The organism is Psychrobacter sp. SHUES1 (assembly GCF_001652315.1).
GTDB lineage: Bacteria > Pseudomonadota > Gammaproteobacteria > Pseudomonadales > Moraxellaceae > Psychrobacter > Psychrobacter faecalis.
Map to the genome: position 1 here is coordinate 1 of NZ_LXWA01000014.1, position 57,671 is coordinate 57,671.

General features: G+C 44.4%; 49 protein-coding genes (1 of these 49 running past the window's edge). 26 read left to right on the forward strand and 23 right to left on the reverse strand.

Features of this window, described 5'->3' with window-relative positions; genetic code table 11:
• Window positions 1–511: 511 nt before the first annotated feature.
• Window positions 512–1,210: a DNA glycosylase gene (locus A7325_RS00410; protein ID WP_068403759.1), complete on the reverse strand. Its 699-nt coding sequence runs from the start codon at window positions 1,208–1,210 to the stop codon at window positions 512–514.
• A gap of 270 nt (window positions 1,211–1,480) precedes the next feature.
• On the opposite strand from A7325_RS00410, the gene upp reads away from it, so the two are divergent.
• Together upp and A7325_RS00420 are read left to right on the forward strand one after the other, a co-directional pair.
• Window positions 1,481–2,128 carry a uracil phosphoribosyltransferase gene (gene upp / locus A7325_RS00415; protein WP_068403656.1) on the forward strand — a complete coding sequence of 216 codons (648 nt, stop codon included), beginning with the start codon at window positions 1,481–1,483 and terminating at the stop codon, window positions 2,126–2,128.
• A 76-nt stretch (window positions 2,129–2,204) separates the two neighbouring features.
• On the forward strand, window positions 2,205–2,957 hold the full coding sequence (locus A7325_RS00420) for an SDR family NAD(P)-dependent oxidoreductase (protein ID WP_068403658.1): 753 nt from the start codon (window positions 2,205–2,207) through the stop codon (window positions 2,955–2,957).
• A 24-nt stretch (window positions 2,958–2,981) separates the two neighbouring features.
• Here A7325_RS00420 and A7325_RS00425 read toward each other — a convergent pair whose 3' ends face one another.
• From A7325_RS00425 to tyrS, 3 genes are all read right to left on the reverse strand, one after another.
• The gene (locus A7325_RS00425) at window positions 2,982–3,638 is read right to left on the reverse strand and encodes a hypothetical protein (protein ID WP_068403661.1); all 657 of its coding nucleotides are present in this window, start codon (window positions 3,636–3,638) and stop codon (window positions 2,982–2,984) included.
• Window positions 3,639–3,841: 203 nt separating this feature from the next.
• A complete protein-coding gene (locus A7325_RS00430) occupies window positions 3,842–4,072 on the reverse strand; it encodes a DUF1653 domain-containing protein (RefSeq protein WP_068403663.1) in 231 nt (76 codons plus the stop codon).
• 136 nt (window positions 4,073–4,208) lie between these two features.
• On the reverse strand, window positions 4,209–5,420 hold the full coding sequence (tyrS, locus tag A7325_RS00435; RefSeq protein ID WP_068403761.1) for a tyrosine--tRNA ligase: 1,212 nt from the start codon (window positions 5,418–5,420) through the stop codon (window positions 4,209–4,211).
• Between the two features lie 119 nt (window positions 5,421–5,539).
• On the opposite strand from tyrS, the gene A7325_RS00440 reads away from it, so the two are divergent.
• The 3 genes from A7325_RS00440 (at window position 5,540) to A7325_RS00450 (ending at window position 9,422) form a co-directional block, all read left to right on the forward strand.
• Window positions 5,540–6,910 (forward strand): anhydro-N-acetylmuramic acid kinase, encoded by a 1,371-nt coding sequence (locus tag A7325_RS00440; RefSeq protein ID WP_068403665.1) that lies wholly within the window; start codon window positions 5,540–5,542, stop codon window positions 6,908–6,910.
• 214 nt (window positions 6,911–7,124) lie between these two features.
• Window positions 7,125–8,402 carry a beta-ketoacyl-ACP synthase II gene (gene fabF / locus A7325_RS00445; RefSeq protein WP_068403763.1) on the forward strand — a complete coding sequence of 426 codons (1,278 nt, stop codon included), beginning with the start codon at window positions 7,125–7,127 and terminating at the stop codon, window positions 8,400–8,402.
• A gap of 162 nt (window positions 8,403–8,564) precedes the next feature.
• A complete protein-coding gene (locus A7325_RS00450; protein WP_227514903.1) occupies window positions 8,565–9,422 on the forward strand; it encodes a hypothetical protein in 858 nt (285 codons plus the stop codon).
• A gap of 115 nt (window positions 9,423–9,537) precedes the next feature.
• Here A7325_RS00450 and A7325_RS00455 read toward each other — a convergent pair whose 3' ends face one another.
• The 5 genes from A7325_RS00455 to A7325_RS00475 form a co-directional block, all read right to left on the reverse strand.
• Window positions 9,538–11,355 (reverse strand): aminopeptidase P family protein, encoded by a 1,818-nt coding sequence (locus A7325_RS00455; RefSeq protein ID WP_068403669.1) that lies wholly within the window; start codon window positions 11,353–11,355, stop codon window positions 9,538–9,540.
• 434 nt (window positions 11,356–11,789) lie between these two features.
• Window positions 11,790–13,355 carry a peptide MFS transporter gene (locus tag A7325_RS00460; protein WP_068403671.1) on the reverse strand — a complete coding sequence of 522 codons (1,566 nt, stop codon included), beginning with the start codon at window positions 13,353–13,355 and terminating at the stop codon, window positions 11,790–11,792.
• A 306-nt stretch (window positions 13,356–13,661) separates the two neighbouring features.
• A complete protein-coding gene (locus A7325_RS00465) occupies window positions 13,662–14,117 on the reverse strand; it encodes a hypothetical protein (RefSeq protein WP_068403673.1) in 456 nt (151 codons plus the stop codon).
• A 134-nt stretch (window positions 14,118–14,251) separates the two neighbouring features.
• Complete coding sequence (gene lnt / locus A7325_RS00470; RefSeq protein WP_068403674.1) at window positions 14,252–15,826, reverse strand: apolipoprotein N-acyltransferase; 1,575 nt, start codon at window positions 15,824–15,826, stop codon at window positions 14,252–14,254.
• Between the two features lie 280 nt (window positions 15,827–16,106).
• Window positions 16,107–17,006, reverse strand: coding sequence for an HlyC/CorC family transporter (locus A7325_RS00475; RefSeq protein ID WP_068403676.1), 900 nt, complete (start codon window positions 17,004–17,006; stop codon window positions 16,107–16,109).
• A gap of 341 nt (window positions 17,007–17,347) precedes the next feature.
• On the opposite strand from A7325_RS00475, the gene A7325_RS00480 reads away from it, so the two are divergent.
• Window positions 17,348–18,640, forward strand: a complete 1,293-nt coding sequence (locus A7325_RS00480) for a DUF4105 domain-containing protein (protein WP_068403678.1) — start codon at window positions 17,348–17,350, stop codon at window positions 18,638–18,640.
• A 108-nt stretch (window positions 18,641–18,748) separates the two neighbouring features.
• Here A7325_RS00480 and A7325_RS00485 read toward each other — a convergent pair whose 3' ends face one another.
• On the reverse strand, window positions 18,749–19,369 hold the full coding sequence (locus tag A7325_RS00485; RefSeq protein WP_068403680.1) for a YcgN family cysteine cluster protein: 621 nt from the start codon (window positions 19,367–19,369) through the stop codon (window positions 18,749–18,751).
• Between the two features lie 204 nt (window positions 19,370–19,573).
• Between A7325_RS00485 and A7325_RS00490 the strand changes: the two genes are divergently transcribed.
• From A7325_RS00490 to mutY, 5 genes are all read left to right on the forward strand, one after another.
• Window positions 19,574–20,314 (forward strand): dienelactone hydrolase family protein, encoded by a 741-nt coding sequence (locus A7325_RS00490; protein WP_068403682.1) that lies wholly within the window; start codon window positions 19,574–19,576, stop codon window positions 20,312–20,314.
• Between the two features lie 247 nt (window positions 20,315–20,561).
• A complete protein-coding gene (locus tag A7325_RS00495) occupies window positions 20,562–23,579 on the forward strand; it encodes a DUF2339 domain-containing protein (protein WP_227514904.1) in 3,018 nt (1,005 codons plus the stop codon).
• Between the two features lie 134 nt (window positions 23,580–23,713).
• The gene (gene ylqF, locus A7325_RS00500; RefSeq protein WP_068403686.1) at window positions 23,714–24,670 is read left to right on the forward strand and encodes a ribosome biogenesis GTPase YlqF; all 957 of its coding nucleotides are present in this window, start codon (window positions 23,714–23,716) and stop codon (window positions 24,668–24,670) included.
• A gap of 24 nt (window positions 24,671–24,694) precedes the next feature.
• The gene (locus tag A7325_RS00505; protein WP_068403688.1) at window positions 24,695–25,633 is read left to right on the forward strand and encodes a GIY-YIG nuclease family protein; all 939 of its coding nucleotides are present in this window, start codon (window positions 24,695–24,697) and stop codon (window positions 25,631–25,633) included.
• A gap of 67 nt (window positions 25,634–25,700) precedes the next feature.
• The gene (mutY, locus tag A7325_RS00510) at window positions 25,701–26,936 is read left to right on the forward strand and encodes an A/G-specific adenine glycosylase (protein WP_068403690.1); all 1,236 of its coding nucleotides are present in this window, start codon (window positions 25,701–25,703) and stop codon (window positions 26,934–26,936) included.
• A gap of 99 nt (window positions 26,937–27,035) precedes the next feature.
• Here the strand turns inward: mutY and A7325_RS00515 are convergent, their stop codons facing one another.
• A complete protein-coding gene (locus tag A7325_RS00515) occupies window positions 27,036–27,938 on the reverse strand; it encodes an acyl-CoA thioesterase (protein WP_068403692.1) in 903 nt (300 codons plus the stop codon).
• 448 nt (window positions 27,939–28,386) lie between these two features.
• Window positions 28,387–31,275, reverse strand: a complete 2,889-nt coding sequence (gene rapA, locus A7325_RS00520) for an RNA polymerase-associated protein RapA (RefSeq protein WP_068403694.1) — start codon at window positions 31,273–31,275, stop codon at window positions 28,387–28,389.
• Window positions 31,276–32,068: 793 nt separating this feature from the next.
• Between rapA and A7325_RS13890 the strand changes: the two genes are divergently transcribed.
• The 4 genes from A7325_RS13890 (at window position 32,069) to A7325_RS00535 (ending at window position 36,643) form a co-directional block, all read left to right on the forward strand.
• Entirely contained in the window at window positions 32,069–33,118 is a 1,050-nt protein-coding gene (locus A7325_RS13890; RefSeq protein ID WP_227514905.1) for a cache domain-containing protein, read from the forward strand.
• A 144-nt stretch (window positions 33,119–33,262) separates the two neighbouring features.
• On the forward strand, window positions 33,263–34,381 hold the full coding sequence (locus A7325_RS13895) for a sensor histidine kinase (RefSeq protein WP_227514906.1): 1,119 nt from the start codon (window positions 33,263–33,265) through the stop codon (window positions 34,379–34,381).
• A 96-nt stretch (window positions 34,382–34,477) separates the two neighbouring features.
• Window positions 34,478–35,440, forward strand: coding sequence for a response regulator (locus tag A7325_RS00530; protein WP_068403696.1), 963 nt, complete (start codon window positions 34,478–34,480; stop codon window positions 35,438–35,440).
• Window positions 35,441–35,683: 243 nt separating this feature from the next.
• The gene (locus A7325_RS00535; RefSeq protein WP_068403697.1) at window positions 35,684–36,643 is read left to right on the forward strand and encodes a D-2-hydroxyacid dehydrogenase; all 960 of its coding nucleotides are present in this window, start codon (window positions 35,684–35,686) and stop codon (window positions 36,641–36,643) included.
• Here the strand turns inward: A7325_RS00535 and A7325_RS00540 are convergent.
• Complete coding sequence (locus A7325_RS00540) at window positions 36,640–38,271, reverse strand: flavin-containing monooxygenase (protein WP_068403699.1); 1,632 nt, start codon at window positions 38,269–38,271, stop codon at window positions 36,640–36,642. The genes A7325_RS00535 and A7325_RS00540 overlap by 4 nt on opposite strands.
• Before the next feature lie 57 nt (window positions 38,272–38,328).
• Window positions 38,329–39,042: an RluA family pseudouridine synthase gene (locus A7325_RS00545; RefSeq protein WP_068403701.1), complete on the reverse strand. Its 714-nt coding sequence runs from the start codon at window positions 39,040–39,042 to the stop codon at window positions 38,329–38,331.
• A gap of 371 nt (window positions 39,043–39,413) precedes the next feature.
• Here A7325_RS00545 and trxA point away from each other — a divergent pair, with 371 nt between their 5' ends.
• From trxA to A7325_RS00565, 3 genes are all read left to right on the forward strand, one after another.
• Window positions 39,414–39,740, forward strand: a complete 327-nt coding sequence (gene trxA, locus A7325_RS00550) for a thioredoxin (RefSeq protein WP_068403703.1) — start codon at window positions 39,414–39,416, stop codon at window positions 39,738–39,740.
• Window positions 39,741–40,317: 577 nt separating this feature from the next.
• A complete protein-coding gene (gene rho / locus A7325_RS00560) occupies window positions 40,318–41,586 on the forward strand; it encodes a transcription termination factor Rho (protein ID WP_068403707.1) in 1,269 nt (422 codons plus the stop codon).
• Window positions 41,587–41,879: 293 nt separating this feature from the next.
• Window positions 41,880–42,125, forward strand: coding sequence for a hypothetical protein (locus A7325_RS00565; RefSeq protein ID WP_068403710.1), 246 nt, complete (start codon window positions 41,880–41,882; stop codon window positions 42,123–42,125).
• 182 nt (window positions 42,126–42,307) lie between these two features.
• Here the strand turns inward: A7325_RS00565 and A7325_RS00570 are convergent, their stop codons facing one another.
• Window positions 42,308–43,210, reverse strand: coding sequence for a neutral zinc metallopeptidase (locus tag A7325_RS00570; protein WP_227514907.1), 903 nt, complete (start codon window positions 43,208–43,210; stop codon window positions 42,308–42,310).
• A gap of 477 nt (window positions 43,211–43,687) precedes the next feature.
• Here A7325_RS00570 and A7325_RS00575 point away from each other — a divergent pair, with 477 nt between their 5' ends.
• Window positions 43,688–44,044, forward strand: coding sequence for a hypothetical protein (locus A7325_RS00575; protein ID WP_068403714.1), 357 nt, complete (start codon window positions 43,688–43,690; stop codon window positions 44,042–44,044).
• A 189-nt stretch (window positions 44,045–44,233) separates the two neighbouring features.
• Here A7325_RS00575 and A7325_RS00580 read toward each other — a convergent pair whose 3' ends face one another.
• The 5 genes from A7325_RS00580 to rpmI all read right to left on the reverse strand — a co-directional run bounded on the left by A7325_RS00580 (window position 44,234) and on the right by rpmI (window position 49,332).
• On the reverse strand, window positions 44,234–44,530 hold the full coding sequence (locus A7325_RS00580) for an integration host factor subunit alpha (protein ID WP_068403716.1): 297 nt from the start codon (window positions 44,528–44,530) through the stop codon (window positions 44,234–44,236).
• Window positions 44,531–44,778: 248 nt separating this feature from the next.
• Complete coding sequence (gene pheT, locus A7325_RS00585; protein WP_068403717.1) at window positions 44,779–47,193, reverse strand: phenylalanine--tRNA ligase subunit beta; 2,415 nt, start codon at window positions 47,191–47,193, stop codon at window positions 44,779–44,781.
• Between the two features lie 68 nt (window positions 47,194–47,261).
• Window positions 47,262–48,317, reverse strand: coding sequence for a phenylalanine--tRNA ligase subunit alpha (gene pheS, locus A7325_RS00590; RefSeq protein ID WP_068403765.1), 1,056 nt, complete (start codon window positions 48,315–48,317; stop codon window positions 47,262–47,264).
• A gap of 329 nt (window positions 48,318–48,646) precedes the next feature.
• Entirely contained in the window at window positions 48,647–49,003 is a 357-nt protein-coding gene (gene rplT, locus A7325_RS00595) for a 50S ribosomal protein L20 (RefSeq protein WP_058369591.1), read from the reverse strand.
• A gap of 131 nt (window positions 49,004–49,134) precedes the next feature.
• Window positions 49,135–49,332, reverse strand: a complete 198-nt coding sequence (rpmI, locus tag A7325_RS00600) for a 50S ribosomal protein L35 (RefSeq protein ID WP_011281253.1) — start codon at window positions 49,330–49,332, stop codon at window positions 49,135–49,137.
• Between the two features lie 357 nt (window positions 49,333–49,689).
• On the opposite strand from rpmI, the gene hisIE reads away from it, so the two are divergent.
• The 6 genes from hisIE (at window position 49,690) to A7325_RS00630 (ending at window position 55,415) form a co-directional block, all read left to right on the forward strand.
• Entirely contained in the window at window positions 49,690–50,538 is an 849-nt protein-coding gene (gene hisIE, locus A7325_RS00605; protein ID WP_068403719.1) for a bifunctional phosphoribosyl-AMP cyclohydrolase/phosphoribosyl-ATP diphosphatase HisIE, read from the forward strand.
• Window positions 50,539–50,727: 189 nt separating this feature from the next.
• Window positions 50,728–50,967 carry a Sec-independent protein translocase subunit TatA gene (tatA, locus tag A7325_RS00610; RefSeq protein ID WP_068403721.1) on the forward strand — a complete coding sequence of 80 codons (240 nt, stop codon included), beginning with the start codon at window positions 50,728–50,730 and terminating at the stop codon, window positions 50,965–50,967.
• Window positions 50,968–50,992: 25 nt separating this feature from the next.
• On the forward strand, window positions 50,993–51,709 hold the full coding sequence (tatB, locus tag A7325_RS00615) for a Sec-independent protein translocase protein TatB (protein ID WP_068403723.1): 717 nt from the start codon (window positions 50,993–50,995) through the stop codon (window positions 51,707–51,709).
• Complete coding sequence (tatC, locus tag A7325_RS00620) at window positions 51,709–52,587, forward strand: twin-arginine translocase subunit TatC (protein WP_068403725.1); 879 nt, start codon at window positions 51,709–51,711, stop codon at window positions 52,585–52,587. Before tatB ends, tatC begins: the two co-directional genes overlap by 1 nt.
• 239 nt (window positions 52,588–52,826) lie before the next feature.
• Entirely contained in the window at window positions 52,827–54,326 is a 1,500-nt protein-coding gene (locus A7325_RS00625) for a UvrD-helicase domain-containing protein (protein WP_068403727.1), read from the forward strand.
• 66 nt (window positions 54,327–54,392) lie between these two features.
• Complete coding sequence (locus A7325_RS00630) at window positions 54,393–55,415, forward strand: tRNA dihydrouridine synthase (protein ID WP_068403729.1); 1,023 nt, start codon at window positions 54,393–54,395, stop codon at window positions 55,413–55,415.
• A gap of 70 nt (window positions 55,416–55,485) precedes the next feature.
• Here the strand turns inward: A7325_RS00630 and A7325_RS00635 are convergent, their stop codons facing one another.
• Together A7325_RS00635 and A7325_RS00640 are read right to left on the reverse strand one after the other, a co-directional pair.
• Window positions 55,486–55,911 (reverse strand): MAPEG family protein, encoded by a 426-nt coding sequence (locus A7325_RS00635; protein WP_068403731.1) that lies wholly within the window; start codon window positions 55,909–55,911, stop codon window positions 55,486–55,488.
• 14 nt (window positions 55,912–55,925) lie between these two features.
• Window positions 55,926–56,339 carry an OsmC family protein gene (locus A7325_RS00640; RefSeq protein WP_068403733.1) on the reverse strand — a complete coding sequence of 138 codons (414 nt, stop codon included), beginning with the start codon at window positions 56,337–56,339 and terminating at the stop codon, window positions 55,926–55,928.
• Window positions 56,340–56,889: 550 nt separating this feature from the next.
• Here A7325_RS00640 and A7325_RS00645 point away from each other — a divergent pair.
• The gene (locus A7325_RS00645; RefSeq protein WP_068403735.1) at window positions 56,890–57,411 is read left to right on the forward strand and encodes an RNA pyrophosphohydrolase; all 522 of its coding nucleotides are present in this window, start codon (window positions 56,890–56,892) and stop codon (window positions 57,409–57,411) included.
• Between the two features lie 63 nt (window positions 57,412–57,474).
• Here A7325_RS00645 and A7325_RS00650 read toward each other — a convergent pair whose 3' ends face one another.
• Window positions 57,475–57,671: the 3' portion of an NRDE family protein gene (locus tag A7325_RS00650; protein WP_068403738.1), read on the reverse strand. The gene runs 622 nt beyond the window's last position; only the last 197 of its 819 coding nucleotides appear in the window; the start codon falls outside the window, past its right edge; its stop codon occupies window positions 57,475–57,477.

Sequence of the window (57,671 nt, forward strand, 5' to 3'; positions counted from 1 at the left end):
AGAACTTATCCTATCTAGCGAGCCGACTATCATATCATAATGATTTGGTTTGTCAAGCTTTTTTATAATTTGTTTCAATGGGTTAGCCAGGTTTGTTATATGTAATTGACATATAAGTTATTCCGGTTCTCCCTAATGAGGTGCGTATTATAGACGCTTATTTTAATTAGTCAAGAAGTTATTTTTATTTAGTTTGAAAGTTTTATCAGTCTACGTAAAAGTAGTTTGATGTGTGCTTTCTCGCTAATGGGTGTTTATTCAGTGCCAAAACACTTTCTAAACGCCCTTCCCTTTCGACTGGGTGGCATTATACGCGCTTTTAGTAGGGGGTCAAGGGGGTTTATCCGCTATTTTAACGATTATCTGACCTTGTCATTAATACTGTTTATTTATCAGTCAGTTAGGGTTAAAAATAATTTTACCTTTATCATAGACTGCATTTTCTGCTTAAAATCGCTTATTTCTTCTATATGGAAGCTGTCTATATAATCCTCTTTTATACATAACGCTTTTATAGTTTACCTATCTTTTTAAAGAAATCCTTATAAGCAGCGACTTTTTTATCTAACGCTAAAGGATAGGCGCGTGACGTTGAAGGCAACCTATATAAGGTAAGACTATTTACATTGGATTTTTTATTATTATCATTTTGCCATTTATAAGGGTAATCCATGCTTTGGTTGGTCTTAGGGTATTTTGATTTGGCAGGTGGCTCGGATAATAAACTAAGCAGCACCTCAGTGGCTTTACCGCCGGTGGTAAATAAGGTTTCAACCTTTGGCACTTGTGGCAAGATAATATCTAAATCAACGGGGGTGACAACGGTGAGGTTTTTGTCCGAGGCATTACCTGTTTCCCGAATAGCTTGAGTAACGGTAGGACAAGAGGCAATGCCGCGCTCGAACATAAAGGCACGAATACGCTCAGGGTCAAAACGCTTTTCATCGCCTACTCTAAAATAATCAATGTCATCAAAGAATACGCTGCCATAGATACGCCACATATCATTATAAAAGTTCGGATAGTGAAAGCGCATTGCCCATTTATCAGCAGTCGGTGGAAAAGTACCCATCATCATCACCGTAGCATCGGGCGGTAATACTGGACCAAAGGGATGGGTTTCTACTTCTGCGGTGCGCGCTTCGGGCAATAACGAGTTGGTATCCAATTTATCAGTATTATCATGGGTATGGGATGGTTGTGTAGTCATAAGATTCTTCATCAGAAAAGCAGTTTTTTTGTTATCATAGCAAGCCTAAACACTACTTCATTTGTTAGGGCGTTATCATAGTCGAACATAGTTTGCTTAAATAAAACTAACCTTGTTATAAATGCCTTTGGCTTACTTTTTTATTAAAGCATTAAGCTTACTATTGATGGTCTAGGTATAGGGTTGAAGTGCAGTAAGTGTTTGTATCTTTATTACTAATAGCAACCGCAGTAACTGCGCAAGCATCAGCGAAAAATCAAGAGAGACCTTATGAATGACTTAAAAATCACCGTTATTGATCACCCGTTAGTCCGTCATAAACTCAGCCTTATGCGTGAAAAAGACTGTAGCACCTATAAATTTCGCACCCTAACCAAAGAGCTTGCGCGCTTGATGGCGTATGAAGCGAGCCGTGACTTTGAAATCGAAAGCTTCCCGATGCAAGGCTGGTGTGGTGAAATCACTGGTGAGCAAATTTCGGGCAAAACTGTGACTATCGTCCCTATTTTGCGTGCTGGTATCGGTATGCTCGACGGCGTGCTCGATTTAATCCCAACGGCGAAAATCTCTGTCGTCGGTTTACAGCGCGACGAAGAAACCTTGCAGCCTGTGCCGTTTTTTGAAAAATTTGTCAGCCACATGGACAAACGCCCAGCCCTTATCATTGACCCAATGTTAGCGACTGGCGGCTCAATGGTTGCAACCATCGAGATGCTAAAGAAAAATGGCTGTACTAATATCAAGGCATTGGTCTTGGTTGCCGCGCCTGAAGGCGTGCGTTTGGTGAATGAAGCCCATCCTGATGTGACCATTTATACTGCCGCACTCGACAGCCATTTAGACGAGCATGGCTATATCATTCCCGGTCTTGGCGATGCGGGCGATAAAATCTTTGGTAAGCAGTTATTTAACAAGTAAGACAACGCCTTTAAACCAAAACAAGCTATCGTCATAAAAATTATGAAGCACGCAACATCAATGATAAGGATATAAGATGAACGTATTGATTACAGGGGCAAGCGCCGGTTTCGGTAAAGCATTAGCTGAGCGTTTGGTTGCCAATGGTCATCGCGTGATTGGCTGTGCCAGACGCTTAGATAAGCTAAACGCTTTGGCAAATACGTTGGGCGAAGCATTTTTACCTGTGGTCATGGATGTCAGTGACACGGCGTCTATTCCACAAATCATTGCTGACTTGCCGGCTGACTTTAGTCAAATCGATGTCTTGGTGAATAACGCTGGACTGGCACTTGGCACCGAGCCTGCGCACAACGCCAGTCTTGATGATTGGATGCGTATGATTGATACCAATGTTAAAGGTTTGATGGCGTTGACTCATGCTGTCTTGCCAGCCATGGTCGCACGCGATAGCGGTTATATTATTAATGTTGGTTCAATTGCGGGCAGTTGGCCTTATTTTGGTGGTAACGTCTATGGTGCGACCAAAGCCTTTGTCAAACAATTTAGCTTAAATCTGCGGGCGGACTTACTCGGTACGCAAGTGCGCGTGACCAATCTTGAACCGGGTAATGTGGCGGGCACTGAATTTTCAAACGTGCGCTATCATGGCGATGACGAGAAAGCCGCTCAAGTTTATGATGGCTTTAAAACCATGACCGGTGACGATATTGGCGATATCTTGTTATGGCTGATTGAATCGCCTGCCCATATTAACGTCAATCGTTTAGAAGTGATGCCGGTTGCGCAAACCTACAACGGTCTAACGATTGCTAAGCAAGACTCTTAAAGGTTTAGCCGACCATTCGGTTTATTAACGTAATTCATAAGACCGAAGCAATATAGTCGCATCTATGTTGCTTCTTTTTTTGGCCATGACATTCTCTTCATTGACCAAGCGCAATTCCTGAAAATCCAAAATCAATACCTCATTACGCGTGCGCTCGCTGGTACGTTTATTATGACGTATCGGAAATCCTAAAACTTGCTTACCTTTAATTACTATCTGATTGATAATCATGGTCGGATTATTCATAGTAGATTTTGCACTTAACTGTTGAGCATCAATAATCGCGGTGGCAGGATTGAGCGTTGTGATTAACACCTTTGTCTGGCGCACGCTTTTTGCTAAATCCCCTGCAAAAAAGAATACTTGCTCTATTGGTAAACACTGGGCGTGGCGCATAAGCTCGCGGCGAAATAACGCTGGCATATCGGTATTAAAACTGTCTTCTGTTTGTCGATAAAACGCCGTAAAATTACGGTGTAGATAGCGACCAAAGACGCTGCTATTTATCCAATCTTGATAAACATCATTGGCTAATAATTGCTTTGTAAATGCTTCGGCATCTGGCATATTTTCTGTCATGAGCATGGCTAGCAATAGCGCGCGCGGATTGGTAAATATTTGCTGCTGCCAGCTTTGTGGATATAAGCTGCTATCAAGCAATGCTAAAGTTAACTTGCCCATCGGCTAACATCCTTATTAAACAGTGAAACTATTATTTAGTACATATAGTATCTATTATATACGTTTCCTATTACAGTCATTTGCTATCGAATAGCAGCACAGATTGTGTGCTTGGATTCATTTGATCGCCTTACTCATATAAAAAAAGCGACCTTAAAAGACGCTTTTTATTTGAGCAATGAGTTTTAAGTATTTTTAAAGCCTTAATCAGCTAAGGCTTTAATCAGCTCAAATCTCGGTATTTCTTTACCATCAACTTCAACCGTTTCAGTAAACATCGCTAATGGTCGTACCCACACGCCATACTCACCGTATAGGCAGCGGTAAACGACTAGCGCTTCTTCGGTTTCTGAATGCTGCGCGGTATGCAAAACTTGGTAAAGACTGCCTTTATAATGGCGGTAAATGCCTTGGCAAACCGTTTTTTCTGTCATGATTAAATCCTCATTTATATCTTAAGTACACGAGCTAAATACTGTCGCAGTAAATTCATAACGCAAAATAAATAAGGTCAACAATCAATGTCGACCTTATCTTTAATGATTACCTGAATTATTGAAACTAGTCAATTTAAGCAACTGTCACTTTTGCATAAGCCTTTTTACCTGCTTGGATAACGACTGTCTGACCAGACGTTAAACTAAAGCCTGCATCGACCACTTCGCCATCTACTTTTACCGCGCCGCGTTTAATCATATCTTTAGCCGATGAGCTATTTTTGGCAAGCTCTGCTTGGTTTAGGATTTGCGTGATAAATAATGCGTCCTGCCCTTCTAACTCTAACGTCACTTCTGGTAAATCGACTGGCAATTCGCCATCAGCCAATACGTTACCTGCTGATTTATGCGCATTAGCAGCAGCATCCGCATCATGGAAGCGTTCAATCAATTCTTCAGCAAGAATACGTTTGATTTCTTGTGGGTTGCGACCGTTTTCCATCTCTGCCATTAACGCTTCGACTTCTTCCATCGGCTTAAAGCTTAAAAATTCAAAGTAGCGACGAATTAAGGTATCTGGCATCGACAGCAGTTTTTGGTACATGGTGCCCGGCGCATCGTAAATACCGACGTAGTTGCCGAGTGACTTAGACATTTTATTAACGCCGTCCAGCCCTTCTAAGATTGGCACGGTGATACAAACTTGTGGCTCTTGCCCATAACGACCTTGCAAAGTACGTCCCATTAAGATATTAAAGGTTTGGTCCGTACCGCCAAGCTCGACGTCGGCTTTTAGCGCGATAGAGTCATAGCCTTGCACCAATGGGTATAAAAACTCATGGATAGCAATTGGCGTTTGCGCCGCATAGCGTTTAGAGAAATCATCACGCTCAAGCATGCGTGAAACGGTCAACTGGCTAGAAAGCTGAATCATATCGCCCGCTGACATGTCTTTAAACCATTCAGAGTTAAAGACAATCTTGGTTTTTTCTTTATCCAAAATCTTAAAGACTTGTTCCGCATAAGTCTGCGCGTTGACTTTGATTTGCTCATCGGTCAACGGCGGGCGTGTGCTGTTTTTGCCAGATGGATCACCAATCTTGGCGGTATAATCACCGATTAGGAAATAAATCTCATGACCCAAGTCTTGAAAATGCTTCAGCTTATTAATCAGCACGGTATGACCTAAATGTAAGTCAGGCGCGGTGGGATCAAAGCCTGCCTTGATACGCAGCGGGCGATTCAGTTTTAACTTTTTAACCAAATCGTCTTCCGATAGGATTTCTTGCGTACCGCGCTGAATCAGGGCAAGTTGTTCTTCTAGGGTGTAAGTTTGGGTGGTCATGATGCTCTCTTTATTGTCTTTATTTAAAGGGTAACGCGTTTGGGCCAATTAGAATTTCGTAGCCCGTAAAAGATGTTAGAATTTGAGAGATATACTAGCGTTTTTTAAGGTAAATTGCCATGACCAACCCTGCATCGATTGCTGATACTAATGATAATACTGATTCAACTATCAATTATGACGATAATTTAAATAACACTTTGGACAAAACTTTAGATGACGATTTGAATTATGCCACCTTGACCGATGCGCTTGAGCAAACGGTATTTGAAAACTTCGATGATGGCTTATATATCGGCATGATGTCTGGCACCAGCTTGGATGGTATGGATGCGGTACTTTGTCAATTCGGTGGTGAAGAAAACATCCAACAACCGCTACGGCTATTAGCGTCTATTAGCCAAGATTTTCCGCCACGCCTGCGTGAGGTGTTATTGGCACTTTGTCAGCCAAATGGTGTGCAAGAATTAACCTCGACAATGGGCGAACCAAGCAGCGAATTAGACTGGTTTGGCTGGGCAAGTAAGGAATATGCTGAATTTGCCAGCGACGTGGTCAATAATCTATTGCAGCAGTCCAATACCGATGTAGAGTCGGTGCTAGCGATTGGCTGCCATGGTCAAACGGTGCGCCATCGTCCGCAAATGGGATTTAGTTTGCAACTGCTCGATGCCAATATCATCGCCGAGCGTACTGGTATTAGCGTGGTCAGCGACTTTCGCCGCCGCGATATGGCCGTCGGTGGTCAAGGCGCGCCCTTAGTACCTGCCTTTCATCAAGCATTATTTGCCATGCCTGATAGCACGCGAGTGTTATTAAACTTGGGCGGTATTGCCAATATCACCGTCTTACCAGCCAATGACAGCTCTATTAATGCTAATGATGCTGTTGTTAATAATAGCTCGGTGATTGGTTATGATACCGGCCCTGCCAATTTATTACTCGATGCGTGGACGGCATTGCATACGGATAAAGATTATGATGCTGGTGGCGCATGGGCGCAGTCAGGACAAGTCGTTGAGCCGTTACTTAATCAACTGATAGAGCATCCATTTTTTGCGCGAACCTATCCGAAAAGCACAGGGCGTGAAGACTTTAACTTAGCGTGGCTACAAAGCGAGCTGCAAAAATTTGACCAAGCCTCTGCCCATATTCGCTATTCGTCAGCTGATGTGCAGGCAACATTGACCGAGCTGACGGCGATGAGTGCCAGTATGCAAATCAATATGTTTATTAAGGCAAATGAAAACAGCTCGGTTTATGTCTGCGGTGGCGGTGCCTTAAATGATTACTTGATGACTCGCTTGCAGGCGCATTTACCTCACTGCAAAGTAGAAACTACGGCCAGCTTAGGGCTGAACCCCGCTTGGGTCGAAGCCGTTGCCTTTGGATGGTTGGCACGGCAAACCCTAATGGGAGAAACTGGTAACTTGCCAGCGGTCACTGGCGCAAGTAAAGGCGTGGTATTGGGTCAAGTTTGTTTTGCTTAATAAGCCTCTAATTGTTTAAATTTTAGTTTACATACGTGCACTAATGTGTTTTATAATGACGGTTAAAATACCTTCTTTTTAGGATCGCACGTACAGGATATATCGCATGAGCCAATATAGCAGTTCACCAAACGCGCAAGCCGCCGACTCTAATGCTGCCACTATCCAGCAAACTCTGCGCCAAAAGCCGCCCCATTATGAACGCCCAGATGAGATGCGTGTGGTGGTGACGGGTATGGGTGCGGTGACACCTTTAGGATTAGACGTCGCAAGCTCGTGGACGCGTCTACTTAATGGCGAGAGCGGTATCACGCCCATTACTCATTTTGATGCAACCGACTATCGGGCGCAAATTGCGGGTGTGGTCAAGGATTTTGACGCCAAGCAATATATGAATGCTAAAGACGCGCGCCGCTATGATGAATTTATGCATTATGCCGTTGCAGCTTCGGCTATGGCGTTAAAAGACGCGGGTTTTATCGATGAAGTTAGCGCAGCTGATACACCTGTACAAGATGTCGAGCAAGAGCGCTTTGGCGTAATATTAGGGTCAGGCATTGGCGGTATCCAAACCATTGAAAACAGCCGTGATACCCTACGTGACAAAGGCGCTATGAAGGTTTCGCCCTTTATCATTCCAGGTTCTATCGTTAATATGGCTGCAGGTTTGGTCGCTATTAAGCATACTTTACAAGGCCCAAACCTGGCGACCTCGACTGCTTGTACCACCGCGACCCACGCTATCGGACTTGCTGCGCGCTTGATTGCCTATGGCGATGCCGATGTGATGCTGGCAGGTGGTAGTGAAAAAGGCTCGAGCCCGCTTGGAATGTCAGGTTTTGGGGCGATGCATGCCCTCTCAACTCGTAATGATGAGCCAACCAAAGCCTCGCGTCCGTTTGATAAAGAGCGTGATGGCTTTGTACTCGGTGATGGCGCGGGTGTCGTCGTCCTTGAAAGCCTTGCCCATGCTAAAGCGCGCGGCGCAACGATATTGGCTGAGCTGGTTGGCTTTGGGATGAGTGACGATGCCAGCCACATTACCGCACCACCAGAAGATGGTAGCGGTGCGGCTCGCGCCATGCGCAACGCACTAAACGATGCCGGTATTGAGCCTGCCGCGGTTGGCTACGTCAATGCCCACGGTACCAGTACGCCTGCTGGTGATGTTGCCGAATCCATTGCGATTGAAACCGTTTTTGCGCCCGTTAAAGACAGCATTTTGGTCAGCTCGACCAAATCGATGACCGGTCATTTATTGGGTGCCGCTGGTGGTATCGAGGCTATCTTTACTGTGCTTGCCCTGCAACATCAGCAGGTACCGCCGACCATTAACTTAGATAATGTTGAAGACAACTGCAATCTCGATTACGTGGCCAACCAATCACGTAAAGTTGATAATCTGCAATATGCAGTCTCCAATAGCTTTGGTTTTGGTGGCACCAATGGGTCGCTTATATTCGCTCGTTGGCCGGTGCAACCATCAAGCTAAAACGCCTAAAACAACGTTAAAAACGCTAAATAAATGTTAAAAAACTATTATTTTAGCCGTTGTAACCTTGGTGTCAGATTTGCTACGTTTGACCACTTGCAGCCCCTTATCGTACTTGCGTATGATAAGGGGTAATTTTATGCAACATTTATGGAAGATACCATGTCAAGCTACTCATTTTCCCATCAGTTTTATCAGCGCTGGACGTGTGCGCCAGACCCTGTACGCGCCTCTATCATCCAAGAACTTACCGATATCACCACCCTCTTACAACACGACACGCCATTTGAAACCTTTGTTTTTAGCACTCATGACTTAGACGCCCATCTTGATAATCTTTATGAAAATCATGAAGCTGAACAAGCGATTGCCAAAGCCATTGCCGAAAAACAAGCGCAAGAGCGAGCGGCTGCCGAAAAAGAGCGTTTAGAAGAAGAAGAACGTGTAGAAAAAGAACGTGTAGAAAAAGAAAAACAGGCAAAAGCAGTAGCAGACGCTAAGCAGAAAGAAGAAGAAGCATTAGAGGCAGCAGCGGCGAAACAAGAGCAACAGCACGATGAGCAGCTAGATCATAAACGAGCTACCAGTGTTGATGACAATGATAGTAGTAAAAATATTACTAGTAAAAATGACACTGACGCAGTAGAAAAACTGAAAGCTACTAAAACAGATGCTACGAAAACTACTGCTGATACTGACACTGATAAAAAATCCATTCAAGAAACTGCCAATGTGGTAAATGGCGCAAACGATCATAATATGAAAACCGTTATCGATAAAGCTGTTTCAGACGCCGCTATTCCTTTGTCTTTAAAAGATACTAAACTTGGCGCGAGTCACCCAGAATTAATTCGCGAGCTTGAGATGCATGTCGATGACTATTTAAGCGAGCAAATGATGCAAATTTCTGAGAATTTAAAATCTTGGTTACGGGCCGAATTGGCACAGCATTTAACCGAACCTGATACCACCACTACTATTAAAAGTAATGAAAATATCGCCAAGAAAAACATTCATTAGCTATAAAAAACCTGATTTAAATTAGGAGTTTCTTCGTATAACTAGAGATTAAAAAGCCCCATCGATATTGACGGGGCTTTTTAATATCTTCAATTCAAGAATATAAGTTTTTGCCTTAGATAGCTTTAGTACGCTCGGTTAGCCACTCAAGTGCTGCACCTTTAACGCGATCTTTTAGCTCGGCATAGACTTGGCTATGATAATCATTGAGCCAATCAATCTCGAATTGGGTTAATAGTGCAGGCTCAATCAAACGGGTATCAATGGGGCAGTAAGTGATGGTTTCAAAGTGTAGGAATTGTCCAAACTCAGTCTCAGTCGGATTCGCAACCGGCGTATTGACCACCAAGTTTTCGATACGAATACCCCATTTGCCCTCGCGGTATAAACCTGGCTCATTACTAGATATCATCCCTTCTTTCATCGCGCGCTCTTTTGGCGTGCTGGCACTATAAGCAATGACCTGCGGGCCTTCATGGACGTTTAAGAAATAACCAACGCCATGACCGGTACCATGACCATAGTCCATCTGTGCTTGCCACAAGGGTGCACGGCAAATCGCATCGATGAGCGGTGACGCAATACCATCAGGGAAATGCGCTTTTGCTAAGGCGATATGGGCTTTAAGCACGGTGGTAAAGTCGCGTTTATGCTCAGAACTTACTTGTCCAATCCCGACCACGCGGGTGATATCGGTGGTACCGTTTTGATATTGCGCACCTGAGTCAATGAGCAATAAGCCGCCCTCGCCTTCAGCGACATCAAGGTAGCTGAATTTTTCTGGCGTCGCACGGTAATGCGGCAAAGCACCGTTTTCGTTAAAGCCTGCGATGGTTGGAAAGCTTGGCGACACATAATGCGGCTGCTGACTACGAACTTCGATGAGCATACTATCGACATCCAGCTCACTCAAACGCTCACCGTCTGCTAGGCGTTTTTCAAATGTCGCAAAAAACTCACTTAACGCCGCGCCATCTTGACGCATCGCTTCGCGTACATGCTCGATATCCGCCGCAGACTTCACTGATTTGAGTAACGTACTTGGCGCCATTTGCTCAATAAAGCCAACATCGTCGGCCATTTTTGATAACGTACCGACCGCCACTTTGCTTGGGTCTAACAATAATATATCTTCTGGCGTTAAGGTAGCTAATGCCTCTTGCACCGCATCATAATCTGCAAGCGTGATACCGCTGTCTTTTAGCGCTTTTTCAATCTCGCTACTGACTTTATGATTATCAACAAACAAGGCCGCTTTATCTTCGCTAATGAGCATATGCGCTAAAAATACCGGATTATAATCGACGTCTGCACCGCGTAAGTTGGTCAACCAAGCAATATCATCTAAGCTTGACAGCAAGTGATGGCTTGCGCCTGCCTCCTTCATGCCTGCGCGCACGGCAGCAAGTTTTGAGCTGGCGGGCTGATCGATAAACTGCGCATCGTGTTGGTAGAGCTGTGCTGATGGCAATGCTGGACGGTCGTTCCATATGTCTGTCAACACATCGCGCTCAGTGATTAAAGTAATATCGTTAGCATCAAACGCATCAAGCAATCTGTCTTGCTCAGCGATAGACAATACATTACCATCCACCGCCACGCTATCGCCTTCGGTTAAGTTTTGCGCTAGCCAATCGATATGATTTGGCTGACCAGGAGCCAGTTTTTCCAAAGTAATACCCGTGCCTTCTAGCTGATGCGCGGCGTGTACCCAGTAGCGACTGTCTGTCCATAGGCCAGCAAAGTCAGCGGTAACGACCAGTGTACCAACCGAACCTGTAAAGCCTGATAACCATAGACGCGCTTGCCAATATTCTGGCAAGTACTCAGACAAATGCGGGTCTGCTGACGGCACGATAATCGCCGTTAAATCTTGTGCCGCTAGCGTTTGGCGTAGGCTATCAATACGCTCGTGGATGTGTTGTTTATTCATGAAAGGTGTCCTTATTACTTTTAAAAATGAGAGTTAAAAAAAACGCTTGAGAGGCGACTATGAGTAGCCGTCTTATTGAGGCAAATAAATTTATCAATGTTAAATACAGCGTTATATTTGCCTATAAAGGGTTTACTATTTTTAGAATGATAGCTATATAAATGAGTAAGAGTGCTTAGGCGTTTAGCCGAGCTATTATTAATTTCAGCTTAGTAATAGTATTTTAATAATAGTATTAAAGCAGCGCCTCTCTAGATGTTTGGGCAGATAGCAGGCTTTCAATGGCGATAGAGAAATAACTCACTGATTGAAACAATAAAACGTGCTACCGATTATGGTAACACGTCTTATCTTTTGGCGTTTATAGGGACGATTGCTACTATAAATAAGCTAAATAGGCTTAATTAATCTTCACCATCTTCTTAACGCTTTATTTACTGAGCCGCTTTATCGGCTTGCTCACTTTTGACCAGCATGTTATTGATAGGTTTTGCCAGTACTAATAACACCACTGCGGTCACCACCAAAAAGATGGTCATGGTGGTAAATAGTGTTGGTAAGCCTTCGATCTTGTCGGCTGAAACGTGACCACCAAAGAACGCAGCGACCAAGTTACCCATGGCGACAGAGGCAAAGAATAATCCCATCATTTGCCCTTGCATGCCTTTTGGAGCAAGCTTGGTCATTGAGGATAACCCTACTGGACTCAGCGCCAGCTCCCCTAAAGTTAATAGTAATAAACTACCCACGAGCCATAATGGCGATGCTAAGCCGCCGTCACTGGTCAAGATGCTTTTTGAGGCAAATATCATCAACGAGAAGCCTGCCGCGGTAATCAACATCCCGAGCGCAAACTTGGTCATACTATTAGGTTCAAGACCGCGTTTGCCAAGCTTGACCCAAACAATACTAACAATGGGCGCCAGCAATAAAATAAACAACGGGTTTAAAGATTGGAACCAAATACTCGGTATCTCAAACCCTAAGACGTTCAAGTCAGTATAGCGATCGGCAAATAGGTTAAACGAGGTTGGCTGCTGCTCAAAGCTTGACCAAAATAGCGTTGAGCCAATGATTAAAATAAAGCAAGTCAGTAGGCGCAGCTTATCGGTTTTATCAAGACGCGGCGAGACAAACATAACCGCAAAGTAGCCTATCACCACCGCGGCAATGATATAAGTCATATATTCAGCGACCGTTTCAGGATTGAACGGTAACATACCACTTGCCACCAAAACCACAACCGCTGCCAATAACACCAAGAAACCAATTACCCAGCGACCGATGTTTTTATAGCGGTCATTGGCGTGTTCCCACTCAGGTTTTATATTTTTGGCTTGGGCATAGTGGGTCAAGGTTTTTTGCGCAGAAAAACGGTAGATCAGTAATGATATCAGCATACCGATACCACCAACACCGAAACCTGCGTGCCACATGCCCTTTTCTTTAAACACCCCAACGATGAGCGCTGCTAAAAGGGCGCCAATATTAATGCCCATATAAAACAAGGTAAAACCACCATCACGGCGCACATCGCCTTTTTTATACAAAGCGCCTACCATGACGGAGATACAGGTTTTAAATAACCCTGACCCTAATACAATACATATCAAACCAACAAAAAATAGCGTCATGCCAAATATGGCGGAGAGCGCAATACATAAATGACCGAGGGCGATAATCACGCTGCCCCACCATAAGGCACGCTCTTGACCAAGCCAGTTATCAGCGAGCCAACCGCCCGGTACTGCCGCCAAATATAATGAACCGGCGAAAATACCATAAATAGCAGAAGCGGTGACTTCATCAAAGCCAAAACCGCCGCTGCCAACGGTGGCTACCATAAACAGTACTAATAACGGACGAATACTATAATAAGAAAAGCGTTCCCACATTTCGGTAAAAAACAGCGGGCGTAGTGGCTTTGGGTGCCCCATAAACCCATTATCCAGTGCTGCCAATTCAGCTTCACTAACATTTACTTTTGAGTCTCTGCTCATAACTTTATTCCTTTAAAGACCACTGTAATGACGACCAAACTCCTGTTTATTTTGCTAAGCGGTCACATAGGCGCATTATTGTTTCACTTGGTTATGGTCAAGTAAAGAAAAAGTTATTCAATAATTACACAAATACCTACAAAAAAACCTGTGCTCAGTTAACCAAGCACAGGTCTTTAATGTTAGCTTCTAGAGTATTTTCACTCTTAGAATAAAGTATCGTCACAACAGTTGTACTTAATTACGGGTATCTGACTATATTTATACAAGTATTTGTTTTTATAACAAAATACTTAGGTCACAAGCTTACTCTTCAGTTTTCCAAGTATGCGTTAACTCTGCACCCTCACCACCATCCAAATCCGCATCGGCTTCTTCTGCTGTCAAGTTAGCATCATCAGGTACTGCCGCTTGATTGACAGTACCCTCAGCAGTTGCGGTGCCAGATTCAGCAGCAACAACCGTACCATCAGTATCAGCAGCTGGGGTTACGGTAGCATCTGCTGGATTTTCAGTAGGTGCGGTTGCAGGCGTACCAGTTGTTGCTGGCTCGGCAGCGGTTGCAGCGGGCGCAGTTTCTTCTGCCGCAGTTGCCTCTGTTTCAGCAGCCGCTTCGGTGCTCTCAGCAGTGATATGCTCGCCTGCTGGACGCAAATAGCCAGAAATGCCGATTAATAAGACGATACCTAAAAATAAGGCAACACCGCCTAAGGCAAATAGGAACTCTTTCTTGGGATTGTTTTCGACAATATGTTCTGACATACCTTATCCACCTTGCACAAAATATTTAAAATATTGGCCTATTATATCGCAATTTATATCGATTTGTGAAAACCCTTAACGATTTAAAGGGTTTATTAGCGAAAAAACTTACAACCAAAGCCTATGGGTATTTTTTATTTGACCAAACGTCTCTGCGGGGTCGCACGCTTGCCAAGATAGCTTAATAATAGCAGAAGCGCAATAATGATTAAAATAGGATAATTACCCGCGCGCATATAAGGCGTATTACCAACGCGTGCCTGCACATTTCCGCGTAAGACGGTGCGCTCAAACTGCGGTGCGCGCTTTACGATATGACCTTTATGGTCAATGATAGCCGTAACGCCAGTATTGGTGGCGCGCATAAACCAGCGGCCGTTTTCAAGCGCGCGCATTTGGACCATTTGCAAATGCTGGAGCGGACCTGCCGAGCTACCAAACCACGCATCGTTAGAGATGGTCAATAAAAAGTCAGTATTGATGGCGTTTTTGCGCGTGGTGTCAGGATAGGCAACTTCATAGCAAACCGCAGCGCCCAAGTTATGACCACGCACGCGCAGCGGTGATTGATTATCACTACCGCGGCTATAGCTCATGATATCTTGGCTACCAGCAAGGTTTGGCAAGATATCTAGCATACCCTCAAAAGGAATATATTCGCCAAAAGGTACCAAACGCTGTTTTTTATATAGCCCTTCAGCGTCCGCACCTAAAGCAATGACACTATTATAAAACGGCGGGTATTTATCGGTCTTGGCATCAAAAGCCGCGGTATCCTTATAAGGGATACCAGTGACCCACGTGGTATCGGTTTCTTTGGCCACTTTGACCACTTCACTGATAAAACCTAGCGCTTCATCTTGAAACATGGGAATGGAAGACTCTGGCCACAAGATCATGTCACTGCCCCATTCGGTACTGGACAGGGTGGCATAAATTTTTAGCGTTTCTACCTGATATTCAGTCAGCCATTTTAAATCTTGTGGAATATTACCTTGAATTAATGATACCGATAAGTCAGGCGTGCCCTTTGGTTTTGTCCATTGCGGATTTAGCAACCATAACGCGCAGCTGACAATAAGTAGTGCGGCAGTAGGAATCATATAACCGCCGCGGCGACGCAATAGCTCAACCAAACTTGCCGCCAATAATACTGCCACAAAAGACACCGCAAACACACCAGCAATGGGCGCTAATGACGATAGCCAATACTGCTCGGTAAAGGCATAACCGACAAATAACCACGGAAAACCGGTAAATAGCCACGTTTTCATCCACTCTTGCAATACCCAAAGCGCGGCAAAGGATAACGGCTGCTTACCGACGACACGATTAAAAATCAGCGCCAAAAAGCCATGAAACAAGCCCATCCCAAGGCCCATCAGCGCAATCATAATTAGCGCGAGCCACACTGGCGTATCGCCATAGACATGGATTGAGGTATACAGCCAAAACGCCCCGACGCACCAAAGCCCGGTGCCATAAGCTTGACCGATAACAAAAGCACGCTTGCCTGTCATATCAGGCATCAGTAAGGCATACAAAATAGCGGGCGACACCAACGCCACCGGCCAAAAACCATACGGCGCGAGGGCAAAGATAAACACTGCGCCTGCCAGCCACGAAATCAATATGGTCAACACCATCGGCAAGCCCTTTGGCTTATCGGGGTTTAGACGTTTTTGCAAATCAACAGTAGACAGACGCATAGCAATTATCCAAAACCTTATTATTCAGTCGTTTAAAGCTTACATATTAACTTTGATTTATTCAGTGAGCGCTGAATGGGTAGCCATGCATCCGCTGCTCAATACAGCGCTCAAAAATTAAACCTGCCCATGATACCAGTCTAAATCAATCAATAGGTAAAATTGCGTTGCAAAATACCGATTTTAAAAGCAAAAAAAACACGACCGCAATCGTGTTTTTTTATATTTACATGCCAAGCTTATGTTTAAGTGCCAAGCTTAAGTGATAAACATCAACAAATTAATGGCTACCTATTAATATTTGCTGGTCAGCATTGATTTTGGACAACTCAAGATTTTGAATAAAGCGCCCTTCAACATCGGTAATGGTAATTTGCCAATCGTCTATCACCACACTTTCCCCTTCCAAATCGCCAACATGGCCGAGTGCTTGCATGACCAAACCGCCCATGGTATCGACATCGGTATCGTCAAAGTGAGCGCCAAGCTCATCATTACAGTCTTCAATCACTGTCGATGCTTGCACGCGCCACGTGTTTGGTCTTTCAGGATCGGCGACGATATTATTGATATCACTGTCTTCATCGAAGTCATCATGCTCATCGACGATATCGCCGACAATTTCCTCGAGCAAATCTTCCATCGTTACCACACCAGCGAAGTTACCAAACTCATCGACGACAATCGCCATATGCACTTGGGTGCGCTGTAATGAGCGTAGCAAAGTATCAGAGCGTGCCGTTTCGCTGATATAAAGCGGCTGACGCACCAAGTCTCGTAAACGTTGACTGTCAATTTTATCTTCTTGATCTCGCACCATGTGTACGAGGATGGGAATCAAATCTTTTGCCAATAAAATACCGATAACGGCATCATCGTCTTGGCTATCAAAGACCGGATAGCGCGAGTGTGTGGTCTCAAGAATGATATCCATCACTTCAGCTAAGCTAGCGCTTTCGTGCAGCCCAACCACTTGCGGGCGCGGGGTCATGATTTCGCGAACTTGGGTGGCAGGCAAATCAAGCACACCTTCCAACATGTCCACGGTATCGGGTTCTAAGAACTGGCGCGAGTCTTGCACCAAACGTATCAGTTCATCACGGGTTTCGGGGGCGGTCGATAGCCAGCGTTTTAAGCCGCGCATCGACCAACTACTCGGGCTTGGAGCGTCTTCGGACATGATGATGTGATTTAACCTCTTTAGTTAATAGCAGTAATCAAAGAAAATAGTGAATAGCAATTAAAATCTTAAACCTAAATGGGGATTAAAATAGCAAATAAAACAGCGACTTTATCTTTAGACAATGGTCAAAATATTTAAATAAAGGACAAATTATCTATAAAATCCTATCATAACGATAAATGACAACTATATAAGTATAGATGAAAATAGACCAGCCTAATAAGTTTCACTTTATCGCAAGGCTTACGGACATTCAACGACAAATTCACTCAAATTGTATTGTCAGTGTGTTGTAAACTTTGCTATGGTCAAAGCCTTCATTCCTCAAAGTCAAACCTATGTCGCTACGTGCCTTTTTTTCTCGCCTGCTCTCGCCGCTCGCAAACAGCAATCGCTTAGAGCATGGGGCAGCTTATGAGCGCCAGCAAAAGCGGACTTGGCGCTATTACCTCGCGCAGCTTTTCATCGTTACTACGTTGCTCCTATCTGCTATTTGGCTGTTAATGGCAATTTGGTATCAGTTTGGCATGCGCTCACCGATTACGTGGCTTACAACCCTTGTTATAATCGGCATTTTAGCGGCGCTGGCTAAGGCCGCTTATGCAACAAAAAGGCCTTGGTCAAAAAGTCCAAAAAATCGAGGTAATCAGCCATCAAATAATTCAGCAGCGCCAGATAAAAAAGTAGCCGTTAAATGGCTCATCGGTTTATATGGAGCAGTTTGGTTTATCGGTTTGGGCTGGTTTTTTTCTATCGAGCCCAAACAAGACCGCGACTGGATGGCGGAAGTCAGCGAAAGAGTTACTTATAGCCGCGATGCCAACAACCCTGACTTAGTCACACTCACCAATGTACGAAACTTTGATTGGCGTAACGATAAAGAAGCGGCTGAACACTGGGGCACGCGCACGATTGATATGTCAAAACTCTCTGGCGTCGATGTGACCAACTCCTATTGGATGGGGCCGCTGATTGCGCATACTTTGGTCAGTTTCCGCTTTGAAGATGATAGACCGCTTGCCTTCTCGTTTGAGATTCGTAAAGAAGAAGGCGAGTCGTTTTCGGCATTGGCAGGATTTTTTAGGCGTTTTGAGCTGAGCCTGATTGCTGCTGAAGAGCGAGATATCATTTATACTCGCAGTAATGCTCGCGGTGAGCAAGTTTATCTGTTTCCGGTCAGCAATCTACAACAGCACGAGGTCAAGTCATTATTTGAGTCTTACTTAACTGCCGCCGATGAATTGAATGCCAAACCAACTTGGTACAATACGTTGATGAGCAACTGTACCAATATTATCTTTTATATGGCGCGTATTGTCAGTGGCGACCGCTTGCCATGGGATTACCGAATTTGGGTATCGGGCTGGCTACCAAACTACTTATACGACGTTGGCATGCTCGACGCTAACCCTGAAAAAGACGGTCAGCCTTGGTCAATGGACACGTGGTACGAGCGCACCCATATCAATCCAAAGGTTCGCGGCTTTGATAATTTGGCAGGAAACAGCGCTATCAATAGCCGCGAGTTCTCCAAGCAAATTCGGCAAGATATTCCTATCCCGCCACTGGCAGATTCGCAAGCAGATGCGGAAGCGAGTGCCAAATCTGCCGCGCAAGATTCTAAAGAATAGCTGAGGTTTTCAAAGAGGTGCAGCTACTCTCAAAAGCGGTATTGCGACGTTAAATCCATTGTTCATTAAGCATAAACATAGATTAAACCCTTTATAAAAAAAGTTAGGTTAAGGCTGAACCCAATTTACCACCCGCTCCTCCATCTCCTCATCTGTCATGCCAATCTCAGAAATACAGCGCCCTGCTACGCCAACATTGGCAGCGCGCATCTGCTGCTGAGTTGCCACCGCATCTCCCGTTAATAACAAATGCCAACTTGGTAAATCTTGTCCTTTATACAAGCGCTTATAAGCACAGTGCGACGGCAGCCACATCATCTGCGGCAAATTCTCCATAGTTAGCTGAATACAGTCTGGCACGTGCTCTTGGCGCGTGGCGTAATGCTTGCAATAACCAGTCGCGCAATCCATCAGCTGACAAGTGACATCGGTATATTCAACCATTTCTGCTTCATGATTATTGTCATCGCTGACATTGTCATCGTCGATATACTTGATTAGGCAACAGCTACCGCAACCATCGCATAGCGCTTCCCATTCACTATGGTTTAGCTCTGACAGCGCAAAACGTGACCAAAACTGCGGACGCAATAGATCATTAGCATCGTTTTGGCTGTGAGGAAATAAGCGCACAGCAGATTGCGTCGCTGAATCTGAATCAGTTGTTGTTTTGGAATCTAGAGCGGATGCTAATTGAGATTCAGATTGATTGAGCAAATTGAGTGTCATAAAGTCGCCGTAGCATTTTGATAAAGAGCGTTACAGTATTATAGCTGTTTTTGGCGAACTTGGGCGTTAAGGTAGGAGAAGTAAATAAAAGAATGAAGCAAAACACGAACAGTTAATACTTATAAAACAAGCATTTATAAAGTAGTTATTTATAAAACAGCCATTTATAAAACCCCCTTCATAACATAAAAAAAGGACAATAATATGTCAATTAAGACTTTTGAATTGATCAGCACTACCGAAAACAACGTTGAGCTTATCAGCTATGTGGCGCTGCCAGAATCTGCCTCAGAGGACAATCCAGTAGCAGGTATTTTGGTGGCGCCAGAATGGTGGGGCGTGGTCGATCATCCAAAGTCCGTCGTTGAGCGCTTGGCAAAAGCAGGCTATGCGGCGGTGGCGATGGACGTTTACGGTGAAGGCAAGCTGACCAGCGACGCGTCGATGGCCAATATGTGGATGAAGCAAGTGCTAGCTGATCAAGACATGCTAATGGCACGTTGCCGCTTAATACTCAATGACTTTGGTGACCAACTGGCGGTTAATCGCGATAACTTAGCGGCGATTGGTTATTGCTTTGGCGGTAAAGTGGTGCTCGATATGGCACGTGAAGGTATGCCATTAAAAGCCGTCGCAACTTTCCATGGCAACCCATCAGCAAAACAGCCAGCCGATAAAAACTTCAAAGCCAAAGTATTGGTCGCTCACGGCCGCGATGACTCGATGGTCTCAATGGAGGCAATCGAAGGCCTAAAATCTGAGCTAGATGCTGCCGATGTTGACTACACAATTGATGTCTATGACGGTGCCAAACATGGCTTTACCAATCCGCACGCCGATGAACGCGCTGCCAAAAACGATGTTGACCTTGGCTACAACGAAACCGCTGCTAAGCAAAGCTGGGACAACATGCTTGAATTTATGAAAACCAATCTTGGTGAATAATTTTAAAAATATCATCAATCAAGTTGTATAAACGCTCACTATAACGAGTGCTAATACAAAGCATAAGACGAAAAACAGGGGTCACTTTCTCAGAAAGCGACCCCTGTTTTTTGTCGTTATACACAATAACTACCATGACCAATCTTGTGCTTATGAGCAAATAACGTCATCATCACTCTATTATAAGTGGGATTGAGTGACGAGGATGTTATATCTATTGATAAATCAGCTGGGCTGGCTGGCTTTTATGGCTTTATTGATCGTGGTGCTCATACTATACGCCAGGATAAGCCAGCAAATCAGACAATTGCGTCATGATATGACAGCGCTACAAGCTGAGCTTAAACGGCAAAAACAGGGCTTAATAACAGCAAAATCTTCTCACGCCGATATAAATAGCAATCAAGAAAGTCAATTTGCAGCAACGCCCGATACCTCTTCAAACTCGCGGTCATCAATGCCGCCACCGATACCGTTAGCGGCAGTAGATTCGGTTACAGCCGCTGACGCTAATTCCACGCCGATAGAAAATATCGTGTTAACGCAAAAATCGACAAAATCGAAACCCCCTGTTACAACGATAGAGCCAGACGAGCGCTCCTTGCCTATTGTCACTTCACTGATTCACTCTATGCAAAACTGGTTTTTTGGCGGCAACTTAGTAGTACGTGTTGGGGTTTTGGTGTTGCTCGTCGGGGTGGTGTTATTGCTGCGCTTATTAAGCGACTATATCGAAATTCCGATTACCATAAAGCTTATTGGCATTGGCATCATTGGCTTAGGGCTCGCATTGCTCGGATTAAAATTAGCAAAAAATCGCTTTGCTTATGGCATCACCTTGCAAGGCGCTGGTTTAGCGATTGCTTATTTAACCACCTTTTTTGCCTATAGCGTCTATCACGTGCTGGCAAGTGTGCCGAGCTTTGTTGGACTTGGCATCTTATCGGCCATCACCATCGGCTTAGCGGTACGCCAAAACGCTTTACCGTTGGCATTGTTGGCACTTTCTGGTGGGTTTTTTGCACCGATATTGACCAGTAGCGATATCGGTAATTTAGTGTCCTTGTTTAGCTATTATTTATTATTAAACGTCACCATTGCTGTCATCGCTCATTACCGCACTTGGAAAATGCTCAACATGCTCGGCGTAATGGTCACCTTTGGACTGGTCTATTATTGGGGTATTACGGAGAATTTAAGCGCTATTATAGAGGCGCAGCGCTGGACGTTGGTATTGCTAGTGGCGCTACATGTATTACTATATTTGTTTGTCGTCATCCGCTACGCGCAGCAAATTATCGCTTATAACACCCTTAATGAAGCAAATTTTGCTCATACAGCTAACGTTGATAGTGCAGAGAATCCAAATCATTTAGATAAATTTTATTTAGGAAACCACAGCTACGTATTCCCTATTGATACTGGTTTACTATTTTCTGTACCGATACTAGCCTTTGGTTTGTTTGCAGGGCTTTTAGACGCTATTCCTAATGGGTTAACCATCACTAGTGCTATTTTCGCGGCAATTTATTTAGGCATTGGCTGGGTATTTGTGCAGCGTAGTCAGCGCTACGCCTTAATTACCGAGGGTATGCTGGCATTAGGATTTGGCTTTTTAGCCTTGGTGATTCCGCTGGCACTCGATGCAGAATGGATTGCCTTTGGCTGGTCGGTACAAGGGCTGGCACTGGTATGGTTTGGACGGCGCTCACTACGTGCATGGTCAGTATTGTTTGGGTTGTTATTGCAGCTGCTCAGTATCGCGATGCTGATGATAAATGTGGTCTTTACGATCAAAGATTATCCAACGCTGGCGTTGACGATTTCGGCGCTCAGCTATCTAGCTACGATGTTTATCTTACGCGCCAGCAACTCGCCTATTGATGACGCCAACAACCAGCTTAACGCCAATCATACGCTGACTGCCTATACTAAAACCTTGGGCATTGGTGAACTCGCTACTAAGCAATGGCTTACCAGTATCAATAGCCAAAGTATGGCGTTTAACTTGATGTGGCGCAGTCCAAATTTGGGTCGATTTTTGACCTTTACTGCAATGGTTTGGCTGCTGTATGTCTTGGTGATTGATTTTGACCAATGGCTTGACAGTTGGCGCTTAGCAACGACGGCGCTGCTAGGATTGGCCACCTTAACCAGCCTAGCTATTTATCAGGCAATCAATCACTATCATTCGTGGCGCGAGATTAGGCAGTTTAGCCATGGGTTATTACTGCTATTTTATGCCGCGCTACTGTTTCAACTACCGCAAAAATATGAATTTGATTATCAATGGACCACCTTTCATTGGCCGATATTTATCATGCTACTCATAGGCTGGTTGGTCGTTGGGCAATTGTGGTTAAAAACATGGCATAAAGAATTGGAGTTAAAAAGTTTTGATAGCGCGAGCTGGCTTGGTGCTAGCATTATCCTATTAGCAGAAGCCATGCATTATGGCTTGCCCGATTCAAAAGGCGTCATGACTATTTTAGTGCCGGTTGCCTTTATGCTGGCTGGATTATGGTGGACACAGCGTCATGCTATGGTTCAGTACAATGATAAGCAATCACACTCGCAAACAGGAGCAGCGACCTCAGCATTTGCGCCTTATTGGTTTGATTGGCATCAGGCATTATTAGACAGTGCCAAACTCTTTGTACCTATCGCACTAGGTTGGGCTCTTTTTACCAACTTTACTTACGATGGCGTGATTTGGGGCTTGCCTTATTTCCCCTTATTTAATTTATATGATGTGACGTTATGGCTGGTGGTGTTTTATGTCTTGGGCGTTTATTTACTCCGTCAGCCATATGGTAGCGGTTCGAGAAATCTATTAAAAGCCATTCCTAAAAACGATATGCTGTTAATTGTGTTAGCGCTGATTGGCCTTTGGATAGGCTCGAGTATGTTGGTCAGGACGCTGCATGCATTTATCGGCACGCCGTTATGGACTGGCAGCTCATATGGGGTTAAGGGTGGCGCTTGGAGTAGCGAGCAAGTACAGACGGGATTGACCATTTTATGGACGCTCATTGCTTTGGTCGCCACTATCATTGCCAGCCGCTATGGACAGCGAACACTATGGTTTATAGGTATTGGACTGCTGGGCGTTGTGGTGTTAAAACTGGTCTTGGTTGATTTATCCCAGACCGAGGCAATTTGGCGGGTGATTTCCTTCCTTGGCGCGGGTAGCTTAATATTAGTCATTGGTTATTTAGCGCCATTGCCACCAGCACGTGAGGATTTAACAGACGAGTTTGAATAATAGTCTGCTCTGTGCGTTACGTTAAATGAAATGTTAACGTGGTGACGCTGGTTGTGTAGTAAACTGAACACCATTAGAAAGTAGACGTTGATTGTCTTACTTTGAGCATTTTTTATAAAAGGTTAGTAAAGCAGATGGATAAGAGAGCAAGTATTCAGTGGTTCCCTGGGCATATGAACAAAGCCCGTAACGAAATCAAAGAAATCATGCCGCAGATGGACGTCGTCATTGAAGTGATTGACGCGCGTATTCCTTATAGTAGCGAAAACCCCATGGTTGCAGCATTACGCGGCGAAAAACCAGTCATCAAAATTTTAAATAAAGCCGATCTTGCTGACCCTGAATTGACCAAAGCGTGGATGGAATATCTTGAACAACAAGACGGCGTTAAAGCTATCGCTTGCGACAATAACAAAGCCGATGACGTCAAGCGTATCATTGCAATATGCAAATCCCTCGTACCCAATAAAGTCGGTACCGGTCGCCAAATCAAAGCCATGATTATGGGTATTCCAAACGTCGGTAAATCAACCTTGATTAATACCTTAGCGGGGCGCGCGGTAGCTAGAACGGGCGACGAGCCAGCGGTGACCAAGTCACAGCAGCTGATCAAGCTTGACGATGACATCATGCTCTATGACACTCCTGGCATGCTGTGGCCAAAGGTTGAAAACGAAAACTCTGGCTATCGCTTGGCGGCGACCGGCGGTATTCGTGATACGGCGTTTGACTTCGCCGATGTGGCCAGTTATACCGCTGAGTATCTCATGCAAGCCTATCCTGAACTGCTAAAAACCCGCTATAAGATTGAAGAATTACCCAAGACCGATTGGGAGTTTTTTGAAGTGGCGGGACGTAATCGCGGCTGCGTGCGCGCGGGCAATCAAGTCGATACCTACCGCATGTCTGAGATTTTGATTAACGAGTTACGTAGCGGCAAGCTTGGAAATATTACCCTCGAGACGCCAGAAATGACTGAAGCTGAAGAAATTGTGGTCGCTGAACAACGAGTCGCAGCCGAAGAGAAAAGAATCGCTAAAGAAGAAGAAAAACGTTTGCGTCGTTTAAAAACGCGGAAGAATCGTAAATAAATTGCATAAAGAATACTGGCTACTATGAATCCGTTAATACCCTCTGCTAAAACCATTCAGATTTATCTGCCAAAAGGTAATCCTCGCGGATTGCGCTTGGCAGAGATGACCACGCGTACGGTGCGTTTGATTGAGATTCCACGCATTCATATTGATGATTTTTTTGCGATGCCAGATGCCAATCAAGTTGGCTTATATTTTTTGATTGGTGACACCGACAGTATAGATAAGCCATTACTTTATATCGGGCAAACTGGCGATTTGAAAACTCGTCTCAATCAACATCATAAAAAAGACTTTTGGACGCGGGCTTTTGTCATGCTTTCAACCAATAATTCCATGACCCAAACCCATGCGCTGTATATGGAGCATAAAGCAATTGCCACTGCCCTTGACGTGGGGCGCTATGAGCTAAAAAATGGTAATAGTGGTAATAAGCCGCATACACCCGACCCATTAAAAGCTGACTGCGAAGAGTTGTTTCACACCCTTGATGTTTTGCTATCAACCTTGGGGCAACCTATTTTTGAATCTTTAGCTATTCACGATAGCCTTTATAGCAATAAGACTGATGCACATAAACTGACCACACCCACTGATGTTAAAGTTGAAAAAGCAGCTGAAATATCTCCAACTAAACCTATCCCAGTCCTGTTTTATTACAAGGTAAAAGATGGCGATGCACAAGGCTATTATGATGACGATGGCTTTGTAATATTAGCAGGCTCTTTAATTAGACAATCACAGGCAGCATCTGCGCCACCCTTTGTGACCAGATTAAAAGAGAGCTTGCTTAGTAGTGGCAAACTCATAGCGGTAAATGATACAAGCTATAAGCTCACTGAAAATCATTTATTTAAAACACCCAGTGGCGCTAGTGCATTGGTATCAGGTCGTTCGACCAACGGTTGGATTGAATGGAAAAATGCCGTAGGTCAAACTTTAGACAGCATCTATCGATAACGACTTTAATCCCAACATGCGACCCTCATATAACCCTCATACTTTTTGAATTGCTCGCCCATTGCTTATGACATCTATTACTTTTATCCATACCGAGACCAACCTCGATTCCTTCGCCCCCCGCCTCCTCGATTGGTTCGCTAAAAACGGTCGCCACGATTTACCTTGGCAACAGCACCAAACTGACACGCCCAACCCTTATATTGTTTGGCTATCAGAAGTCATGCTCCAGCAAACACAAGTGACCACGGTGCTGCCCTACTTTGCCCGTTTTATGGAATCCTTTCCCACGGTGCAAGATTTAGCCGCAGCAGAATGGGATATGGTGGCCGAGCATTGGGCGGGGCTTGGCTACTATGCGCGGGCGCGTAATCTGCATAAAGGCGCAAAGCAATTGGTTGCAGTGATTGATGAGACGGGCGACTTTCCGCAGACGCTAGCAGGCTGGGAGGCGATATTTGGCGTTGGACCGTCGACTGCTGGGGCGATTATGGCGATGGGGTTACATCGCTATGGCGTTATCTGTGACGGTAATGTCAAGCGCGTCCTCACCCGCTGGGCGGCCATCGATGGTGATATCACTAAATCTGCCACCACTAAAGAGCTGTGGGCATTGGCAGAACGTCTAACGCCTAGAGAGAACTCAGGATTATTTGCGCAAGCTATGATGGATATGGGCGCAACCTTATGCACTCGTAGCAAACCTGCTTGTCTATTGTGCCCATTACAAGAGGATTGTATTGCCCATGCGCAGGGTCGCGAAACCGATTATCCAGTCAAAGCAAAAAAGCAGCCCAAACCCAGCAAGTTTAGCAATGCGCTATTGATTAAAGATATGGACGGCAAAATACTTTGGCTACAGCGTCCCGATAACGGTATTTGGGGCGGGTTGTGGAGTTTGCCTTTGCAATTTGTTGAGAAAATTGACGGTAAAGTAAGTGGCAAAACAACTGATAAAAATTCAAAAGCCAGCGATGATAAATTATTAAAAGTTGCTAATAATAAAAAAAACTATGAAACAGAGTTTACTACTGCTGAGCAAATTATTAACGAATGGTTAGATAAGCATAATTTAGCAGCCGCGCCCATTAATAAAACCTTAATTGATGACGCGCCTATCAAACATTCATTAACCCATTTCCATTGGTATTTAACGCAGCAATCAGTCACTCTAACTAATGAGCAAGTGACTGATTTGACCACAACCTTGCAAGCAGCAGATGTTAATATTAATTGGCTAAGTGCTGAAGATGCGCAGGCAACACTTGGATTACCGCGCGCGATGGTTAAGATTTTAGAATAATAATTGAGTGCAACCAAATACAATTCATAAAAAAGCGACTCAAAATATATTCTGAGTCGCTTTTTTAATTTACAAAGCACTAAAAACTTAAAACGGAACTTAAGACTTCGGTACCCGCAAACGCATCAAGCCTTCTTGTTGTACCGTCGCGACCAAGCGACCCTCTTGCCAAAACTGACCGTGATTTAAGCCTTTGGCGTTAGATGTCGTATCACTCCACATATCATATAGCAGCCATTTATTTAAATCAAAGTCACGATGAAAATGCATCGAATGGTCGATACTGGCCGCTTGCAAGCCACTGGTCATAAAGCTAACACCGTGTGACATCAGCCCCGTACCGACCAAGTAAAAATCAGACGAAAACGCCAATAGTGCTTGCTGAATGGCCACAGGCTGCTTGCCAAGCTCACGGATACGCAGCCAGTTTGCTTGCTTGGGTTTCATCGGTTCTGGATGAATCGGATCACGCGGCTTAATCGGTTTAATCTCGACATGACGATGACGCATAAAGCGCGCTTTTAGGGCATCAGGAACCTTTCCAACATACTGCTCTTTTAAATCTTGCTCATCAAGCAAGTCTTCTGGCGGCGGATACACGGGCATATCTTCTTGATATTCCAAACCCTCTTCCATCGGTGAAAACGAAGCAATCATCGAAAATATCACTTGCTCGACAGGCGCTTTACCTCGCACTTCTTTATACTGAATTGCCGTGACTTCACGTGCTGACAGACTGCGACCATCACGCAGGCGGCGTACTTGGTAAATCACCGGCTGATTGATATCGCCACCGCGCAAAAAATAGCCGTGCAGCGAATGACAAGGTTTGTCTTTATCGAGCGTATGCGATGCGGCCATAATTGCTTGCGCCAGCACTTGCCCGCCAAAAATACGACTGCCCACATAATCGTGGCTTTTACCTTCAAAAACATCAGGGCTGACTTCGATAAGCGCGACGGTAGCCAGCAGCTCATCGATCAGTTGCGGATAATCAGACATGACGATAGGTTTCCTTATTTTGATCAATCACGCCAAGCATTGAGATATAAGCACTCAAGGGTCAAGCGTATCAATACGATACGGCTTAAGCCAATGCGGCGTTTTACTTTAAAATAATATGTATAGTAGGTTCATTTTAAAACTGTTATGGCATGACTATTATAGTTTGCGATAAACACCCACATAACGCTGAGAACGCCAAATAAATAGCCAGTAAAATGATTAGCAATCGCTCATTATAAAGCGAAAAGCCAATCATCTTAGCGAATATTAAAGATTTTGACTAGGCAGTCGCCGCCTTACGAGTCGGTTTAACGCTTTATTAGCTTAACAATAATGAGCAAGTAATTATCTAAACAAGTAGCTGTCTAAACAAGCAGCATCTAAGCTCACAAACATAAATAAAAAACGAGATGATTAGACATCTCGCTTTTTATTTGTTTTTATATTATGGCTTTACAGCGACCAACACGCGAATAGAGTCTGGCACCAGCGATAAATTGTCTAGTGCTTGCTCACCTTGGGCTTTTAGCTGCTCTAGGCGTTCAATCTCTTCTGGGCGTACGTTAGGATTAATCGTTTGCAGGTGCTTTAGGCGCTTTATCTCACGTGACCACTGCTGACTAAAACGCGCGCTTGCTTGTTCACCAATGTCTGCTAGCTGCTGACGGGCAATATCTTCGGCTTCATAATAGCGCTGCTCAATCACATCGCCACGTACTTTAATTACTTGGCGGGCGCGGTTTTTATCCAAGCGCTCAATATGCGGCATAATCATATCGCTGCTAATACGCGCGGATAAATCACTACCATGCTCACTGATAAACACACGAATATTTTGCGTCGGCAAGGTAGCAGGCAGATTAAGCAATCTTGGCGCAATCGCTTCAACGCGAAAATTCACTTCTAGCAGCACCATACCTTGTGGAACGGCGGCACTCTTTAGCATCGCAACGGTGGTATTCCCAAAAGTGCTGGTACTTGCTAGCTCATAAATCGCGCGCATCAATGGATGCTCGTGGGTGATAAATTCAATATCTTCACGCTGCAGTGCTTGCTTACGCTCAAAGGTCAAGGTCATGCCGTCTTCATCACCGAGCGGCAGACCGTCGATATAATCGCTAATTTCCGTGCTATCAATCGGCGCAATCACCCATGAACCATCACGTTGGATATTGTGATCGATATTGGCGGAAGCAAAAAAGCGCTCGATAAATTGCGGCAATAGATTGTGTTTATCAAAATTATGCATGGCATCGGCAATACGCCCAGCAACGCGCGGACGGCATGAGTTGTACTCAAGCAAGCGATCGCGACCGGCTTGTAGCTGTGCTTCTAGTCCCAAGCGCGTTTGCTGTGCTTCTTCGATAATCTCCTGCAAAGTGGTGCGGTTAGCGTCGGTATCCGCGCCTTCAAGCAGCGGTTTTAACTCTTGAATATATTGCTCTTGTACGCTTTGCGCCGTTGGAGAAATCTGATTAAACATATTGAGCGCGTCATTATACCAGCGGTACAGTCGCTCTTGCGCCGTCCCTTGTACATACGGTACGTGCAGCATAATTTGCTGTGTCTGCCCGATACGGTCTAGGCGACCGATACGCTGCTCTAAGGTATCTGGATTGGCAGGCAGATCCCACAATATCAGCTGGCTTGCAAACTGGAAGTTACGACCTTCTGAGCCAATCTCTGAGCAGAGTAATATCTGTGCGCCCTCTGAGTCGGCAAAAAACGCCGCCGCTTGGTCACGCTCAAGTAAGGTCATCTGCTCGGTAAAGATGGCGGTTTTAATACCAGCATGCAGACGTAAGACGGCTTCTAAGCTTTCGACCGTCGCCCCACTCCGCGCAATCAGCAGCACTTTTTTATGCTTAAGCTCACCCTTTAAGATATCAATCAACCACGGCACCCGCGGGTCATCTTCTAGCCAGCCACCATCGGGTTGATTTTCTTCGCCCCAAAGCTGCTCGCGCAATTTACCCTTGGTTTGGTAGCTATCGACCCATGCTGCAGGTAGCGACAATGGATACGGCTGGCTGCTACGACCATAAAAACCTTTGACACTCTCACGAGTATTACGGAATAAAATACGTCCCGTACCATGACGGTCAAGGAGTTCATTAAGCGCATAAGTACGCAGTTTTTCGTCGTCATTAATGTTTGCTAATTCATCGATACTAATAGAAAGCAGATGACTCAACGCCGCTATTTGACCGTCGCTTAACGGTTTATCTTCGATTAAAACACTGGCAACAGCGGCGGTTTCAGCAAAGGCTTCTTGGCTATCGATAAACTCATCAAGGTCATCAAAGCGGTCGGGGTCTAATAAACGCAGACGGGCAAAGTGACTTTGGGCACCAAGCTGCTCTGGCGTTGCGGTCAACAACATGACGCCCGGTGTTTCTTCGGCAAAGTCGGCAATGAGGTCATATTTATCATTGCCGACTTGTGCTTCATCCCAATGCAGGTGATGCGCTTCATCGACGACCAATAAATCAAAGCCCGCTTCCATCGCTTGATCGTACAAATCTGGATGGTCAAGCAATAAGTCCATGCCGGCAATGATACATTGCTCAGTCGTAAAGACGTTTTGCTCAGGGTCGTGTTCTTTAATCGCAGCGGTACGTACCAAATCAAACAAGGCAAAGTTTAGGTTAAAACGGCGACGCAGCTCGATCATCCACTGATACTGCAAACTGTCTGGTACAAGAATTAGGACGCGCTCAGCTTTGCCAGTCAGTAGCTGCTGATGAATAATCAGACCTGCTTCAATAGTCTTACCCAAGCCAACTTCGTCAGCAAGCAAGACACGCGGGGCGATACGTTTACCGACTTCATGGGCAATATACAGCTGATGCTCGATGATATCGACACGTGCGCCCATCAAGCCTTTGAGCGGATGACCCGCTAGCGCTGATTGCATACGCAAGATATCTTGACGCAGCTCATACCAATCCCCGCGCTCAATACGACCAGCCAGCAAACGCTCAAGCGGCTTAGCCAGCGTGATATTAGCCGCCAAACGGGTTTCCATAATGCCTTTTTCATGCTCATCAACACTGTATTTGAGCACGCCCATCACTTCTTCAACAGCTGTCACCGTAAAGGTATTACCGGCTTGGTCAGAAATGCTATCGCCTTCTTTGAACACCACGCGCGATAACGGCGCAGAATTTTTGGCGTAGACGCGCGTCTCTTCACTTTGCGGAAATAGGATATGCACACAGCGGTCATCGACGTCGATGACCACACCCAAGCCAAGCTCAGACTCCGTATCAGATAAATAACGTTGACCAACGGCAAATTCGGTGCTGTGCAATGAAGCGATAGAGATAGTCATAAGGCGATGTCTTTTGTACTCAGATGATAAGAAAATAGATAATTAATGAATCAAGCCACAATCACACAAGGATTTAGTCAATTAATAGCTCAAACTCATTAATAAATTGCTGGTCATTGAAGCTATCAGCAACGCCCAACTTGTCAGCTAGGTCGATGGATAAAACAGACCATTATATAACGTTAGCGCCTAGATGAGTGCGTTAACTTGACTTTTCAAGAGCAGTTTTTGGCAAGATTATTGCAATTGTTTGGCAAGAATATTGCAATACTGCGCTTAAGTAACTTTTTAGAAATCCATATATAACGACTCACAAGTAAAGAAAAAGGCTCGCTACTATGCCCTAAACATTGTTATCATAAAATTGTTTCTATATTGTTAATATATGCAATTTAACATTTCTTATTGTTATTGAAGCTATGTTAACCATTACCCCCTTTTAGATTTTCCCAATGATATAAAAAAGTTATTCAAAAAATTTAACTATCAAGTCTTAAAACACAAAATTTCGGCAACCTCCTACTTAATACTGTCCTTTTTAAGACCGTTAAGTAAGCCAAATAGTGTTTTTCATAGTCGTTTAAGTTATGAATTAACCGTAAATACTTTAATACTAGTTATATATCTAGATGTTTAACTAAGTGATAATCTTAAAAACTTTGCCCCAATACTCAAATCCCATTTTCGTAAGGCTTACGTATCACCACATCATCGATTGCTCACAGCAAATAGCATCAGTAGTCTGTATAGACAGTCTGCTTTGAGGTCACGTTTATCCAAGGACAATCCCCTCATGAGTGCCTCCAAAAAAGTTGGCTTTTTTAACCAAGTCAGTACCCAAGTGACGACCATTCTATTTATGGCTTTTGTGGTCGTACTAGCCGTTGTTGTGTATGTTGTTGATAAAGAAGGTCATGAAAAAATTCGCCTTGAATCGGCAAAACTGGTCGCTGAGCGTGGTAATACCGCGGTCAATAGTATCTCAGCCGATATCAATCGCGTGATGCGCAGTGCCCTGTTATTGCAGCAAAGCGCGCAGACTTTGCCGCCACAAGAAGCGATTTTGCAAGCCAGTACCGCCAATGCTTTTGATAAGCGCGATTATAACTTATTAGGTAGTGGCGGCATTTGGCCAGAAAAAGGCGCACTGGGCGCCAATACCGCCACCCATCCATTTTTGATGGTGCGTCAAAACGGCGATTATCAAGCGGTACTCAGCGACCCAAACCCTGCCAATCCTTATTATCAAGAAGACTGGTTTAGCGTTTTGAAATTGCTCAAACCTGAAAGCTGTATTTGGAACCATGTCCGCGCCAGCCAAACCAAAGGCGAGCTGGCGATGAGTTGCGGTGTCGCCATCGAGCGTGACAACCAGTTCTGGGGTGCCAGTACCGTCAACTTTACCCTCAACCAGCTGCAAGAAAACATCGTTAAGCTCAGCGAAAGCTCAGGCTCAGGTTATATTTTACTGCTCGATAACAGTGACAAAGTTATCGCTTCATCTAATCCTGAGCGCTTAAGCTATATCGACGAAGCCACCGGCACACCGCTCGATATCAAGCAAGTTATCAACGCTGACCCTGCTTGGAATCCGGTACTAAACTTCTTGGAGATGCAGCGTAAAGAGACTATCGAGCGCGTTGCCGCTAGCGTATCGCCGCAAGTCCAGCAGGTATTGACCACGCTTGATAAAGCCGAAACCGGTACGTCAAAAGGCTATTATCTCGTCAACTACGCCGCTTATCTAAACAACGGTGAAAATAAGCAAAACGCGATGGATAGCCGCTTATTGCAGAGCTTTGAGTTGGAAAAAGACAGCTACTATAACGGCAGCCAAGCGTAAGTATTTGAGATTCCTGAGACTTATTGGAAACTTATCGTCGTCCAGCCTGACGCTGAAATTAACGCCATCGCTGACAACTTAAGTAAAAATCTGATCAACTGGATTGCCCTCGCGCTACTTATCACCGCGGGTTTGATTTACTTTATGCTCACTTATTTAGCGTTTAAACCATTAAAAGAAACCACCGATAAAATCTCGCAAGCGGAAAACCTGATTAACGATAAGCAATACAATAAGCTAAGCGAGGTTAAATTCGCCGAAGGTCGCAACGAGATTGGGCTGGTAAACGGCTCTATTAATGACCTCCTAGACCGTATCCAATCTAACGAAGGTAAGCTTGCCAATATCAACCAGCAGCTAGAGATTAAAGTTGAAGAGCGTACCGCTGAGCTACAAGAGACGCTAAAAGAGCTGAAAAACTCTCAGCTGCAATTGATTCGTTCAGAAAAAATGGCAACGTTAGGTCAAATGGTCGCAGGTGTTGCTCATGAGGTTAATACGCCATTGTCTTATGTGCAAAACAACCTAGAAATTATCGGTCAGTTGACTGAGCAATACGAAGAGCTGATTGAGTTGGTACAAGGGTTAAAAGCCGTTAAAACTGACGCCGCTACTGATGGCAAAATTGACAAACTATTGGCTGATATCGTCCGTGCGTCGGATGAAATCCAAGAAGATGATTTGTCCACTGAGCTTAAAGAGCTGATTAAAGACTCTCTCTTTGGCGTCGAGCAAATCACCGAGATGGTACTAAACTTACGTAACTTTGCCCGTCTTGATGAGTCAAAAGTGAAAACCATCGATGTGCGCGAATGTATCGAAGCGTCATTGAAAATCGCTGGCAACTCTATCAGACATCAAGAAATTGTCACTGATTTTGCGCCGAACCCTGAGATTAAATGCTCGCCGTCACAGATTAACCAAGTCTTGGTGAACTTGCTTAATAACGCCGCGCAAGCCATGGGCGAAAAACCGGATGGCAAAATCGAAGTGCGCACGCGTTCTGATGAGCGCAATGTCTATATCGATGTCAGCGACAATGGTAAAGGCATGAGCGCCGAGGTGCTTAACCAAATCTTTGAACCGTTCTTTACCACCAAAGGCGCGGGCGAAGGAACCGGTCTTGGGATGGCCATCAGTCAGCAGATTATGGAGCAGCATAATGGCGACATTAAAGCGGTCTCAACCGAAGGCGTTGGCACCACCTTTACCTTAACGCTACCGATTTATAATGATTTAACCGAACAAAGCCTAGCAGCGTAAGCGCTAGGTTCTGTTGTTCGTTTTGTTGTGAGCTCAATTGCTATTTTAATGATTATATAAAGCTATAGCACTATTATTCATCATAAGGATATCATCATGAATGAATTTGACCATGAAATGGAAACCTCTGGCGCTGAGCTAGGGTCTGAAGCGAAACCGAAGTTGGCGTTTATCGACGATGAGCAACGTATTTTACGTTCGATGAAACTGCTGTTTCGTAAAACGCATGACGTGTTTATCACCACCGACCCGACTGAGTATATCGACTATATCAAAAATAACCATGTACACGTGGCGGTCAGCGACCAACGTATGCCTGAGCGCGTGGGTGTCGATATCTTGCGTGAAGTCAAAGAAGTGTCGCCATCTACCATGCGGATTTTATTGACCGGTTATGCTGATTTGAACGCCATTATTGGCTCTATTAACGATGGTGAGATTTATCGTTATTTGACCAAACCTTGTAAATCTGAGGAGCTACTTGCGGTCGTCGGTCGCGCCACCGAAATCGCGTTGACTTATAATCCAGATGAGGACGCGGAGCAATTCGACAGTTCTGGTAAAAAGCAGACACTGTTGGTCATCGATGAAACCGACGAGCTAATTGAACAAATAAGCAAGCAGTTCTCGCATAGCTATAGAGTCCTGCACGCTGAAGGCTTGGAAGAAGCTTACGATTATTTGGCCAATGAAGATATCGGCGTGTGTATTACCGACATCAATGTCAGCGGCGAAAACATCGCGCCGATTATCTTCACCTTAAAACAAGATGCGCCGCACTTGGTGGTCTTGGTACAGACGGAATTTCAGGATGCGGGCTTGCTCATTGATTTGATTAATAAAGGTCAGGTTTATCGCTGCTTACCTAAGCCCATGCGTGCCAGCCTACTTGAGATTAGCGTCAACCGTGCTTTCCAGCATCATGCAAAACTCAAAGCCAGCCCTGAGTTGGTTAAGCGTTATGAAGTGGAGCACGACCCTGAAAACGATGTACGTATTGATTTAAGCAGTCGCGTACGTAGTCTGATTGGCAAATTGCGCAAGCGTTTTTCTTTATAAAACGAAAAACGATATAAGCACAAGAACTCCTGTCGCATAAAATAAAACCTCTATTTCAATTGAAGTAGAGGTTTTTTACTGCACGCTTTTCGATAAGGTTTTTGACGCGTTTTTTGACTAAGCCCGGCAACGTGCTACATTAAGCCAATAACTCTATCAGCCTATTTAAAATGCAAGACCATTTAAAACGTCATCTATTTAAAATATCATCTATTTAAAATAACAATGAGATAAGGAAACATCATGCAAGCGGTTTTTTTAGACAAGGGTACTTTTTCTGACAATGTCGACTTACCAGCACCTGCTGGCGTGACTGACTACATTACTTACGACGATACACCTCAAGAGCTGATTATTGAGCGCTGTCAAGATGCCGATATTATCTTTGCCAATAAAGTCCAAATCAATGCTGACGTCATTGCCAATCTGTCCAAACTTAAGCTTATCCAACTGACCGCCACAGGTATGAATAACGTCGATCAAAATGCCTGTGCTAAGCACAATGTTGCGCTATATAACGTCGCTGGTTACGCGGTCAAAAGCGTGCCCGAGCATACCTTTATGCTGATGCTAACGGCCATGCGCGCAGGCATTCATTATCATGAAAAAGTTGCGGACGGTACGTGGCAAGATGATGGTAATTTCTGCTTGCTCGATATTCCGCTGATAGATTTGGAAGAGAAGACGCTTGGTATTATTGGTGTTGGCACTATTGGTAAACGCGTCACCGACATCGCCCGCGCTTTTGGCATGACAGTATTGTGGGCGGAGCATCAAGGGCGTACGCCGCGTAATGAGGATTATACGGCGTTCGATGAGGTACTGGCGCAGTCTGATGTACTGAGCTTACATTGCCCATTAAATGAGCAAACCAAGCACTTAATTAATAAAGACACCTTAGCGAAAATGGCTAAACAGCCACTGATTGTCAATGTCGCTCGTGGCGGTATTGTCGATAGCCAAGCGCTGACCGATGCCATTAATAACGAGCAAATTATTGGTTATGCCACCGATGTATTTGAGCAAGAGCCGATTGTCAAAGACGACCCTTTATTAACCCTTGCTAAGCATCCGCGGGTGATATTTAGTCCGCATAACGCCTGGGGCAGTAAAAGCGCGCAAGAAACCTTGTGGCAAATCTTAAGCAAACAAGTCTCAGAATTTATCGATAAGCATGAGAAGACAACCACTAATAACACTTAACGACTAAAATTTAACCAATCGTCCTTTATTTTGCGGTATTTAAGCATCACGCGGTCACTCAGATAATTATTGGTGACCCGCCAAGGATAAATATCGCCTTGTTTCGGTAATTGGTGTTGCGCGCGCTGCACATAGCCTGCCGATAGCGCGCCCATGACCGTATCTGGCTGCGCATGCGCCTCGCTATGCGCAGTTTTTGCTTGTGACACTGCCACCTGATAACCGTGCTTATGCATATGGTTGAGAAGCCGCAGCACATACTGACAAGCCAAATCGATTTTGAGCGTCCACGACGCATTGGTATAACCAAATAGCGCCACCATATTTGGCACGCCTTCAACCATCACCGCCTTATACGTCATGCGTTTGCCAATATCAATTGCCTGTCCATCGATATATAGTTTCGCGCCGCCAAGCATTTGCAGCTTTAGCCCCGTTGCGGTCACAACAATATCAGCGTCAAGGTGTTTGCCAGAGTCAAGCATGATGCCAGTTTTGGTAAAGTGGCTGATTTGATCAGTCACGACGGCAGCGCGCTTGCCATGTAATGCCTTAAACAAATCGCTGTCTGGCACAGCACAAAGTCGCTCATCCCACGGATTATAAGTAGGCATAAAATGCGCAATATCAACTCCGCTGCCCTTTAACTCGGTTTTAACGCCACGTTTTAATAAGGCTTTTATCACCTTCGGCGCAAAAACCGCTGCTCGATACGTCCCTTGTTGCATCAACACATTACGCGCGCGCAGTAGCTTATAAGCTTGCGTTTTTGATAACGGCGAAAATTTACCTGCCAGCCAATCAAGCGCATAATCATCGCCCGGTACACTTGCTACATAGGTCGGCGAGCGTTGTAGCATAGTAACGTGCTGCGCGCATTGCTCGCCCGCTTCATCGACCATGGCAGGCAATAGCGTCATCGCCGTCGCCCCACTACCAATTATGACGACTTTTTTATCGTCATAATTCACATTTTGCCAATGCTGCGGATGAATGATTTCACCTTGGAAATCTGCTTCGTTTTCAAAAATAGGACGATAACCTTGCTCATAATCATAGTAGCCTGTAGCACCGACGACAAACTTTGCCGTTAAGGCAAATACCTCGCCACTTACATGGTTTTTTACCGTTGCCGTCCACTGTTGGTTATGGCTTGACCAAGACAGTTGCTGCACCTCATGCTGATAGCGGATATGTTCAGTGATACCAAAATCGCGCGCCGTATCAGCAATATAGTTTTTAATATCGCCGCCTTTTGCCAATACTCGATGGTTCAACCACGGACGAAAGCTATAGCCAAAGGTCAAAGCATCAGAGTCGGAACGAATACCAGGATACGTAAACAAATCCCACGTACCGCCCAAATCCGCGCGTTTTTCTAATACCATAAAGCGCTGGCTAGTTTTTTGCCGCTTTCTTGTTGCTCGCTGTTTTAAGCGACTCGAGCTTTTTTGCCCAAACAGCGCTTTATGCTTTTGCTGCTGCAATCGACATGCCATACCGATACCGGCAATACCAGCGCCGATGATAAGTACTTCACAATCGACGGGGATATTTGAGGCGGATGACCACGCTTTAGGTTTAAAGCGCTGCTTAAGTGCCTGTTTGGCGGCTGTTACATCAAGCATAATACGATCCTTGTTTTTGCATGATTGATTTAAAAATAGCTTATTAGAAAGGAGTTACTAAAAAGGGCATGGACTTTCCCAATCCATCCACGCACCAAGGGTCGGATGTTTAAGGCGCAATTGCTGAGCATGTAAATTAAGCCTCGGCGCAATCGTTAAGGCGTTACCTTCGGCATAAATTGGGTCGCCAATCATCACATGACCGACGTGCACCATATGCACGCGCAGCTGATGACTACGACCGGTCACGGGCTTTAACAGCACGCGAGTAACGGCTTGACCGTTGCATTCTTCATGCGCCAACACCTCATACAGTGTCAATGCATGCTTTGACCAATTATGGTCAACGATATGCCGTGGTTTGGTCGTAGGCTCATAGCGTACCGGCACTGATATCTCGCCTTTGGCACCGACGTTTTGCCACCGACCAAAGACGCGCGCTTGATAGCTTTTTTGCGGCAACCGGTCGATGAATTGCTTACTAATGTGACTTTGCGCGGCGGCATTTTTGGCAAAAATTAGTAGCCCTGAAGTATCCATATCTAGACGATGGATCAACTTTACCGCCGGATTGGCGCGCTCGAGTCGTGCCAACAAACTCACCTTAAGGCTTTTACCATCGACGCTTAACAGTCCGGCGGGCTTATCAACAACCCAAATGTCATCGTCTTCATAGACGGTAATGTCTTGGGCAAATTTTTGAAAAAACGCAAGAGGATAGGCATTTTCTTGAGCGTTTAAGGCATCTATTGCTTCATCGGTAAAAGGCATAAAAATGGGCTACTTGTATCAAAAGGTTGGTGGTTTAAAAATAGATTATTCTAATAAGGCTATAAATGATATCAGGGTTTAGAAATATTAACGGCGCTACACGGTAAACATGCTAGATGTAGAATAATGCCCGCACGAGATTAGGGTGACAGATAAAACATAACCTGTGTCATTATGTGTCGATTTATTGTGCTAATAGTAATTGTTAAACATTTTAACCCGCCTGCATCTGTCAACTTTGAGCAAACATGTTAATATAATGGCAGATTTTCACCACCTCCCAACCATTCTTTAACCACTCATCGCTCGAATATGACAGCCGTATTGTATGATGACTGGTGATAGAAATAATAAAACAAGAGAGATAAATTATGTCAGACCTTATTGTTAATACCACTGATGCAAACTTCGACCAAGACGTCCTACAATCTGATATGCCAGTGCTAGTAGACTTTTGGGCAACTTGGTGTGGTCCTTGTAAAGCCATCGCGCCTATTTTAGAAGATTTGGCGAGCGAGTACCAAGGTAAAGTTAAAATCGTTAAAGTCGACGTCGATAACAACCCGCAAGCAGCGAGCCGTTTTGGTATCCGCAACATCCCAACGCTATTTGTCTTTAAAGATGGCGAAAAAGTCGATTCAGTCATGGGCTTACAGCCAAAAGCTGAACTTGCTAAAGTATTAGATAAACATCTATAAGTACGATTAATAAATGCCAATTAATAATCGCTAAAAGGCGTTTGTTAAAAATAGCGATTCTAAAAAATGCGCTATGCTGTTTATAAAGTTCGTATTGAAAAAGCCATTATCTTTTTGAGCTAATGGCTTTTTTGCTGCTTTTCTGAGCAAAAAGCTGGATATTATAGCTTTTTTGGCAAAAATTATTGACAAGGCTGTCTTGAACGCCGTATAGTCTGCTGACAAGAGAAAACTAATCATTTTCCTAAGTGTCTTGTCGCTATTCTCCTCGTGTTTATCAACAAAAACACAATCGTCATTATAAAACACCACTACTGAACGCAATGACTAAACACAATTACTGATATTGAGTTTTTGACGCAGACTCTTATGTAGACTTCTTTATCTTCACTTTTTATAAACCTGCCTGACTGTCTTGCAAGGCGTTTATAAGCTGGCACGTAAAACAAACAAATCCTACATAAGCCCCAAGCCCTGTGTATATACCCTCTATCGCCCTACACCCTTTGTTTAACCCTTGTCGTGATTTGTGCTGATAATGGCATCTCTCATCTGATCAACTGCTAATGACCTATCTATGAATCTTACTGAACTAAAGAAAAAATCAATCGCTGAGCTACTGGCCATCGCCAAAGAAATGGGCCTTGATAATATGGCGCGTAGCCGTAAACAAGACATTATCTTTGCTATCTTAAAAACCCATGCCCGTAACGGCGAAGCCATCTACGGCGACGGCGTGCTTGAGGTACTTCCTGATGGTTTTGGCTTTTTACGCTCATCAGAGGGCTCTTATTTAGCAGGTCCTGACGACATATATGTCAGCCCCAGCCAAATTCGCCGTTTTAGTCTCAAGACGGGCGACAGTATCGCGGGCACAATTCGTCCGCCAAAGGATTCTGAGCGTTATTTCGCGCTACTAAAGGTTGGCGAAATCAACTTTGATACCCCAGATCGCTCGCGTCATAAGCTGATTTTTGAGAACTTAACGCCATTATTTCCAACTGAGCAATTAAAGCTAGAGCTTGGTAATGGCACCACTGAAGATTTGACTGGTCGTATCATCGACCTGATTGCCCCGATTGGTAAAGGACAGCGCTCGATTATCGTTGCACCGCCAAAAGCCGGTAAAACCATGCTCTTGCAATCTATTGCTCAGTCTATCACCCGTAATAATCCTGAATGCTACCTTATCGTCTTGCTCATTGATGAGCGTCCAGAAGAAGTAACCGAAATGGAGCGCACCGTGCGCGGCGAAGTCGTTGCCTCAACCTTTGATGAGCCACCGCAGCGTCATGTTCAAGTCGCCGAAATGGTCATCGAAAAAGCCAAACGTTTGGTCGAACATAAGCAAGACGTGGTCATTTTGCTTGATTCTATCACCCGTCTTGCCCGTGCTTACAACACCGTTATTCCATCATCGGGTAAAGTATTGACCGGTGGTTTGGATGCCAACGCGCTAGAACGTCCAAAACGCTTTTTTGGCGCGGCGCGTAACGTCGAAGAAGGCGGCAGCTTAACCATTATTGCCAGTGCCTTGATTGATACCGGTAGTAAAATGGACAGTGTTATCTTTGAAGAGTTTAAAGGCACGGGTAACCAAGAAATCACCCTTGAGCGTGACTTAGCCGAAAAACGCGTCTTCCCTGCGATTAATATCAAAAAATCTGGCACCCGCCGCGAAGAGCGCCTACTTGATGAAGATAAACTACGTAAAGTTTGGATATTGCGTAAACTGTTACAACCGATGGATGGTGTCCAAGCGACTGAGTTTTTGCTTGATCGTTTAAAAGAAGCCAAAACTAACGATGAATTCTTTGAGCAAATGAAACGTAAGTCACAAAACTAGACCGTTAGCTCGACTGCTAGATTAAAAAAGGCCACTTTATGTGGTCTTTCTAGTTTTGCAATTACGTAATTGCAAAAAACAGTTAGCGGACTATCATTATAAATACAATAACTATAAGCAAAACCCCTACCAATGATACAGCGAAGTAACATAATTTACCGTATATTTGCAAAGCTTAGCGTTTCTACTACGGCTTGATAGAGACAAACAAGCTATTATTAAAAGTAGTACAGACATATTTAGATACATCCTGTATATTGGATTTCAAACTTGATGACTTAATAGGTGATACCATGAAATTTGCTAAAACTTTTGCACTAACTGCGATTGCAAGCTCAGCTTTGATGATGGGCGGTTGTGCTAACAATGGTTATGGTTACAACAGTGGCTTGAGCAACACTGCTAAAGGCGCTACTGCTGGTGCAGCTGCTGGTGCTCTACTTAAAAGTGGCGGCAACAGTAAAGACATCGCTCGCGGTGCAATTGGTGGCGCAGCCATTGGCGGCGCAGGTGCTTATATCCTTGACCAAACTCGTTAATCACTATTCGTTAGCTATGATTAAATCATTATCTTAATTAAGATGATAGATTACATGAGTATTGAAAAAAGATAGCTGACTATTAAAAAGTTAGCAAGAAAAAAGCCTGCAATGGATTTGCAGGCTTTTTTACGTTTATAGGGTAAGCAATACCCAAATATTTTTATAACACAAAACGAACTCTATAACGCGCCGCTAAAAGTATCGCACGCTTGCACATTACCGCTCTCTAAACCACGGGTAAACCACTGCACGCGCTGTTGACTGGTGCCATGAGTAAAATTATCGGGTACCACAGCGCCGCCGCCGGCACGTGCTAAACGATCATCACCAATTTGACCAGCGGCATTGATGGCTTCATCAATATCGCCCGCTTCCAAGAACTGTACGCGCTCTTGATTGCGCTGCGCCCACACGCCTGCAAAACAATCGGCTTGTAACTCTTGCATGACAGACAGTTTGTTAGCCTGCGCGCGTGTCACTTGGCGACTGGCTTCATTGACTTGCTGAGTAATACCAAGCAAAGTCTGCACGTGGTGACCGACCTCATGAGAGATGACATAGGCTTGCGCAAAGTCTCCCGCTTTACCTTGATTTTCACTATCGCCTGAACCTTGTTCATCGCCAGTAATACCCAAACTTTGACGCATCTCTACAAAAAACGACGTATCCAAATATACCGTCTGATCGCCTGGGCAATAAAAAGGCCCTGTGGCGGCGCTGGCACTGCCGCAAGCTGAGGTGACCTGTCCATTAAATAAAATCAATGACGGCTCTTTATAAGTGCTCCCTGCCTCGTTAAATATCTGATGCCAAACTTCCTCTGTATCCGCCAATACGACTTTTACAAAGCGGGTATCACGGTCATCACTAGTGGCAGGTTGGGTAGAAGTATTGCCGCCACCCGTAATCACTTGCCCCGTTTGCAAGGCGGTCATCGGATTAACCCCAAACACCAGCCATAAAATACCAGCAATGATAATACCGCCGATACCGCCACCAATCATTTTGCCGCCGCCACTGGTGGTGCGCACATTCGAACTGCCACGTCTGTCTTGCCACTTCATAATGTTTCTCCTAAAAATCCAATAGCATGCCTATCACTATCGTAGTAAACCCTATTATTTGATTATTAACGTTATAAGATATATGACTCATTCCGTTGATTTTATATTCTAGCTTTCAACCATAATCGCTTCTATATTTTTGCTTTATTTTAATGTCAATTTTATTGATAAATAGCCTATCGATAATCTCAAAATACGCTTAAAATCATAAAAAAAATCCTTTTATCAAAAAAGTGCTAAAACGTCCTGATGTCATTGATTATACGTCGATTAATTTGGCTTGTTGTATTAAAAAGTATATTAAATGAGCAAGTTAAAAGTCGGTTTACAATTTTATTGTTACTTAATTGTACAACCTCTTTCCATGCAGAAAGAAATCATATAGAATGCGTGAAAGCTGAGTAGCTGTAATTAATACTAGTTGAATTCTGGGACATCTCGGATATTCAACCTTTTTTGCTGCTACTGATCATTTCATTTTTCCGGAGAAACCCTATGAAACTTAAATTACTTGCTCTAGCTGGTATCATGACTGCAACTATGGGCCTTACTGCCTGTGATAGCAACAAAGAAAACGCTGCTGAAGATTTATCTGACGCGCAAGAAGAAGTGCAAGACGCTTCTGAAGAACTAAACGAAGCTGCTGCTGAAGGCGAAGCGGTACCTGCAGAAGCTGACGCTGCTGTAGCTGATGCTGAAGCTGACATCGCTGATGCACAAGCGGCTACTGCTACTGACGAAGTTGATGCTGAAGTACCTGTAGACGGTACTACTACTAGCGTTGATGTAGCTAGCGAAACTCCAGCTGTTGACGCTGCTGACGAAGTTGTTGTTGAAGAACCAGCTCAGTAATTTTTATTTTTCATAATAAAAGTACTGCAGTAAAAAAGAGAGCCTATGCTCTCTTTTTTTGTGTCTACTATTTATGTTTTATAAAAAGTAGTATGATATAAAAGCGCCACATAAAAAATGATGGTTATCACAGTAATATATTCAATAGACTGTGATAACCATCATTTTCACTTACTGCCGAGATTATTATTAGTCAAATAAGCGCTCATCCACTTGTTGGCGAAACTTCTGTCCTGTTTTAAAGGTGACGACGCGGCGTGCTGACACGGCAACGGGCTCCCCTGTCTTCGGGTTACGTCCGGGACGGCTGTTTTTATCTTTAAGCTCAAAGTTGCCAAAGCCTGACAGCTTGACCTCTTTGCCATCAATCAAACTCTCTGACAACTCGTCAAAAAAATTCTCCACCAAACAGCGGCCTTCTTGGCGTGTCAGGTTAAGATGACTCATCAAATGCTCAATCATGTCAGATTTGGTTAAGGTGCTCACAGTACGACTCCTATGCTATGTCGTGATGTCGAATATCATGGTTTAGCGGTATGAGAATTAATGTTAGTTATTATAAAGGTTTTTTGTCATCTTTTTCATAAAGTCTGCATGAAAATCCTTTATTAATAACCACTTAACTTTTTTAAGGATGAAAATTTCTATCAGATAATCATTTTTATAAATAGCAAAACGCCATAGCCTCATTTATGCAGAGGCCATAGAGCGTTTTAGATGGTTATATCTTGGTTTTAGCTATCACGCAACTGAGCGGCGTGCTGTTCAGTTAGCGCTTGCACGACTTTATCTGTCGCCGTTTTTACTGCGTCATCAGATAATGTCTGTGCTTTGTCTTGCCATATTAAAGCGAATGCTAAAGAGCGTTGACCAGTCGGTACTTTGTCGCCTTCATACACATCAAATAACCATAAATCTGTCAGCAATTCATCAGCTGCGGCACGAATCGTCGCCTGCAAGGTCTGTAAGCTGATGTCACTATCGACTAAGATGGCGATATCGCGGCGTACGTGCGGGAATTTGCTTGGTGTGGTGATAGCGTGCTGTTCACGTACCAAGGTTAATAATGGCGCCAGTGACAATTGCGCCACCCACGTCGCTGGCAAGTCTAGCTGTTTAGCGGTATTAGGATGGAGTTGACCCAACCAACCGACGTATACCTCATCGATATAGAGCTTAGCACTTTGACCAGGATGTAAGAAGGCAAGCGCACTACGCTCATAGCGGATACGCGCACTGTCGATTTGCGCAGGTAATAACTGCTCAATATCATGCTTAAGATCATAAAAATCTAGCGCACGGTTTTGATACGCTTGCTCATCCCAAACATCGCCGACAGCAACCAACGCAATACTTGGCGTTTGTACCAACTCGCTAATACTTTGACCGACAAAGCTTAAACCCGTTTCAAAGAAACGCACGCGCGGCTGCTGACGATTGAGGTTATATTGCACACAAGGCAATAAGCTTGATAGCAAAGTACGGCGCATCACCGCCAAGTCGCTAGAGATAGGATTGGCCAGTGCCAACACTTCGCCCAGCGCTTTATCATCAAGCAAGGCTTCTATTTTTGCATCACTAAAGCTAAAGCTAATGGCTTCCATATAGCCATTATCGACTAGCGCGAGCTTCATCTCGTGCGTCAAGTCCGCCGTGTCGTCATAATCCATACTGACTTGCAAATGCGGCAAGACGCTTGGAATATTATCATAACCGTAAATACGGGCAATCTCTTCAATCAAGTCCTCGCGGATACTCATATCAAAACGATACGATGGCGGCGTGCAAATCAGCTTATCTGCTTGCTGCTCTACCTCAAAGCCTAATTGAGTCAAAATACGCACCATCACTGCTGGCTCAATCTCAATACCAATGACCTCACGGACTTTAGTAACTGGCAACGTAATCGGCGTACGTGCTGGCAAGTGCTTGCTATTTTCTACTTTTACTATTTGCCCAGCTTGCGAGTTCGTGACACTGGTAATCAAATCAACTGCACGCGCTAGTGCTAACGCTGGCAATTCAAAATCGACACCACGCTCAAAACGTTGTGAGGCATCGGTATGCAAACCAAAACGGCGTGCGCGTGCAGCGATCGCTAATGGATTAAAAAAGGCACTTTCTAGGATAATATTGGTCGTGTTATCAGTAACGCTACTACGCTGACCGCCCATAATTCCGGCAAGTGCCAATGCACCTTTATCATCGGCAATGACCAACTCATCACCCGTTAGAGTAATGGTTTGCTCATTTAATAAAGTAATGGTCTCAGCAGGCTGCGCCAAACGTACTACGATATCGCCTTCAATGGTATCAGCATCAAACGCATGTAGCGGTTGGCCCAGTTCCATCAACACGTAGTTGGTCACGTCAACCAAAAAGTTATGCGAGCGCAGTCCCGATTGGACTAGCGCATCTTGCATCCATTTCGGCGTATCGATACTACGATCAATGTTGCTGATTGATTGGAGTAAATAGCGTGGGCACGCTTCAACCGCGCTTACTGTTACTGCTGGCGTAGTATTTCCAGCACCGTTAGCGTCAGTTGGCACGTTGGCAGGAATCTCAGGCTGCTGCATTGGCAAATCATTAATCACTGATATCTCACGGGCAATACCGCGTACACTAAAGCAATCTCCGCGGTTTGGGGTGATAGAGATATCCAGTATTTGATTGTCTAAACCTAAATACTCACGGATATCCATGCCAATCGGTGCATCACTTGGCAACTCAAGCAGGCCATCGATGCTATCGATTAAATCAATTTCAGAGGCACCGCAGAGCATACCGTTAGAGTCGACACCGCGTAGGTTGCCATTTTTAATTGTAAAGCCTTCTGCGTCGTTAGATGGCAGCACAGCACCAACGGTCGCAACCGGCGCTTTCATACCAACCGTCACATTGGGCGCGCCGCAAACGATTTGTAACGGCTCAGCGGCACCAATATTGACCTGCGTGACGCGCAGTTTATCGGCATCGGGATGCTGCTCGACGCTGATTACCTCACCTACTACCACGCCGCTAAAAGCACGAGCAACCGCAAAGCGATCGTCAATCTCAAGCCCTGCCATTGTAAGCTGTTCGGCCAATTGCTCACTGCTATTGTTGGGGTTTACCCATTGACGTAGCCACTGTTCGCTAATTTTCATAAATATCTCGGATCAGAATTTTATAATAAAGATTTTAGAATAAAGGGTGACGTATTAATAACGACCATCTAGCCAAACTGTTTTAAGAAGCGTACGTCGTTTTGGAAAAACAGGCGCAAATCATCGATACCGTAGTACAGCATGGCAAAGCGCTCAATACCCATGCCAAAAGCAAAGCCGGTGTATTTTTCGCTATCAATACCGCAATTGGTCAGCACCTGTGGGTGTACCATGCCGCAGCCCATGACCTCAAGCCATTTACCATTATCATCGAGAATATCGACTTCAGCAGAAGGCTCGGTAAATGGGAAGAATGAGGGACGGAAACGCACGGTCAGCTCTTTGGCAAAAAATGCTTCTAAGAATTCACTAATCAAGCCTTTTAGCTCGGCAAAGGTGCTCGACTCAGTAACCATCAAGCCTTCTAGCTGATGGAACATCGGCGAATGGGTTTGATCTGAGTCATTACGATAGACGCGGCCTGGGCAAATAATACGAATCGGCGGCTCATTCTTTTCCATGGTGCGAATTTGCACGGGGCTGGTATGAGTACGCAGTAAATAATGCGCATCAAAATAGAAGGTATCATGCATCGCACGGGCTGGATGATGCGATGGGATATTTAGCGCTTCAAAATTATAGTAATCGCTCTCAACTTCAGGGCCGGTCGCAACATTAAAACCCGCTTGGATAAAATACTGCTGCATACGCTGGGTAATCATGGTCACGGGATGCAAATGGCCTTTTTGACCACCGCGCGCAGGCAAGGTGATATCAATGCTCTCGCTGGCAAGCTTGGCGTTTAATGCCGCCACTTCTAGCTCTTGCTGCTGCGCGGTCAACGCATCTTGAATGCGGCTACGCACTTGATGTAACCAGCCGCCGTAAGTTTTTTTATCATCGCTGCCAAGCTTACCCATCTGCTTTGACCAGCCGGTTAATGGGCTCTTTTTACCGGTCAGTTGCACACGTAAATCTTGCAGGGCGCGCACATCGGTTACTTGTAGAACTAACGCTTCAGCAGCACTGGCAAACTCATTTAACTGGGCTTCGTTTAACTCGCTGAGCTCGGTGGACAAGGTCGGTAGCGCCGACAAATCGGTGGTAGCAGCAGGGGTAGTCATAAGACGCATTCTTCCTGATTTAAACGGACTATTAATAATAGTGATTTATAATTGTAGGGATTTGACCAAATATTGCAAACCATTTACCCACTCATTTTCAACCAAAGGCGTGTGATATAAATGGCTTGAATATTTAGACAATAAAAAGTGCAACTTTACTAAAAACGTTTTACATTTTTGCGGTGTAAAATTGGCTGTAAAATAATTTAATATAAAAAAAGCCACCGACCAGCGGTAGCTTTTATTAATATCGTACTATTAATCAATATTATTGCTATCCATTTAAGCAAACACTCAAAAAAGCGGAATACTTAAAGGATAGTTAATATTTAGGCTAATTCCGCTTTTGCTTTTTCAACTAAGGCGGTGAAAGTCGCTGCATCATGCATAGCGATGTCAGCAAGTACGCGACGATCGATAGCAATGTTTGCTTTTTTCAAGCCGTTGATAAGGCGGCTATAGCTTAAGCCGTTTAAGCGTGCACCAGCATTGATACGTGCAATCCAAAGACGACGGAAAGTACGTTTTTTGTTGCGACGGTCACGATATGCATACTGACCAGCTTTGGTCACTGCTTGTACAGCTACGCGATAAACACGTGAACGAGCGCCGTAGTAGCCTTTTGCGCGCTTTAAGATTTTTTTGTGACGGCGATTTGCCTGTACACCACGTTTTACACGGGCCATAAATTACTCCAAGATTTTTTAATCATTATTAAACGAATCACGATGTCATCAAATAATTGATTAATAGACATCGTTATCAAATTGCAAAGTCAAATATTTTTAATAAATTAAAGCTAAATGACGATAGGCTATTAGATGTATGGGCACATACGACGAACTGCTGCTTCGTCAGACTTGTCCACCATCTTTAGACCGCGCAACTGGCGAATACGCTTAGCTGATTTCTTGGTCAAGATATGGCTTTTGAATGCTTGTTTACGCTTAAAACCGTTCGCTGTTTTTTTGAAGCGTTTAGCGGCGCCGCTTCTGGTTTTCATCTTAACTTTCATGATGATTTGCCTCTTTGTCTTTGATAGAACCTGGTCGTCAAATAGTAAAAACGAATAGTCGCTTTAAAAACAAGCACTAAACGGCTATTTGCCTCGAGGTGGGAGGCGCTATTTTAGCAGATAGTACGCTGTTTTGCCAAGGAAAGTTTTAATCGCTACTTTATAGGGTGCGTTAGTTACTATGAAATACACTACGCGCAAAAACGTGCTGCTGTTATAATTGCGCTTTATTTCCTGCGTTAACATATTGAATGTCAGCGGTAGCTGTGTTTAAGTAGAGATTGAGCGCTATTTTTACTACTTTCTTTAATACCGTTTACCCCTTTCTCATTTCTTTTATAAGACGACTGATAGATTATGACTTTACCTGCTTGGCTTGCTGCCGTAAACTTTAATGCTGATGGTTTGATTCCTGCAATTGCACAAGATTATGTGTCAGGGCGTATTTTGATGATGGCGTGGATGAACGCCGAATCCTTACAATTAACCGCGCAAACGCAGACGGCGGTGTACTTTTCGCGTTCGCGTGGCAAGTTATGGCATAAAGGCGAATCTTCTGGGCATACCCAGCGCGTGCATGATATTCGTCTAGATTGCGACGCCGATGTGATTGTCCTTAGCGTCACTCAAGCCGGTGGTATTGCTTGTCATACTGGCCGTGAGTCTTGTTTTTATCAGCGTTTGGATTTGTCAGGGCAAACACCTGAATGGCAAACAGTCGATAAAGTATTAAAAGATCCTGCAGAGATTTATCAGACAAACGCCGCTGCAAAAGCCACGCCTGAAATTAATGAAGCGACTGCGGAAGATATAGACCATGCAGACACCCATCAAAATAACAACCTTGCTACCACTCATTCTATTTTGCAGCAGCTTGATAAAGTATTGGCCGAGCGCAAACAAGCGGATGCTGACAGCTCATATGTAGCCAGCTTATATGCCAAGGGTTTAAATAAAATATTAGAAAAAGTCGGTGAAGAAAGTACCGAGAGCATCATCGCGGCCAAAGACTTAGCCAATTGTGATGAAAATAGCGACAAAGCCCAGTATGACGAAGCGCGTCACGAGCTGATCTATGAGGTCGCTGATGTTTGGTTCCATACTTTAGTGGGCTTGGCATGGTTTGATATAGAATCAGAAGCGGTATTAAATGAGCTAGGCCGACGTTTTGGTCTGTCAGGTATTGATGAAAAAGCAGCGCGCTAGCGTTTTTTAAGCTTAGCCATTACCCTGTTTGATTATTGTTGCTTTCACCTTTTTGTCATAACGGCAGGTTATAATAGTGTGACATGTTACTTCTCATAAGCTGTCGATAGCTTTTGTGTACGACAGCAATATTCTATACACTCAACGTATTCCTATAAAGACTGAAAACCAAGACAGAAGGATAGCATCATGGGTAGTTTTTCCATTACGCATTGGCTGATTTTATTGGTGGTGGTGGTGGTGGTATTTGGCACCTCCAAGCTAAGAAATGCCGGTAAAGATTTGGGCGGCGCGGTCAAAGGTTTTAAAGACGCCGTTAAAGATGAAAATACCGAACATACCAAAAAACAAGTTGTGCTTGACCATGATGGCAATGCGCACACTGAAGAGCGAACAACCACTAAGGTTGATGACAAGCATAATGTATAGCATTTAATAGTGGCATTGGGACATTATGTTTGATATTGGATTTTCAGAATTACTGCTTTTTGGCGTCATCGCCTTAATCGTTTTGGGGCCAGAAAAACTGCCCCAAGCGGCGCGTACGGCTGGGCAGTGGTATGCCAAAATTCGCCGAACCGTCACGACGTTGCAGTCTGAAATCGAAGCGGAACTTGACTTGGCAGAGACGCGGCAGCAAATGCAAAAAGAGCTGGCTAAAATTCGTGAAACTGAAGCTGAAATGCGCCGTGAGATGGCAGAGATGCGCGGCAGTCTGCAAGAATTTGAATCCTCGCAAAACCAGCATCTTAAAGCTGCGCATCGAGTTAATACTGCTAAAGTGGATAGTGATAGCGATAAAATCGACCATGAGAAAGACGATCATTCATTAGTAACGCCAAAAGAATTTGACTACGCTTATGACCGCTATGACTCCGATAAAAAATTAACAGCGCCTGAACTATTAGAATTACGAAACTCAAATAATGATGCTAATCTGAAAACTGATTTCAACGACAATACCCATCAAAAGATCCAAACCGCCATCACCAAACCGTGGGAAAACATGTGGTTTCGTCTTGGCGCTTATGATAAAGCAAGACGTCTGCCGCAGCCGCCCTACCTGCCCAATTATAAAGCCGATACGTTATTAAATAACCATTTAAACAAACCATCGATTAAAGAGTCATCAGTTCAGCAGGCTTCTGCCAAGCAGCAGGAGAATGATTAGTGGGTTTATTTAAGCGTAAAAAAAGCCGTCAAGAAAAAGTAACGGCTACAGACATCGATGCTATTACAGATGCGGCCACAGATGCCGCTGCGCATGATGACTCTGGTGATATCTTAAGCTCAATGGCTGATATGCCGATTACTGAGCATTTGATTGAACTACGCCGACATCTGATCAAGATATGCGTCGCGGTACTGGTGATATTTTTGGCCTTGGTCGGATTTTCACGCGAGCTCTATGACTTTTTATCCGACCCACTGGTTGCCCAGTTGCCCGCCAACTCAACGATGATTGCGACCGATATCACTTCCAACTTTATGGCGCCGATACGTCTGAGTATCTTTGTGGCGGCATTTTTGGCAATGCCCTATATCTTGTATCAAATTTGGTCGTTTGTCGCGCCTGGTTTGTATAAAAAAGAGAAAAAAGTCGCTATTCCTGTACTGATGTCTTCGATATTTTTATTTTATGCGGGCGTAGCGTTTGCTTATTTTATTGTGTTAAAAGGCGTGCTTAAGTTCTTTATCATGTTTGCGCCGCAAAACGTCTTGCCGATGACAGATATCGACAGTTATTTAAGCTTCGCGCTCAAATTATTCATGGTATTTGGGCTTACCTTTGAGATTCCAGTGGTGACTTTACTATTGATATTGGCGGGTGTCGTCTCCATTCAGAGTCTAGAAGATAAACGCCGCTATATTATCGTCGGCTGTTTTGCCGTTGCAGCGGTCGTTACACCGCCTGATGGCGTATCAATGTTGATGCTCGCCATTCCTATGTGGTTATTGTTTGAGCTAGGGTTGTTTTTAGCGAAAGTCTTAATCAAAGAAGAACGCAAACTGACTTTGACAGACGATATAGAGTTGAAGAAAGAATAACTTTACTTATCAGGCACTTATTCAAAAAGCAGCCAACACGCTAATCTGTTAATATAACTTTCTTATTTAAATAGCTTTCTTATTTAAATAGCTTTCTTATTTAAGTCGCTCAGTACTACCCTCATTATTAATGAGTCTCTCACTATCACCGTTATTATCAGCCGTCAGCCATTGTTTATGCAGTGGCTTTTTTACCGCCGCCAATTTTGACCCCATTCTAGTTTTTAGGTAGCTTTATTATGTCCGCATCGATGCCAGCTTATATGAGCGATCCCACTGATGAGCAGCTGAACGCACTAAACATGGCGATGGATCACAAGTCATTTAAAGTGGTTGCCTATGCAGGTGCAGGGAAAACCACAACGCTCAAATTAATTGGTGAGCGTCTGCGCGGTCGCGGTTTATATTTAGCGTTTAACAAAGCCATTGCCAACGATGCGCGGCAAAAATTCCCCGGTCACGTCGATTGTCGGACGTTTCACTCACTGGCCTACCGTCACGTACCACGTGATATTACCGCTAAATTGTCATTACCAAGGTTTTCACCCAAGCGTTTGGGTGATGATTTAGGCTTACAACCCGTGCAAGTGCGTCGGCAAATGGATGGGGTGAATAAATATATTACCCTCACGCCAGCGCGCTTGTCGCGATTTGTCAGTGATGCGGTGAGCAATTTTTGTAGCACTCATGCCAGCTATCCTGCCCCAAGGCATCTTGAATTTCCAAGCTGGCTTGATGAATCAGATAGCGAGCAATTGCGCGAAATCCTCTACCCTGCCGTTGAGCAGCGCTGGTTACAGTCGATTGATGCGCGCCATCCGGCTGGTATCGGCCATGATATTTATCTTAAATTGTGGGCATTATCGAAGCCGAGCATTCCTGCGGACTTTATCTTATTTGATGAAGCACAAGATGCCGATCCATTGATGATGGGGATTTTGACTCAGCAGCCACGGCAGGTGATTTATGTCGGCGACGCCCATCAGCAGATTTATGAGTGGCGCGGCGCGGTCAATGCGATGAAAAAACTGCCGTTGCCGCAAACTTTATTGACCCAATCGTTTCGTTTTGGCGAACCAATTGCCGAGATTGCCAATACCTTGCTTAAAGCTTTACAAGAAGACGTACCATTAAAAGGCAATCCTAATAAGCAATCGTCTACCGAAAAAGGCATGGTGCATAGTAAAAAAGATGCCATTCTTTGCCGTACCAATGCGGCGGCAATGTCGCAATTGCTGACGGGCTTAAAACTTGGTCATCGAGTTGCTCTGCAAGCCGATACTGATCGTATGCTTAAATTTTGTCAGGCAGCCGAAAACTTAAAAAATGGCAAATCGGCGTATGGTGTACCCGAACTGGCGTATTTTTATAATTGGAGTGACGTCCAAGAATACTCTGAAACCAATGAAGGCAGCGACCTTAAAACCTTGGTGAAGTTGGTCGATGACCATGGTACCAATGTGTTGACGCAGGCAGTTAACAGCCTAACCCGTATCGAAAATGCTGATTATGTCATCTCAACCGCGCATAAAGCCAAAGGGCTTGAGTGGGGCAAAGTGCAGCTCGATGATGATTTCTATTATGACGTGACCACCAATGCGGTCAAGATTAGCCCAGAAGAGCTGCGTCTGCTCTACGTTGCGTGTACGCGCGCGCAAAGCAATTTAGATATTCATAATATTAAAGACTTGGTATCAGGATTGCAGACAGGCAAAAAGGTCATTTTTGGTAATACTTAATCTGCCCGTCTATCTCTCACCTCATCGCCTTTGCCAACCTCATTTCATAATATTGACTATCCGATCATGAATCATAATCAACAACTTCAAGCACGCCAAAACACCATACAGCAATTATTTGCCAATCCTGTTCGCCTGCTTGCGCCTATGGAAGGTTTGACCGATCCATTGATGCGCCAAATCCTCACCCAAATTGCGTCAGACTTGGGTCGTCCTTATGATTGGTCGGTCAGTGAGTTTATTCGCGTCACCCAAACTGTCTTGCCAGCACACGTTTTTTATAAATACGTGCCAGAGTTGCATCATGATGCCAAAACCATATCTGGTACACCGATTCATATTCAGCTACTTGGTAGTGACGCGCAATTGATGGCAGAAAATGCCGCTTATGCTGCCGAGCTTGGTGCGCCTGCGATTGATATCAACTTTGGTTGTCCGGCTAAAACGGTTAACAGCCATCGTGGTGGTTCGGTGCTACTTGATGAGCCTGAGGTGATGCATGAGATTATCAGCGCCGTACGCCGAGCCGTACCCGCTCATCTTCCCGTATCCGCAAAGATTCGCTTGGGCTATACCGATACGAGTCGCATGGATGATATCAAAGCAGCGATTGCTGCGAGCGGCGCTGATTGGTTAACCATTCATGCGCGTACCAAAACCCAAGGCTATAAGCCTCCCGCTTATTGGGATAAAATCCAAAATTTTAATACGCTTGCTATACCAGTGATTGCCAATGGTGAGATTTGGAATAGTGAGCACGCACAAAACTGTATGGGACAGTCAGGAACCCAGCATCTGATGCTTGGTCGCGGCGCCGTCACCCGTCCTGATTTGATTGCCAAGATTGATGCCGATAATAATGACACAAAAACACTGACAGCCTTAGCATGGCAAGATTTAATTACCCATCAGATTAAGTTTTTAGAGGGTGCGGCGAAAAACGATGTGGTGTTGGTTGGACGTTATAAACAGTGGCTTGGTATGCTAACCAAGGGTTACTCTGAGGCGCAAACCTTGTGGGAAAGTATCAAACGAGAAAAAAATAAAGCGGTGATTATCGCGGCGCTGCAAAATAGCACATGCGAATAATCAGCGCTTTATGAGCGATATTGTGAAGGTGTTAAAAATTAGAATATCAAAGACTTACAGCAGCAATAAGCTAAAAACTGACCCGAATTGCTAAGTAAAATAACATCAATGAGCAAGCCATCGAAAGCACCCAAAGAATAGAGCGAAAGGTGGCTAAATTGGTAATATAAGCCACGCAAAACCCAATACGAATCAGCACATATAGCCAAGCGATGGTATTAATAATTAATTGCGGTACAAAAAACAGCATCGCAACCAACATTGCTGCCAAAAATATAGGCAAGGTTTCATAACTGTTTTGCTGGGCAGCATTGGCCCGCGCGGCAGCTCCCGTCGTCCCTTGTAAGAAATCACGCGGATGGGCATTGTCAGCCAAATTAAAACCGCCAAGCGCTTTTGCTGTCAGCGCCATCGCCAGTGGCAGCAGACTTGCCACCACCATCGCCCAAATAGCCGCTGCGGCACTATCGGGAATCAACCCAAAGAATAGACTCATCAGTATACTTGCCCCTATCCTGCAATCACTTCAAAATCGTGAGTCACATTGACGCCGCCCTGCACCAGCATCCGGCTGGCTGAGCAATATTTTTCGGCCGACAGTTTGATGGCTTTTTCTACTTGGCTTTCTTTGACTTCTTGTCCGGTCACGATGAAATGCATATGAATGTCAGTATAAACTGCTGGAATAGTCTCAGCCCGCTGAGCGGTCAGCTCACAACGTACGTCGGTCACTTGTTGGCGCGACTTTTGTAAAATTGCCACCACATCGTAGCTGGCACAGCCACCAAGTCCTAATAAAATTAGCTCCATAGGACTGGCGCCCTTTTCTTTATCAGCATCGATTTGGACGTTATGTCCTGATGGCGATACGCCCATAAAGGCTTTATTTTCTTGCCACGTGACGCTTGCTTTTGACTCTGACATCTTAGATATTCCTTGTTTTAATTACTACGATTTTGAATGCGCATGCTTCTTAATTCATATGCTTTTTAATTTGACATGAATTTTCATTTGAATAGTAACGGTTTCTTATTTTTTGAAATACAATCTCTTTTTAAAAAACACTGTCTTTTGTTAGTGTAGCATAAGCAAAAACCAGTTTTATGACGCCCTTTCCTTGTTTGCCTTTTCTTGCTTACCTTTTATAAACTGCTACCTTATTTATGCTTTAACAATAATATTCGATATTTAAGTATTTATACACCTATCGTTACCGCGACTTATCATTATTAAAAAAATCCGCGGAATTTACTAACAAAAGTGTGCTTATAACTGATTGATTTTAAAGTATTAATCTTGTGAAACATTTTATAGCAAAATACTGTTACACATTTTGGTTGTTTCTTGGTTTAATAACGGTAATGAATCTTATTTTGTCATAGTACTGATGGTCATCACCCTATAATAACTATGATTGCTGTCGTTGTACCTTGTCGAAATAAGCTATTTTTAAATAATTTAAAAGGGTTTAGTCATGATAGATGCAGACGGCTTTCGCGCCAATGTCGGCATCATCTTGGCAAATACACAAGGGCAAGTTCTGTGGGCAAAACGTATTGGTCACAACGCTTGGCAGTTCCCTCAAGGCGGCATCGACCGCGGGGAGACGCCGATGGATGCGATGTATCGCGAGCTCTGGGAAGAGGTCGGTTTACATCCGCGTCATGTGGATCTACTGGCGGTCACGCAAGATTGGTTGCGTTATCGTTTGCCAAAACGCTATGTGCGTCATGGGCAGTATCCTTTGTGTATTGGGCAAAAACAAAAATGGTTTTTGCTGCGCTTAGATGAGCCGAATACTCAACATATCCGCTTTGATGAGGGTAAACCAGAATTTGACCATTGGCAATGGGTCAGCTACTGGTATCCACTCGGACAAGTGATTCATTTTAAACGCGGGGTATATCGTCGCGCCTTGCAAGAATTGGTGCGCGAACTACCGCTTAAACAAGAACTGATTATTCCAGAACAAAACAACCATTTGTTGGTGGAATAAGTATTCAAACAGAAAACAAATTCCCCTATTGATAGCTATTATTCATAGGGGAATTTTTTTATATTAAATTTGCCTATGCTGGCATTCACGGCTAATAAGCGCTGCTTTGATTTTTTTGTCTGTCCTATCTTCTTTACGTAAGGTTAAAATACTTTGCGTCCGCGTTCCATAGCTTGGCATGGCTGTTTTATTCATACTACTCAAATCAGCAGACTCAATATAAATAGAGGACAGTGCGCGCTCAATCTGCTTAGCGACAC

Bases quoted from the DNA above. Each gene is read 5' to 3' on its own strand.
- A7325_RS00410 (WP_068403759.1), bottom strand. From the start codon at position 1,210: ATGACTACACAACCATCCCATACCCATGATAATACTGATAAATTGGAT.
- upp (WP_068403656.1), top strand. From the start codon at position 1,481: ATGAATGACTTAAAAATCACCGTTATTGATCACCCGTTAGTCCGTCAT.
- A7325_RS00420 (WP_068403658.1), top strand. From the start codon at position 2,205: ATGAACGTATTGATTACAGGGGCAAGCGCCGGTTTCGGTAAAGCATTA.
- A7325_RS00425 (WP_068403661.1), bottom strand. From the start codon at position 3,638: ATGGGCAAGTTAACTTTAGCATTGCTTGATAGCAGCTTATATCCACAA.
- A7325_RS00430 (WP_068403663.1), bottom strand. From the start codon at position 4,072: ATGACAGAAAAAACGGTTTGCCAAGGCATTTACCGCCATTATAAAGGC.
- tyrS (WP_068403761.1), bottom strand. From the start codon at position 5,420: ATGACCACCCAAACTTACACCCTAGAAGAACAACTTGCCCTGATTCAG.
- A7325_RS00440 (WP_068403665.1), top strand. From the start codon at position 5,540: ATGACCAACCCTGCATCGATTGCTGATACTAATGATAATACTGATTCA.
- fabF (WP_068403763.1), top strand. From the start codon at position 7,125: ATGCGTGTGGTGGTGACGGGTATGGGTGCGGTGACACCTTTAGGATTA.
- A7325_RS00450 (WP_227514903.1), top strand. From the start codon at position 8,565: ATGTCAAGCTACTCATTTTCCCATCAGTTTTATCAGCGCTGGACGTGT.
- A7325_RS00455 (WP_068403669.1), bottom strand. From the start codon at position 11,355: ATGAATAAACAACACATCCACGAGCGTATTGATAGCCTACGCCAAACG.
- A7325_RS00460 (WP_068403671.1), bottom strand. From the start codon at position 13,355: ATGAGCAGAGACTCAAAAGTAAATGTTAGTGAAGCTGAATTGGCAGCA.
- A7325_RS00465 (WP_068403673.1), bottom strand. From the start codon at position 14,117: ATGTCAGAACATATTGTCGAAAACAATCCCAAGAAAGAGTTCCTATTT.
- lnt (WP_068403674.1), bottom strand. From the start codon at position 15,826: ATGCGTCTGTCTACTGTTGATTTGCAAAAACGTCTAAACCCCGATAAG.
- A7325_RS00475 (WP_068403676.1), bottom strand. From the start codon at position 17,006: ATGTCCGAAGACGCTCCAAGCCCGAGTAGTTGGTCGATGCGCGGCTTA.
- A7325_RS00480 (WP_068403678.1), top strand. From the start codon at position 17,348: ATGTCGCTACGTGCCTTTTTTTCTCGCCTGCTCTCGCCGCTCGCAAAC.
- A7325_RS00485 (WP_068403680.1), bottom strand. From the start codon at position 19,369: ATGACACTCAATTTGCTCAATCAATCTGAATCTCAATTAGCATCCGCT.
- A7325_RS00490 (WP_068403682.1), top strand. From the start codon at position 19,574: ATGTCAATTAAGACTTTTGAATTGATCAGCACTACCGAAAACAACGTT.
- A7325_RS00495 (WP_227514904.1), top strand. From the start codon at position 20,562: ATGGCTTTATTGATCGTGGTGCTCATACTATACGCCAGGATAAGCCAG.
- ylqF (WP_068403686.1), top strand. From the start codon at position 23,714: ATGGATAAGAGAGCAAGTATTCAGTGGTTCCCTGGGCATATGAACAAA.
- A7325_RS00505 (WP_068403688.1), top strand. From the start codon at position 24,695: ATGAATCCGTTAATACCCTCTGCTAAAACCATTCAGATTTATCTGCCA.
- mutY (WP_068403690.1), top strand. From the start codon at position 25,701: ATGACATCTATTACTTTTATCCATACCGAGACCAACCTCGATTCCTTC.
- A7325_RS00515 (WP_068403692.1), bottom strand. From the start codon at position 27,938: ATGTCTGATTATCCGCAACTGATCGATGAGCTGCTGGCTACCGTCGCG.
- rapA (WP_068403694.1), bottom strand. From the start codon at position 31,275: ATGACTATCTCTATCGCTTCATTGCACAGCACCGAATTTGCCGTTGGT.
- A7325_RS13890 (WP_227514905.1), top strand. From the start codon at position 32,069: ATGAGTGCCTCCAAAAAAGTTGGCTTTTTTAACCAAGTCAGTACCCAA.
- A7325_RS13895 (WP_227514906.1), top strand. From the start codon at position 33,263: ATGCTCACTTATTTAGCGTTTAAACCATTAAAAGAAACCACCGATAAA.
- A7325_RS00530 (WP_068403696.1), top strand. From the start codon at position 34,478: ATGAATGAATTTGACCATGAAATGGAAACCTCTGGCGCTGAGCTAGGG.
- A7325_RS00535 (WP_068403697.1), top strand. From the start codon at position 35,684: ATGCAAGCGGTTTTTTTAGACAAGGGTACTTTTTCTGACAATGTCGAC.
- A7325_RS00540 (WP_068403699.1), bottom strand. From the start codon at position 38,271: ATGCTTGATGTAACAGCCGCCAAACAGGCACTTAAGCAGCGCTTTAAA.
- A7325_RS00545 (WP_068403701.1), bottom strand. From the start codon at position 39,042: ATGCCTTTTACCGATGAAGCAATAGATGCCTTAAACGCTCAAGAAAAT.
- trxA (WP_068403703.1), top strand. From the start codon at position 39,414: ATGTCAGACCTTATTGTTAATACCACTGATGCAAACTTCGACCAAGAC.
- rho (WP_068403707.1), top strand. From the start codon at position 40,318: ATGAATCTTACTGAACTAAAGAAAAAATCAATCGCTGAGCTACTGGCC.
- A7325_RS00565 (WP_068403710.1), top strand. From the start codon at position 41,880: ATGAAATTTGCTAAAACTTTTGCACTAACTGCGATTGCAAGCTCAGCT.
- A7325_RS00575 (WP_068403714.1), top strand. From the start codon at position 43,688: ATGAAACTTAAATTACTTGCTCTAGCTGGTATCATGACTGCAACTATG.
- pheT (WP_068403717.1), bottom strand. From the start codon at position 47,193: ATGAAAATTAGCGAACAGTGGCTACGTCAATGGGTAAACCCCAACAAT.
- pheS (WP_068403765.1), bottom strand. From the start codon at position 48,317: ATGACTACCCCTGCTGCTACCACCGATTTGTCGGCGCTACCGACCTTG.
- rplT (WP_058369591.1), bottom strand. From the start codon at position 49,003: ATGGCCCGTGTAAAACGTGGTGTACAGGCAAATCGCCGTCACAAAAAA.
- rpmI (WP_011281253.1), bottom strand. From the start codon at position 49,332: ATGAAAGTTAAGATGAAAACCAGAAGCGGCGCCGCTAAACGCTTCAAA.
- hisIE (WP_068403719.1), top strand. From the start codon at position 49,690: ATGACTTTACCTGCTTGGCTTGCTGCCGTAAACTTTAATGCTGATGGT.
- tatA (WP_068403721.1), top strand. From the start codon at position 50,728: ATGGGTAGTTTTTCCATTACGCATTGGCTGATTTTATTGGTGGTGGTG.
- tatB (WP_068403723.1), top strand. From the start codon at position 50,993: ATGTTTGATATTGGATTTTCAGAATTACTGCTTTTTGGCGTCATCGCC.
- A7325_RS00625 (WP_068403727.1), top strand. From the start codon at position 52,827: ATGTCCGCATCGATGCCAGCTTATATGAGCGATCCCACTGATGAGCAG.
- A7325_RS00630 (WP_068403729.1), top strand. From the start codon at position 54,393: ATGAATCATAATCAACAACTTCAAGCACGCCAAAACACCATACAGCAA.
- A7325_RS00635 (WP_068403731.1), bottom strand. From the start codon at position 55,911: ATGAGTCTATTCTTTGGGTTGATTCCCGATAGTGCCGCAGCGGCTATT.
- A7325_RS00640 (WP_068403733.1), bottom strand. From the start codon at position 56,339: ATGTCAGAGTCAAAAGCAAGCGTCACGTGGCAAGAAAATAAAGCCTTT.
- A7325_RS00645 (WP_068403735.1), top strand. From the start codon at position 56,890: ATGATAGATGCAGACGGCTTTCGCGCCAATGTCGGCATCATCTTGGCA.